This is a genomic window from Flavonifractor sp. DFI.6.63, assembly GCF_024462255.1.
GTDB lineage: Bacteria > Bacillota > Clostridia > Oscillospirales > Oscillospiraceae > Lawsonibacter_A > Lawsonibacter_A hominis.
This window is the reverse complement of record NZ_JANGBE010000007.1, coordinates 1-52,549: the sequence shown is the minus strand read 5'-3', so window position 1 is coordinate 52,549 and position 52,549 is coordinate 1. Positions and strand designations below refer to the sequence as shown.

Sequence of the window (52,549 nt, the reverse complement as noted above, 5' to 3'; positions counted from 1 at the left end):
GCCAAAGTCCATGCCAAAGGTAAGCTCCCGGTTGTCTGCCATTGGCTCCACCCCCTTTCTGCAAAAAGTAAAGCAGCGGGGTCACTCGCCCCGCTGCTTGCTCCAGTCTTCGTTGTAGAGTATGCGGGCCTGCACCGCCTCCTGGTACTCAGCCAGGTCCATGCCCTTGAAGTCGGCATAGCACAGGCCGCCGCCGGTGAAGATGAGGACCCACATATTCCGGTTTCGCTTGGCCTTTCTGATTGCGCGGTCTACGTTAAGCTCACTCTCGCAGAAAGGTTTCGATGGCCTTAATCAGCTTCTCCGGGGTCTTGATGTCATCCTTTTCATCGAAGTAGCTGATGCCGTCGGCCTTGACCTCGGCGGGAGAAATGACCACGTTCTTGAGCATGGTGTCAATGTACTTGGTGGTGTCCCGGCGTCCGCCGCCGGTCATGCCGCAATCGTCATTGACGCCGAAGTACCAGGTGGGAGAGACGGACTGGAGGGTGTATTCCTCGCCGTTGACGGTGACTTTCTTCTGCTTAGCCATAAATTTTCGGTAGCCCCTTTCAGATAGTGATTTTGGTTTGTTCGGCCAGTTGGGATAGCCTTTCATGGGTAGCCCCCCTTAGCGGGGGACTACCGACGGTGCATAGATGTTGACGGTGATCGTGCTCTGCTCCTTATTGCGGGTGAGGTCGGGCATTTTCATTACCCGGCAGTTGTCCGCGCTGAGGGTGAACGCGTCCGCGTCGTTCACGTCGGAGATCGTCACGTTGACGGCCCGACGCTTCGCCTCCAGCTCCCGAAGATAGGACAGGCTGGAAGACGTGGACATGAGGGTAATAGCGATGGTGCCGCTCTCGTTGGCGTTCTCGGAGTAGGTCACGTCGCCCTTTGCGCCTACGGCGGGGGTGATGCTGTCCTCGTTCTTGGTGACGGACACGACACCATCAGCAGCAAAGCCGGTGATGGTGCGGCCCCCGACAATGACGTTGACCTTTTTAGGGTCATAGCTCGCAACTTCGATGCCTTTAGCCATGATGAATTACGCTCCTTTCTCACGCGCTCAGGGTGGCCCGCAGTACGCCCTTGACTTTGACGGTGTGGACCGCGCCCTCAAGCTGCGCCTCCCAGGTGATGTCCGGCATTTGCCGGGCGCGGGCCTCTTCGTCGGTGGCCTGGGACCGCTTGGGGACTACAACGGTAAAGACGCCCTGCTCGCTCTCCGGGTCCAGGGCGATAATGCCCAGGTCGGTAGCGCGGTTCAGGGCGGAGAACACACCGGCAGCGACCAGGGCAAAGCCCGCGTCGGTGTAGCCAATGGTGGGGTTCTCCAGGAAGATGTCGTAGAGGTTTTCCCTCATGTTCTTGGCGATGTAGTCAGCGCCCATCTGGACGTCGATAAATTCGCCGTCGGCGCACACGCCGTTCTTCACATACTCCCGCTTGTACTCGACGGTCAGGAAGTTCACGTTGGCCTCTTCCAGAGCGTCGCGCTCGGCGTTGGTGAGGTCCGGGACGGTGAGGCCCTGGGGCCGCTTGAACTTCCACGTTACGCTCTCAGGATAGAACGGACCCACGTTGCCCACATAGGCGGCGTCGGGGTATTCCTCATCCTGGTCCCCGTAGATGACGATGGACCGGCGGTTGGTGACGGCAAGGCTCTTGTTCTGGGTGCGCCCAAAGTAGAGCTTGCGGTGGTCTTCCTCGCCCGCGCCCAGCTCCGCTTCGGTAGGCTCGGTAGCCTCGGCCCAGGCGCAGAGGGCTTTCACGGCCTCATCGCCGTCCTGGTCGGTCAGCAGGATATACCAATCATCATCGGTCTCCCGCAGGGTCTCCACGGCCTGCACCAGAGCAGATGCCTTTTCGGTCTCACCGCTCCCGGAGGGGGCAGCGATACCGGCGATTTTCACTTTGCGGATAAGGGTCTCCGCAAGGGTGGTCTTGCCCTGCTCAAACAGGGCTTCGGCCATAGCAGCGACCTTTTTCCCGGTGAACGCCTCCTTGATGACGTCCAGATCGCGGTAGACGGCCACGTCCTTAGCGCCCTCGGTGGACAGCAGCAGAATGTCCAGGTTCTCCGTTCCGCTGGGCTTGGCGTCGATATTCACGACCACAACAACGTCTTTCGGCATTAAAATCACTCCTTTACGTTTCCTTTGATTGTGGGTTTCTCAAGTTTGCTGATGGCCGCCGCGTCGGTCCGGGTGTACCGGAGCCGGACATCGAAACCGAACCGGCGGCCCATTTCGTCAAGCTCCAGGGCGTCCCGGCTGGTGGCGTTGGTGACATCAACAACGACGAAACCGGCCCCCGCTATGGCGTCTCTCCCGGTATGCAGGAAAAAGCCCTGGGCCAGCGTTGCCAGCTCCAGGGCCTCATCTGCACCCAGGACTTGCACCTGGGAGCCTTTATCGTCGTAGCAGCGGTTCACGCTGCAAGCAGTAAATGACAGGGTGGCGGTGGGCTGCTCTTCCCGGACCTCCACCAGATCGTCTTGCGTCGCACCCTCACCCAGCGAGTAGTTGCCCAGGCCGCCGTCCGGGATGTAGTCTGCGGTCACTGAGTAGACGATGAACGGGGGTTCTGCCTCCGGCTGGACCTGGGAGGCCAGCAGGACCGGGACGCCCACGGCCTTATGAAGCGCGGATATGAGGGCATTCCGCTTCGTGACGAAACTCACGCCCCACCGCCCCCTTTCGGCGCCGCGCCGGTTCTGGCCTCTACCAGATACCGCTTCATCGGGTGGATGCTGTTGTGGCCCAGCTCCTGGGTCACGGTGTAGGTGTTTCCGCTGTCAGGGTCATAGACCTGTGCTCCCACCTGGAGCGCATGGCCGTTGGTATAGATTTTCTCGCTCAGATCGGACACGGTGCCGGTGATTTCACGCCGTAGGTCCTTGTCGCTCACAGGGAGGACCGCGCCCTCAAAGGGGACGCGCACAGGCTCACCGGCTACCCACTGGCCGCCCTTGTCCTGGTCGTAGTGGCCTCCCGCCTGGACCTCGTACATGGTATGCAGCAGGCCGCCCGGTATCATGGGCTGCGCCATTTTGAACGGGACGCCCATTATTCCTCAACCTCCCACGTGATCGAATTTCGGAGCCGTCCGGTCACCATGAGAGGGCTGTCCGCATAGGACGGATAGCGCTCCCTCTGGATTTTTCCTTTCGGCTCAAAGTTGCTCGCGTCGCTCATAAACTGCTGGATAAGGCCCACGGCCTGCCCGCCTATCCACGATATGGCCCCGTCCGCCGTCTGCTGACCTTGCCAGATGCGGGCAACCTCATTCTGGACGATTTCGGCCAGCTTGTTCTTGTTGTGGTCGAAGCCCGCTCGGATGAAGCTGCGCTCCGGTATGGTGACGGAGGGCAGCAGCAGGAACAGGAACTTGAGGTTATTCGGATTATCCTTATCCCTCCGTCCCTTTTTGGCTACGACGCCGAACAGGTAGCCGTCCCTGGACCGGATAAAGAAGAGGTCCTGGAAGTCCCTGGGGCTTTTGTCGTAGCTGTCCTTGTGGATAGGTATGCAGAGGTTCCGGGTGGCCTTGGGCGTGATGGTGGCCCCGTACTCATGGACACGGGCAATCATCAGAAGCTCGCTGTCGGCGTTGCCCTGGATGCCTATTTTTATCCGGGTGCCGTTCAGCTTCTCCAGCTCGGCCTTAACCCGCCGCAGATGCGGCAGTACATTGTCACGGACTTGCATAGGCTCACCACCTCATGTAGTGGGCCAGGGTCTCCATCCAGGAGGCGCGGGGTTCCTTGTCAAAGGTCCACGACACGTCGGAGATGGAGAAAGCCGCAAGGCCCTGAGCGCCGTTCCGCAGGATGGAGAACTCCTGTTCCGCGATGCCCCACACAATCGCCACGATGTCCTCCGGCAGATCGGACGGCTCATCCTCGGTCGCGTCCTTGGGCAGCACATACCCGGCGGTGAACTTCACTTCCAGGTAGCGCCTGGGGGCCGTGTAGTCGTTTGCAAGGCCGCCGATGTAGCCACGGAATACCCATCCCTCATCGCGGTACAGTACGCCCACGTCTCCGGTCATGGTAAAGTCGTAGCTGCTGGGGTCTATGCTCACGCCGTGCTCGGTGTCCCGGACGTACTCAACCGCCCGTATGGGGTACTGAGTGAGCACAAGTTCCTGAGTGCCGGGGGCAACGTACCTGTGGGTGTAGGTGGCCTTGCCGAACTTCCGCCCGGTGATGGTCTCAATCCAGGCAGACGCCGAATTGATAAGCCGGATGATGTTGTTCTTTACGGCGGTGTCCGCCGCCTCCGGTGGGATGCCCAGGCGCTCCATCGTGTCCTCAAGAGTAGTCATGGCGTTTGCGGCCAGTTTTACAGTCGGTTCATTTGCCACGGTGTCGCCTCCATTCTCAGGGGGGGAGGCGCGGGCTACTCGCCCGCGTCCTCTTTTTTGCCGTCGTTCTTGGGAGCGGTCGCTTTTTTCTCCTTGGGGCCTGCTTCCCGCTTGTTCTCGGCGGGTTTCACGGTCTCGGGGGGATAGTGTCTTGCCATAGTGAAAACCTCCTTGTAGGGCCTCTCAGGGCCAAATTAGACGGGGACCTCGGAAGCGTCACCCAGGGCCAGGGCAGCAGTAGCCTCACACTCCGGGCTGGTGCCGCCGGAGCAGGTAATCTCCACCTTGACCTTGACGTACTGCTTGAGACCCACCAGGTCCAGGTCGAAGTTTACCAGCTCGCCGCCTGCGGCGTCGGTGGTGACGGAGATCGCGCCCGCATCGTCCAGGGGCGCGTTGCCCACACAGACCAGCTTATCCTTGACGGGCGCATAGCCGGTGCCGCTCTGGTCGCTCTCGGTGATGGTCAGCTTCACGGCCATACCCGTAGGGGAGCCGGAGGGGGAGCCGACCTTGACGGCCAGGATGCCGGAGAGGAAGCCCTCGCGGTTGATGGCGTCCTCGCTGGTGTACGGGGTCACTTTGACACTCTGAATAAGTGCGCGTTTCATAGCTGAAATTCCTCCTTGTTGAAATTATAGGGCCGGGGCGGTATGCCCCGGCCTCCGATTAAAACGCCTTGATGTTCTTGACGTGCAGGAAGCTCTCCTTGTGACGGGCAGCGATGTCCACGTACATAAGGGCGCGGGTGGCAGCCAGGTTCTCTTCAAAGGCGTTGTGCTGGTTGCCCTCTTCATCGACCCAGGAGCCGTCCAGGGTGGTGTAGGTCTCAAGGCCCATCTGCTCGCCCACCAGGAGGTCCGCCCAGTTGCCAAAGGCCAGCTCAGTGAGGCCGCTGGTGTCGGTGGTGATCTGGTTGGACACGCGATAGGGGAACCCCAGCAGCTTGCCGGTGTTCATCTCATCGCGGTAGATGTACGCGCCGGTGGTGGTCTTGAGGTTCATCAGATAGCCCTCCAGGACGGAGTTGAACGCCCAGCCGAGCTTGTTGTCGTCCACGTTCTTTGCCAGGACCTTAGAGCGGACGAACACAGGGAAGTCGGCAGTAATCTTGCCGTTGCTGTCGGCCAGGTCATCGTTGCTCAGGGTCTTGGCGTCCACGTGCTCAACCTCCTTGTCGGTGAACACGCCAAGGGGCTGGAACTCGCCGCCCTTTCCGAACATAGCGCCGAAGTCAAGGCCCAGCTCCATGCGCCGGGTCAGGTCGTTGGCGAAGAGCTGATCGGCAGAGTAGTTGGTGCTCATCAGCAGCTCGCGGGTCTGAGGCACGATGGCCTCCAGGCGCTTCGCGGACAGACGGATGTTGCCGTAGGTGGGCTGGGTCTTCGCAATCTTGCGAGCCTCACCACCCCAGGTAGCACGGGCACCGCCGGTCATCTTGGGGATGTTCAGGTTGCCGTTGGCCATGGGGACTTTCTGGGCGCCCAGCTCAAAGATGACGGTCTTGGAGTACAGCAGCTCAATGATCTGGTCCAGGTAGATTTCAGGGATGAGGTAGCCGCCAGCAGTGGGGTTGGTGGCAGACAGGGCCTTGAACTCGCGGGCCATGTCTGCATCGTCATACTTCCGCTGCGCGTAGAAAGAGGCGGCGTCGGGGTCATGCTTGCCGAACACGTCCAGGCACTTGATAGCGCGGGCGAGCTGCACGGCGGGCGGGATAGACTTCTTGGCGGTGCTGGTGGGGGTGGTACGGCTCATGTAGATGGAGCTGTACTTCCGCTGGACGGGGGAGGCCGCGCTCTTGCGGGCGCTTTTGGTCTGGTGCTTGCGGGTGGCGGCCTTGCGCCCCTTGGCCTCATCAGTCACTTCCTCATCCTCCTTGACCTCTTCCTCAACGCTGTCATCCTCCTTGGCCTCGCCCTCGGTGGCGTCGATAATCTCACCGACGGCCTCCATGACTTCCTCGGCGGTGACGTCGCCCAGCTCTTCGCCGGCCTCCTTGCGGCTCTTGCGCTTCTCAGCGACAACAGCCATAGCGTCCTCAATCAGACCGGAGATGTCAGCGGGGGCAACCTCGGCAACAGCGTCCTCGGTTCCCTCTTCGCCCTCGGCCTTGGCCTCGGCCTGCTCATCCAGGGCCTCCTTGACGCAAGCCTTGATTTTCTCGGTCAGCTCATCGGCCTCCATCTTCATAGACTTGCGGCCAGCGGGTGCGGTTCCTTTCTTGGGAATAGCCATTTGTAATTTCCTCCTTATAGCAGAATTTCATAGGTGATGCCGGTAGTCGGCGCGGACTTCGCGGCTCTGGTGTTGGCGGTATGGGAGACGGACTTCTCGGTGTCGCTTGCCTCTCGGATAATGCCGTCAAGGACCTTGGTAGCGGCTTTCATGGACGCGCTCGCGTCCTTGAGGGCCTTTAGCCGGGTCCCGCTGATTTTCCGACCGGCCTTGACTTCGGCGGTAGCCGCCTCCAAAAAGGCGTCCAGGAAACCGGCGGCGTCGGTGGCCTGCTTGTAGTCGGTGATCGTCGCCTCCGGGTTCATGGCCCAGGTAACGACGGAGACCTCCCACAGCTTGACTTCCCGCAGATGCCGGATGCCGTTTTCGTCGTAGTCAAAGACGATGGGGTCATATCCGATGGACAGCTCAGTGAGAACTCCATCTTTCAGCAGCACTTTGATGTCGCGTCCCATCGAAGTGTCGCTGATTTTGGCCTTAATGAAAAGGCCGTTGCTGTCTTCCCTCAGCTCCAAAGGTCTGCCAATGGGGAGCCAGCAGTCGTTGTGCAGGGCGAGTATCTTCACCCTCTCCCAGCCTTCGGCGATTGTCTTCGTGAAGGCACCAGGCTCAATTATGTCCCCGCCGCTGTCGATGTTGCCATAGACCGCAGCGTAGCCACTAAAGATGCCGCTCTCTTCGTCGTACTCTTCGGTACGGAAAGACAGCGTTTTGTGCTCCGTCTTGGAGCTTTTCACTTTCACCCCTCTACGGAGCGAAGCCTCCCACGCTTTCAGGCCCCGCCCGGAGGCATAGTAAAACGGCGAGACCCGCAGATGTGCCGCTGCGAGCTTCGCCGTCATAACGGGGTCATCGTTGGTAATATTCGTGTCCGGGCTTGCGGTGCCGTGCTCAAGCTCCGCATTCATCCCGGCTGTCAGGGCTTTCAGGTCGAACCGCTCTTTCTCCAGGTCGATACCCGCAGATCGGGCGGCCTCCTGAGCCTGCATCTCGGTAAATTCCATCAGGCGTCCTCCTTATTTGTCGAATGTCAGGAAACAGTGACAGTTCACGACCTCAGCGGGGTCCGTACAATCCGGGTCACAGGGCCGCATTAGGCCGTTTGAGAATTTGGCGTCGATAGGGACCCGCTCACCGTTCAGGCGCTTGTGGGATGGTCTGGCGGCGCTCATGTTGGCAACGTGCCAGGTCTTCCAGGCGGCCCCGGCCTTTCGCATCATGTCGTAGTGGCCGGTCAGGAGCGAGGTATTGCACTCCTGGGTGGCGATGGTCCGCGCCCTGGATGCCGTGGTCTGCATCTCCTGTTCAATCTGCTTGGCGATGGTGGCCCGGCTGTCTCCGTGCTCCAGTCCAGCGGAGACGATACGGGCGATGGACTGCTGGGTGGTCTCCGTGATGCCTTTGACCCGGACGCCGCCCCGCAGCTTCGCCGTGCTGATAAGCTCCGGCCTCTGGACCGCCTGGAGGTTGTAGAGCTTGGCAGACACCCCAGCGCCCTTGTCGTAGCTCTCTTTCCACAGCGGCTCAAAGATATTCAGCAGGGCCGTTTCCTCCTGGGGCCAGTCGATGAGGCCCAGGGTAAAGGCGCTCACAAGGCGGGTGCGGTCTGCCTCGCTCAAAGAGGACCACGCCGCTGCGCTCTGCTCCGCCGCGCCCTCGCTGTTCGGGTCATAGCCGGGGATGGCCCCCATGAGAATGTCCCAAACGCTCCGCTCATCCTTGGTGGTGCCGCCCATGGCGTCACTCACCCGGCGGCCCTGCTCCCGCAGATATTTGAGGGTGGCAATCTCAAAACGCTGGGTTTGCTCCCTCTCAGCTTGCAGCAGGGCGCGTTGTGCGGCCTGCACCTGGAGGTTTTTACGCTCTTCCGGGGACGTACCCTTAGAGGACACGATTTCTATGCCCTCCGCGCCGTCTCCCGTCCCCTCTGAGCCGTTTTCGGCGTCCAGGGGTATTCCGTTATCCGTTATCTCAATGTCCTGCTCTCCGCCCGTCTCAAGCGGTGGTGCGCTCTCTGCATACTGGAGGTTGGCCGCCGCCGTGGAGATCGCCACAGGGTCATCGTCTTCCCGGATGTAGACGTCGGAGAACTGCGTCTTGTAGACATCGCCGCCCACCAGGGCCGGAGGCATACCCAACTTCTCGCGGGCCTCATCCTTGGTGAGTAGGCCAGCATTCCAGCCGTCTATGCCCAGGGCCTTGTCAAACTCCTGGTTCCGGGGAATGATGTCATCGAAGCGCCACACCAGGTCGTTTCCGAAATACGGGATGATCTGGTTGTTGATGGCCTCTTCCCGGCGGCGTAGGTTGGGCATGAGGACGTTTTGGGCATAGATGAACTGAGCCGCCTCCGACGTGGCCCGGTTGCTACTCTCCGTGATACCCATAATCTCACGGGGGACGCCGAAGTGCTCAAGGACGGCATTCCGCAGGAATGTACGCCCGTTCACCATGTCCATGTCTTTCATGCTGTCTCCGACCTTGTTTACCGTGACCTCGCCGTTGACAGTAGCGACGCCGTGGCTCTGGAACACTCCCCGGAAGCGCTCAAGCCATTCAGACCGGAAGCGCTGTCGCTGCTCCGGGGTGGACTTGGGCATACCGATGATGAGGTTCGGCGTGGCGTCGTTGAAGAAAAAGCGCTTTTGGAACTTGGCCGCGTATTCGTCGGTCTCAATCTCATCTGCCAGGGCCTCAGCTTGCCCCAGGCCGCGCTTGAATGGGTCTATCGGGTTCAGGTCTTTCATCACGAACATATCATCTACGGACACGTTCATCAGCAGACCGTTGGTGAGCCGGACGGTGTAGTACGGGTGGTCCAGGTACGGGGTCATCTGTACCCAATGGACAGGGACCGGCCACAGCTCCACAGGGACGCCCAGGGGCGATTTCTCCATGATGAAGTACCCCTCGCCCTTGAGCTTGAGGTAAATCTCCAGGAGCCGCCACAGGGCCGCGTTGCTCATCTCATGTAGCGGGTTTGGGTTCGCCCAAAAGTCCAGGAACGGGTGATGAGTAAGCTCCTGTTCGTCTCCGTTCTCATCCACCCGGTAGAGCTTTCCCTCCGCAAAAGACAGATCGGAGGCGATGCGCTCCACGACGGACAGGCGGGGGTTGGTGTGAAACGCGTCTATCCACTCCTGAGTGTTGCGCTCCGGCGGGTTGGTCCACCTGGGCAGCATAACGCTGTCGCTCCGGTAGGTCTGGCTCGCCCTCCCCGCACCACCCCCTCTAAATCGGTTCCAGAATGGCACGGTTATTCGCCTCCCTCGCGCTTCGGCTTTTTACCGAGCACCTGGGAGACAGCGGGGTTTTTGGGGCCGCCGGTCATCTTCTGCCAGCGGCGCCGGGCCTCTGCCGCCGTATTTGCCCGGATGTACTTCATCGGCCAGCCGTCAGCCGATACAAGGTAACTGCATTTCGCTTTCATGGTGTCCTCCTTAGTCAATGCTCCAGTCGCTTACCAGCGGGTCATGCAGGGCCAAGGCCAGCGCGTCTCCCATATCCGGGGAGGACAGGCCGCGCTTTTTCATGGCCTCTTTCTTCTCCAGCTCAATCTTGCCAGCGCTGTTTACCACGTATTTCCGGTTGGAAAGTTGGCTTATCTGCTTATCATCGGGATATAGCTTGATGCTCTGCGTCCGCAGGGCCTCCCGGACCGCGCCCCACATAAGGCCGGTGCTGTTCTGGTAGTCGATAGGGTCATCGTCGCTGATGGTGCCGCCCTCGCCGCCAAAGTGACACTCCACGATGTCCAGGGAGAACGGGGGCGGGGCGTCCTCATCGTCTGCATACCGGCGGTCTCGCTGGGCCTGAACTTCCTCCACGATCTGCTCCCGCAGCTCCATGAGGCGGTCAAAGACGCCGACGCCCAGGCCGTCACAGTCGATTTTGACGTGTATCTCTGCCCAGGGATGCTCCAGGGCATAGCGCTTGATGAGCTGGACGGCCTTGCCGCTCAGCTCCATGGTGTCGTTGTGGTGGTATATCTCCGGCTTTTCCTGGAGCTTCTTGTCCAGGACAGGGGATAGGACGCTGCTGTCATCGCCGTAGCGGGCGACGTCAATCCCGATGTCCACACGGGCCGCCCGGTCAATCTCCGGGGCCTCGGCCTCGCTTGCCCGCTCTGCCCACTCCATCGGTATGAAGCTGTCAGGCAGGGCCTTGGGGAACTCCCCGGCCACACGGACCCGAAAAACGTCGCTGTCCTCACCAAACATATCAATGATGGTGTCGATGAACTGCTGATCTACTCGGCTGCTGTCCCGCCCATCAATGTGCATGGCGTTGTAAAGCTCGCGGGACTTGTGGTGGCTGTCATAGAAAAAGCCGGTAATCTTCGTGGGGTTCCCACACATTACCAGCTTTGCGCCCTCCGTAGATAGTGCGCCGAGGACCGGCTCGAATATCTCATCTCGGACGCCGGAGGCTTCGTCGATGATGTAGAGCACGTGCTCGGCGTGAAAGCCCTGGAGGGCGTCGGGCTTACTGGCCGTCCGGCCTACCGCGAACCACTCTTCCGGGTGGCCTCTCATGTAGACCTTTTCCTTGGTCCATATCAGCTCTTGAGACAGAGCCGGGTTACTGCGGAGCCATTTCGCAATCTCGGCCCACAGGATGTCCCATAGCTGGTGCTGGGTGGGGGCGGTGCAGGGTATCTTGGGATATGGCCTGGTAGTCAGGAACCAGATAGCAAGCCAGCTCTCCACCGCGCTCTTGCCGATGCCGTGGCCGGAGCGTACAGAGGTCATGGGGTACTGAGCTACGCTGTTCAGGATGGCCCTCTGATTACTGTCCGGCTTGGCCCTTATGATGTCCTCCACGAAGTCCACCGGATTGTCGGCGTAGTAGAGGATGGCGTCACTTGTCAGGTTCATTTTGCTGCTTCCTCCGTTCCCACGCCTCGGATATGACGGCGGCAAGGCTGCTGTCGGCCTGCTCATTCGCCTTGCCCGGTGCGGTATCGGCCTCCAGCTCCATGCGGTTCTCACGCTCCAGCTTGGTAGCCTCCCGGATGAACGCCACAAGGTTCTTCGGGTCTATCTCGCTGGGGTCCATGTCCTTGAGGGCCTGCAACGCCTTTTCCTGCAATTTCAGGGCGATGCTGATATGACGGTCAGCCATTTTCCGGCGCTTCTTGACGGCCTGGGCATGGGCTTTCCTCTGGACGTCAACGTCGTATGCGGCGGTCCGCTCCACCCACTGATAGGTGCGGCTCCATCGGCCTATGAGCGTGGTACTTTTGTTTAACTGCTTAGCAACCGCCCGGATGCTGCGCTCTTCCCCCAGCTCCAGGTAGACCGAAAACGCCTCATACGCTTTGACACCCTCGCCCTCCAGACGCTCCCACGGCTCGGTGTCTCTGTGCTTCGGCATATCACCACCTCTCTTGTAGTCAGGTAGTTTTCGTTATAAACATAGCAAGCACCATCGGCTGTGCCGACAGTGCTTGCTATGAATAACTATTAAGAACAGATTTAATCTGTATGTGTGATTTGATAGATGCTTGGGCTTCCTTTTACTCCCGGAGAAAATGCGATGTACCCGGCGTCTATCAGCTCTTTTCGGCCAGCTATCAACGTGTGGACAGCACGAATACGAGCTAGACGCGCCAGTCTCCGATTGCTAATCTGTATTTCTCCAAATCCGCCCAGTGCGCAGTCCAATCTTTTTAATGTGTCCCAGATCAGTTGGGCGGTTTTGTGAAGCGTTTTTGTTTCAACTTGGCATTCATCAGAAAGTGCCAGCGACTGCCATACAGTTGCATTGGTCCGCTCAAGTCTTGCTATGCGCTCGGAAATTTCCTCAACACTTTTTACAATACCATCATAGCGCCAGTCCATTTCCGAGGCGCACACGGGGTGAGACCGAGCGCTATATATGCCCGTTCGCCGTATGGCCGGAAGGACCTCTGATGTTACCCAACGCTTGAATTGTTTTGCCACAGGGAGTTTACTGGAAAATATTAGAGAGTATAGTCCGCTCTCGTTGATGATAACGGGGTGCTGCTCTCTCCCGATGGGGTCACGAATCGTTACCCCATCCCCTTGCCGCTTGTCCTCCGGCTCAACATGGTCGGCAAGCGCCTTGTTTGTGTTACTATACCCCAGCGCCGCCGCCACATCCCGTCCTACAAACCATGGCGCACCGTCGGTTTCCAGAGTGCGAATTTTCCCAAATTCCGGCCTGCTAAATATCCGCAAACTCTTTTCCATTCCGCTCATTTCAAACGCCTCCTTAATCATTTCTGACCGCACAGGGGAAAAGAACGATTTTGTTTTCTGCGCAGACGTTCTGCTCGGTTGCAAATTCCATCCGTCCTATCAGCATGAGCTGTTCTCTCCAGGACAACTTTCGGAACAGGGTCAGCATATCTTGTTCATTTTGCTCGTACTCCTTAACGCTGTGGAGCCTCATAATAAAATCCTCCTTGAAATTTCCCCGGAGGTCTGATAGAATGGATTCATCAATCCTTCGGGGTTGGTGTAAATGACGGATTCGCTCAACTTTCGACGGGAGGGCGTTTCCGCCATTTTTATTTTCCGAGTTCTTCGTCAACTTTTTCGTTCAACCACTCTGCTTTCGTTTTGCTCTGAGCTTTCAGTTTGGCTTCAAGTGCTTCCACTTTATCCCTCTTGAGCATTACATTGAACTGTTTCATGGTCTTCCGTCGGTCTCGGAAATACTCGGCTCTGCTTTTTTCGGCCAATAATCACCCCTCCTTTTGTAGCCTGCTACAATTATATAATGTAGCCAGCTACAAGTCAAGAGGTTTCCGAAAATTTATAGAAAAAGAGAACCGTCCCAAAGGGACGGTTCTCTCCTACTTCCCAAACAATTCGCTGTGTGAGCCTGTGCGGGTCAGCACCAAAACAAGCTCCTTGGCGTCAATTTTATAAATCAATAGCCAATCGGGTTGAATGTGACATTCTCGGTGTCCGATATAATCACCGCTTAGAGAGTGATCGTTAAATTTGGGTTCCAGAGGTTTTTCGTCTGCCAGTATATCTACGATGTCTAGCAGCAGTTCCACATCCTTGCCCTGTTTCTTTATCCGCTTATAGTCCTTTTTGAATTTTGCGGAATAGAATACGTCAAGCATCCAAAGCCTCTCTCAGTGCGTCACGGCTCCTATATGGGCCGGACAGGTTTCGTCCCGCATTCACATCGGCAATGGCCTCTCGCGTTTCCGCATTGGGTCGCTCAATGCTGAGGTCAAAAGGGATGCCGCCTTGTCTTATTACCGCCTTTGCGAATACATTAAAAGCGGTAGACATATTCATTCCAAGCTGGCCACATATTTCGTCAAAAAGTTTCTTGTCCTGCTCGTCAATCCGGATATTCACATTTGTCTGTGCCATATTAAAGCCTCCTTGTGCTTTATTATAAGCACATTATATCAATAATTTAGTGCATTGTCAACAATATTTCACGCAATATCAAAGTAGCAACCTCCGTTTCATCTCCTGGGCGATTTCTCCCTCATCGAAGATACCGGCGTCCCGGATGCTCTCGACCAGGCGCTTGTAGCGCGGGACCTCGACCTTGAAGTGTAGGTGTCCAATTCGGACAACCGTAGTCCCCATGGCAGGCTCATCGTCACCGCCGGCGGGTTCGTCCTCTTCCTCGCCGTCGGCGTCCTCGGCGTCCGGGTCTTCGTCCTGGTCCCAATCCGGGTCATCGTCGGCGTCCTCGCCCTCGCCGTCCCCGCCGAGCTGCCGGTAGACCAGGACCTCATCGCGGTCAAAGCCGGTCTCAAACTCCAGGACCTCATCATCCCGCAGCAGCTCGCCCAGGCGGTCAGTGTCCCAGCGTCCCTCAATGCGGTTCAGGGCAAGGCAGAGTTTCTTCTCCTTGCTTTCGTCCGGCTGGTCAATGACGGAGCAGAGCACTTCTTTCCATCCCAGGTCCCGGAGGACCACAAGGCGCTGATTACCACCAATGCAGCGCATATTGTGGAGGTTCACGACCGGCGGCTCCACCATGCCGTTAAGCTCAATACTCCGGCGCAGGGCCTTGTACTCATCGCTTCCGCGCTCGATGTCCTCACGGGGGTTATACGGGGCGGCCACGATGTCGGAGATCTTCAGCATCTCCAGTCTGGTTTCATACTTCATCGAAAAGCCTCCCTTTCAGCTCCGCACAGACAAGCTCCTGGGTAAAGCCCACCTTTTCCCGGACATCTGCCATAAGGTCCTCAAACTCCGCTTCCTCCAGACGGAAAGAGAAGTCGCCCACGGTACACTTAATGCCGTCGGCGGTGTCCTCTTTCTTGCCCAGGGAGGGCGGTTCCTCATCCTCGCCCAGCTCGCCGCCGATTTCCCCCAGGAGATCGTCAATGTCTGCCTGGGTAAAGCCGGTGGCGAGTAGGCTCTCTCCATCGTCGATGAGCTGCTGGATGATGTCGGCCAGTTGGCCGTAGTCCCATTCGCCGTCCAGCTTGTTCAGGGCGATGCACAGCGCCTTGGCCTGGGCCTCCGGCATATCCACCACGACAGCGTTTGTCTCCGTCTCCCCGGCGGCCAGCAGGACGGAAAGCCGCTGGTGTCCTCCGATCAGGCAGTTGTCCCGGATGTTCACGATGAGGGGCAGGACCAGGCCGTTTTCCTCAATGCTCGCGTCCAGGGCTTTATACTCCTGGTCCTTGGGCGTGAGCTGCACCCTGGGGTTATAGGGGGCCGGTTTGATGTCGGCCAGCTTGATTACTCTGGTTTCCACGCTTCCACTCCTTTCAGATTTGGGCAATAAAAAAGCGGGGCGCTCTCGCGTCCCGCCTGGTGGCTGATATTCTGTTATCCGAATAGGCTGCACTGGTCGAAAGCCGGGACCCTCGCCATGCCCGCCGATTTGATGAAGCGGTCATAGGGGGCAGCCTCGATGCCGAACCGCGCATACATGGCCCGCGTCTTCGGATTGCTCTCCACCGCGTAGTAGTGCGCCCCCTCCGGGCCGTTCTGTGCGCCGTGCCGGGGCAGGATGAAGCGCCGGAGGGCGCTCTCCTTGAAGACCGGAGGCTCCGCGTTGATGTCGTTGAAGTACCACTCCTGGGGCTGCCAGCCGGTCTTCCGCTTGATGTTCGCCATGGTCTGCTTCATCTGGTAGTCCGGTCTGGCCGTCACGATGATAACATAGTCATCCCGGATGGCCTCAATCAGATCGGCCCGGTACTCTTCGGCCTCCATGCGCCGGGAGAATGGCCGGAGCATTCGCGTGTCCGCCTGGTTTCCTACCAGGGTGTAGTTTAGATCGAGTAGGCAGATGTTTTTCATAGGTTAGTTACTCCTTTGCTTTTTCCTACCGTTATTATACCACATTTTGGGGCTTCTGTCACAGGTTTTCACAAAAAAGATGCCCGTAATTTAGTATTTATGACGGTTTTCTCTACCCACACTCTTTCATTGTGGATGAGTATAACACAGATAAATTGCACCGTCAAATTGTAAAATTGCACGGCAAAATTGCAAGCCCTTATCTCAAGGCTTCCGCGCCGTATAGCCAGACTGCGACGCGCTGCACAAGCCTCTTTCGGTGCCGCCAGACGGTGGAGGTATCGCACTCCAGGGCCTCAGCTATGTCCCTGTCATCCACGTCATCCAGGTACTTCCCGGACAGCGCCCGGTAGTAGGGGTCATCCCGGACCGTGGCGAGCGCCCGCTCCATGGTCTCAATCTCATAGCGGTCCGCCGCGATGGTAGCCTCCATGTCCATGAGAACGGCCTCCCATATCTCATCCGGGGTAAGCCGGTTCCCGTTCTTGACAAACCGGGTGATGCTCTTGCTCCGCTCTCTCGGTCCGTAGAGCTTGAATTCTTCCAGCCGCTCAAGGTCATCCTCCAGCTTGATTTTCAGGGTGGGCAGGCCGTAGAGACGGCGCTCAGTAGCCTTGAAAGCATCTTTGGCGGTGCGCTCGGCAGAGATGCGTCCGGCTTCAACGGCCTGCATGATGATGTCCCTGATGTTCTCCTGTGATTTGCCCATTGATTTTGTCGCCTCCCATGTGGTAAAATAGCTTTGTCACGGGCTGTCTTCCCTCCGGGGGAGGCGGCTTTTTTTATTTGCTCAGGGCTTCCCGCCCTTTATGATCTGGAAGTTTCTTCGGCGCGTCTCTGCGGCCCTCGCCCTCCGCTGCTCAACTATCCTCTGCATCTCAAGGTACTTTTCCGGGAACTTGTGCCTTGGGCAGTCCGGGCGCCACTGGCTGCGCTTGGAGAAGTCGCCGTCGTAGTGCTTGCACTCATCGCAGCAGAAGCAGATGTCCTCGGCGTTCTGGACCTCGCCCGGCGTTATGTACCACGCCTCCAGCTCTGCATTGTAGAGACAGTGATCGCAGGCGCACCCGTAGCAGCTCATGGCGTGTTGATGTCCACGGCGATGCACTCCACCCAGGGGAGGGCGTTATAGGCTTCCCGGGCCTCCTTGTCCGTCATGGAGAGAAATTCATCGTACCCCTTTACTTCGATGAGAACGGCCTCAACATCTTCATCGTCAAAGAAAAAGATGTGTTCCTCTGAAACCAGGTACTTTGTGACACTGGCCGGACCCCAGGCCCCCATCCAGCGAGCGCACCCGTCATCGCATACAATCTCGCTGTCCACCATCGGGACGATAGGCAGCTCCGGGTGGGCCTTAATCAGCTCCAGCAGATCAGAAATATACTTGTCCATATCTCATCCTCCGTGGTTCACTTGACGATGTGCCAGTCATCGGCCAGCATATCCGCTTGGGAGGCCAGCCAGCCCATTTGCACACCAGAGCTTCCCACAAAGGCAAAGGCCCGGTTGCCGATGGCCTCATGCTCGGCGTTGACGGTCTCCCCGCCGGGGGTTACATAGGAAATCGCGGACGCCAGCTCCACATACTGGCCCTTGCCATTCCATCCGCGCCGGGCAATTTTGGCGCCCCTCTTCGCGGCCTCAATGGCAAGGCCGAAGTTCATAGCGTCCGTGGGCCGGTAGGCTTCCTCAAACGCTTCCTTGGGGGACCAGCTCACATACCCATCCGCGTACCGGACGCGGTAGCCGTCCTCCACGCTGGGGAAGTTGGGGAACGCCACGGGCAGGTCATCAGTGATGGTGATGTGCCCGTGGCCGTCCATGCAGCGGTAGGCAGGCTCAGCCTCAATAATCTTGGTCCCGATGTACTGTTTCATTTCTCATGCCCTCCAGTAAAGATATTCTTAATCCGGTCCAGCAGGCCGGCCCGCTTGTCGGGGTAGGTGTCGGCTGTTTCTTTGCTCCACACGGCGTCCAAAACGTAGTCCTCCTTGCCGTCTCCCTGGGTGTGGATGAACACCGGAGTAGCGGCGATGGTCTCCAGCGCCTCCACCCGGCGCTCCAGCGCCCGGAGGCGCTTTTCCCGGCGGGCGCTCATCTCTGGCCCTCCATCAGCTCGCCCAAGCGGTTCTTTACTCGAACCAGGATGTCAAGCTCACGCTGAGCCGCTTTCTGCGCGGCTGGCATAGCAGCCCGCAGCACCGGCGAGATGGCGCCCATGATGGCGGTGCTGCCCTCCGGTGGGTTGACTTGCTTCTCCCGCTTCTCAATGAGACCTTGGAGGTCTGCAAGAAGCTGGACGTCTTTCTGAAAATTACTCATGGTGTGTCCTCCAATCCCTCCAGGAACAGCAGCACACCAGGGCCGCCGATGCGGACCTCATAGGGCGCTGCCTCCTGGGGCGTGATGTACTTATGCCCAAACCGGCCTTTCATGTCCCGCCAGACTGTCCAGGGGACGCGGTAAAATCCCACGGACCCAAAGGAACACAGGACAAAGACCACGGCTCCGAATTGATGCGCCCGCTCCAGGCGCTCCGTCTGGTCCGCTGTCACACGGTCCTGGGTCATCTTCTCAACGTCGGTGTACTTGGCCTCGAAGTTGACCGCTCGGCCTCCGAACAGAAAGCCCTTGTAGTCGGCCTGGGCCGTGCTGGTGTAGTGCGCGATGAACTTCCCGCCGCCCAGGTCCTTAGTCGGTTGCATCGGCTCCGGCGTCTTCTCAATGTCCGCGATCTGGCGGCTCCGGTAGAAGTCGCAGGCCCCGTTTATCATCTGCTCAAAAAAGGCTCCCTGGGCGCGGTTCTTCCGGTTCTGGTATCTAAGGGCTGCTTTCGCCCTCTCGTTTGGTGTCATGCTCTAACATCGTCCTCCCCTCAGCCTCGGTGGAGAATACAGTCTTCCCCCAGGCATCCAGCAGGGCCAGGGTAAAGGGGATAGGCTCTACAATGCGGCGCGGGGTGACTACTCTGCCAAAGAGGAACTTCTCGGCCTCCCGGACCCCGTAGTGACAGGCCGGGTTATCCCGTACCCGCCATACCGTAGCGCCCAGGGGGACCGGCAAGCGCAGTAGCAGGCCCGCCGCCTCATCCCTCCGGTATTGTTCCAGCTCCCTCAGCGCCGCACCATAGATGCCCATTGTCTACTCTCCTAACTTTTAAGGCTTATTTGTTCGTTTTTTATGGTGTTTTCCACAAATTCCACACACTTCTCCACAGGACTTCGCCGCTCTCATCAGCTCATCCACCACGCGCCCAGGGGAAATACCCAGGCGCTCAGCCTCGGCCTCCAGGTGGTAGGCTGTCTGCGACGATACGCGGATGGTGATTTTCTTTCGATACTCGCTCATGCCTCGCCTCCGCCGGTAGGCCGGAGGTAGCCATTTTCAACGGCCATGGCCCGGATTTTACGGATGGTGGCGTCGCTGACCCGCAGGCCGGTGTCGCTCCTGGTAGCCAGGCTGTCAATAAAGCCGTTGATGACTTTCTCAAGCTCATCCTGCGAGATGACGATAGAGCGGTTGCGCCCTTCCAGCTCATCCAGGTAGGCGCAGAGCTGAGCGTCGGTCATCTTCCGCACCCGGATTGCCCGGTCGTGCTGCTCCTGTTCAAAGCCGGTCCTCCGGCAGCTTCGCTTCTTCAATAGTTCTCCCTCCAGTTATTTTCCGTCTACCCGTACCATGCCCTCCGGGTACTCCTGAATGAGAGGGCCGCCCCACAGGTCTTTCAGACTGTTTTTCATAAAGACAGGGACCCCGGCAGACTGAGCAACTTCCGTGATGGCCTCTACCCATTCCCGCTTCGGCTGCTTTCGCTTGCTTCCCGGCCCGGTCATGGCTCCGATGATGACCCAAAGAGGCTCGCCCAACCGCCGGAAACCGGCGCAGTCATCCGCGCTGAACGGCTCCAGCAGCGGCTCAATGCTCAAGAACGTGTTGACGCAGGAAGCTCCAAAGTATTCCGTTTCGGGGCTGGTGATCGTGGTCCCATACCAGAAGTTCCGCTCCATGGGAAGCTTCCCGGCGTGGCCCATGTCAAGATACCTCTGCGGGTTCTTGGTGAGGAACAGGTAAGTATGCTGCGGCGCTCGCTTGCAGGCGGCGAAGACATCCTCAATCCAGATGTCCGGCACCCACTCCCCGAACAGGTCTCCCATGCTGGAGACGAAGATCCGTGCAGGCGTCTTCCGCTTCTCAGGATAGTCCATGGTGTAGGCGTGATAGGTGGGGGCAAAGCCCTTGGGGTACGCGGTAGAGCGCGCAGGCTCCCCGGTTTCGTCGCAGAGCTTGGTAGGCTGCTCCACGTAGTAGCACCCGGTCCCCTTGGGTAGTACCTCCAGTGGCTCAATGATGGGCCGCTCGCAGGGGTGCGGGCCAAACCTGGACACCATGCGCCGGGCGTAGCAGTATTCGCACCCGTGCTTGCACCCCGTTACGGGGTTCCATGTGTGGCTGCACCACTCAATGTCGGTCTTGTGAATATTCATAGGTCAGTCTCCCTCGCGCTTGGGGGCGGTGGCCCCCATGTCAAATAAGCTGCATTGGTTCTCCATCATCTTCCGGTCGGCCTCTTCCTGCTTTATCTTCCGCAGGCAGCAGGGACCGTACCCATCCCGCAAGCCCTGGGAGGATGTCAGCAGACCTCCACACCGCTTGCACCGGCGGGCCGGGATGGTGAACACTTCATCGTGCATAGGCTACACTCCAAACGCGATTAGAATAGACAGGGCCAGCAGGCCCGCAGATGTAACCTTTGCGCCGTTGCTCCGGTCATTCATGGTCTTGCCCCCAAAGGTGTAGCAAAATCCAGAAAATGTAATCAGGATGAAGAGGGTCCACGTAAACAGCAGCATCGTCATTCACCCAGTAGCTCGCAAAGGTGCTCCAGCTTGGCAATCTCCATGTCGGTGTTGTCACCGAAGATGACGTGGAGCTGGTTCAGCATGATTTCCACATCGGCCCTCTCTTCGGAGATCGCCGCCAGGATTTCCGCCTCATCGCCCTGCTCATGGTCCTTGAAGCGCAGATACTTGAGTAGGGCCTTTTGCAGCTCGCTCATCTCTTCCACCGCCATGAGGATTTGAGCGCTCTCCCCGAACTGCTCCACGGCCTGCTCATAGAGGGCCATTTCCGCTTGCTCCGGGGTCTCATCCACTCCAGGCTGCGGACCGTCGGCGGGCCGGATTTCTGCCGCTCTCTTCTTGTCCTCGGCGTCAAGGATAGATGCCAAGATGTCAGATTTCAGAGTTAAAGCCGGGCGCACACCCCGGTGGCCGTGGTACGCGTTGCCGTCGGTGAGGCCCCCGTCCGAGTACACGCAGCGCACGTAAGAGGTCCCGGAACTCTTCGGGGTCCCGTCCGGCGTGATGAGCCAGCGCCAATGCTCCGGCGCGGGGTGCAGATCGCGGGTCTGCCGGTACTCATCGGCGGTGAGCATCGTTACCTTGTCCAGACAGTTTCCGTAGTCCCGGAGGCCATCATCGGCGGTCAGGTCGCGGTAGGTGGGGACAATGGCGTCTTTCAGGCCGGGGCATTCAGCGATGAGGTTATCCAGGAACTCGCCGTTGAGCCGCTTCCGCAGGCTCGCCTTGTTCCAGTCGTTGCAGTCATTCTCATCAAAGGGGGCACGGAAGACGTCTTCGGTGGCCTCGCAGAAGTAGAGATCGGAGCAGCCCGGCATCGGCGCCGGAGTGGTCCGTAGCACAATCCAGTCCAGACCGGCCACGTGGAACACGTCTCCGTACTTGAAAGTCCTCTTTTGCTCTTGCATGGTAAATTCCTCCTGATTTTTATTTCCACGGCTTCTGGCCGTGGTTTATCTGTGGTGGCTTGACCTGTCCGCACCGGGTCGGGTGGTTCAAGCGGGGGTTCTTGCAATTCTTATCCCGGTAGCCGCAATCGGCGCAGCAGATGTTTCCGTGCCGCCGGTCACAGTTGAAGAGCTTACATCGGCGTGGTGCTGTCTTACTCACGGGGCCTCACCTCCTTAGCGGATGCGCCTCGGACACCACCGGGGAGATGTCTTGATTTGCGGAGCACTTTCTCCCGGTGCAGTAAAGGCGATAAAACCCGGCATACGTGGACTGCGCGGGCACGTCCTCTTGAACGTCTCCAGCGCGTCCGGGTGTCTGCATACACATTCACCCCGAGGGCCTTTTCTGTGCCAGCTATTTGCCGTGAGCTTTGCCCGTCCCATCAGTTCCATGTAATGGCACTCCGAGCATACAGGCGTATCTTTTTCCATCCTCGGCTTACCTCCCAAAGTAGATACCGCAGTCCTCGCAGTAGATGACGTCGGCTCCCTGTTCAAATTCGGCCTGGTAGATGTACCCCTGCCCGTAAAGGTCCGAGTGCTCACCGCTCAGGACGTCCCGTGCGGTCTCCCAGGCCCGCGCAACGGCGTGGGCCTCTCCGGGCTTGACGGCCCGGTCCGGCCACACTACGCCAGTCCAATAAAAGCGCCCATACTGCCGGTAGGCCGTGAGCACTTCCTCCACGGTGTCCGGGAAACGGTCATCCTCCATCCGGTTCAGGATGACATCGCCCACACGATGGCGGCACAGGTCGCAGCAGGCGTCCCCGCCCGCCTCCTGGTAGATCGCGCAGGCCAGCATCTCAACCTCTTCCTCGGTCCAACCGGGATAGGGCGAGACGGTGGGGACCGGCGATGCGGTGAGGGTAGGCGTCGGGTCCACCATCAGGACCGGAAGCTCCGTCGCGTCCGCAGGCTCAGCAAAGGCCGCGCCTCTGGCCTGCCCCGGCGTAAACAGGGCGCTCACAAACACCAGGGCGCACAGGGCACCGCAAGCAAGGGTCATCGTCCGTTCTTTCACTTGTTCCATCCTCTCCGTTCATAGAATTTTTCTTCGTTTTCGTAGGCTTCCTCTACGGTTTTAATGCCACAGTCCCTAAGATTTCGCATGACGCTCTCAATGTACCCCCAAAAGAGCTTCCCACGCTTCCGGCCCTGTTCAAAGGCGTAGCCCAGCAGCTCCTTGTTTTCCTCCGGGAATGACATGGACCACTCTCCATCCTCATTCTGAGACTGGACCATGATCTGGAAGAACGTCCGCTTCTCATCGTATGGTCCAGGGGTCTTGCCTGGAAAGAACTCTGCCCACAGGTGGGCGGTTGTCTCCGCAAGCTCCACCCCCAGGGCCTCCGTGTAGCCGAAATAGCTTGTCGGGTCCTCTTTGAACTCTGCCAGGAAGTCTCCCTCCAGGTCATCCGGGGGCGGCTGCCAGCCCTCCATCTCTTCCACTGAGCGGAGATGGTAGGTGCTGGGCCGCCCCTTGATGCCAGGGGTGAAGTCCAGATAACCGCCGTCTATAAGCTCCTGTCGGGCGGATATGGCAGTTCGTTTTGCCGTGGTGTTTATCATCGTGCATAGCCTACTGTTGTCCAATGCGAAGTGCTCCGGCCAACGCAGGCTATTGGCTAAATCCATCAGCTTGTACCATAGGAGCTGCGCGGCCATGGATAGAGGGGTCCGCCTCATGCGGTTGGCGAAAGCTCGGTGCTCCATGATGTACCTCAGGCGGACCCCTCCTTTCCGTGGATTTGAGGCCGCCCGGCCTCATGGGTTTCACTCCATCGTTACAGAGCTACCGTCTTCGCCGCCGGTCACGATGATATTTTGACTGAACCGCGCTTTCATGGTCGGGTCATGGGAGATAGCCAAAATCCGCATATTGGGGTTTCTGGCCGCCATGTTCACCAGCGCGTCCGCGTAAGCCTCCGTCCCGTCCGCGTCCAGGAAGGGCGGCTCGTCGATGAAGAGCATACCGAGCTGGACGCCCGCCCGCCGTGCCTTGACGTCGGCCAGGCCCAGGGTGACGGCCAGGGCAATCTTGACCTTTTCGCCGCCGCTGTGGGACTGATAGGGCCGGTTCCCGCCGGTGATGGTGTTAATCCAGACCTCCAGGCTGTTGACTACCGTTTTCGTGCTCTTCTGCTCGCGCTCGGTGCGGATGTCAACGGCCATGCGCCCGCCGGTCATGGCGGCCAGGATGTCGTTGCTCTGCCTCATAATCTCCGGGACTACGCCCCGGATAATCATGTACTGAATACCGTCCAGGCCAAAGGCTTGAGTGAGCACCGTGTAGTCATTCAGGGTGGCCGCCGCGTCCTCGATGTCCCGCCGGAGCTTTGCCGTCTGAGCTTCGGCCTCGGAGATCGCCTCCAGCTTGGCCTTGATGACCCCGCGCTGGGTGGCAAATTCGGTGAGGCTCTTCCGGCGGCTCTCCAGGACGGCCCGCAGGCCCTTAACGTCCCCAGGCGCTTTCGGTGCTCGCTGCCGGATGTCCTCGGCCTCCTGGTGCGCGGTGATGACTTTCCGGGTCAGCTCTGCAATCTCCAGGCGCAGGCGCTCAAGATGCGGCTCCAGGGCGTCGGCGGTCGCGCCGGCCGCTTGGCAGTCGGCCAGATGTCCGGCGATGGGTTCATCGTCTTCGATGCTCTTCTGCGCGGCCTGGTACTCGATGACCGCCAGCCCCAGGGCCGCCCGCTCCGCGTCAATCTCCACAGTCCGCTCCTTGGCGTCCTGGGCGGTCTGCTCGGCGGTCTGGATGGAGGCGGTGATTTCCTCCAGCTTCGCTTCCGCCGCCGCGATCTGCGGCGCGATGGCGGTCATGGTCCGGTAGGTATGCTCCTTGGCCTCCAGCTCTGCTAGGTCCCCCGACGGATTGCCCAGGGCCTCATGCGCTGCCAGGGCCTCTTCATAGGCTTTCGTCAGCTCTTCATACCGGGCGCGGTCCTCCGCTTTCATGGTCTCCAGGGAGTAGGACAGCTCCGGGATGGCGGCCTGAGCCGCCACAGCGGACACCAGGAACTTGCAAGTAGCGGTCTCCGGCACGGGGCAACCGCTGTCGGCCAGCTTCCCGGCCTCCGCCTGGGCCGCCGCAAGGCGGGATTGCAGCTCCCCGATGCGGACCCGGCTGTCTGCCAGGTGCTTGTCCTTGGCCTCCCGTGCGGCCAGCAGCGCCTTGGTGGTCTCAAAGGACTTGGCAAGCCGCTCCTGAGCCTCCGCTTTCGCCGGGGCCAGGGCGTCAAGCGCGGCCTGGGCCGCCTCCACGTCTGGCTTTCTGCCGATGATGTCCTGATACTGCCGGAGCTTTCTCCGGGCCGCCTCCGCGTCCAGCTCCGCCTTGCCGATTGCTTCCCGGAGGCGGGCCAGCTCTTTCAGCAGCTCCTTGTCCCGGTCCACCTTGGGGGAGAGGTCCTGGAGTTTGGCCCGTGCCGCCTTGACCCTCTCAGCGGCGTCCTGGGCGTCTCTGAGGCCGTTTGCAAGGTGGCGGGCGTCCTGGTATTGGCCCTCCAGCTTCTCCAGCTCCAGGGCCTTTCTGTCGCGCTCCCGGTCATATTCCTTGGCCTGGGCGTCCTTGTCCTCGGCCTGCCGTATCACTTCGGCAAGCAGGGCCTCGGCACTCTCCAGCGCCCGGATGTCCGCCTCGCCGGATGCTACGTCATGGACAGCTTCGTCCATCTCTTCGGACAGCACCATGTCCTCATCCAGCAACTCATCCTTTTCGCTGATCTGCTCGCCCAGGACGTTGATGCGCTCCTTGAGGGCGGCGATGGCGCGGCGCTGCTCCGTAGCGGACGCCTTGGCGATGTCCCCCATCCTGCCGTAGATGTCCAGGCCCAGGAGCGCGGACAGGACCTCCATGCGCCGGTCGCTGTCGGCGTCCAGGAAGAGGCCGTAGGCGTCCTGCCGGATGAGGGCGATACTGCAAAAGGTGTTGCAGTCCATACCGAGCAGCCGCTCAATGCGGGCCTGGGTCAGTTTCATGGTGGTGTCGCTCTCATCTGCCCAGGCGTCCCCCTCCGGGTTCCACCGCTGGAGGGCCAGGGTACCGCGCCCGCTCTTGGTCCTGGTGCGGATGACCCGGTAGTCCTGCCCGCCCAGGGCAAAGGTAAAGGTGATGCTGCCGCTCTTCGTCCCGTCGCGGACCCAGCCGCCGATGTCCTCTTTCCGGGTCTGCTCATAGAGGCAGTCCGCGATGGCGTCCATGAAGAGGGAGGACTTGCCGACACCGTTCTGGCCGTTCACCATTGCCATGTGTACCGGGGAGAAGTCAAAGGCCGCCTCCGTGTAGCTCCGGTAGTTCTTGACCTCAATCGTCCGGGGCATAAATGCTCCAGCGTGTTTGCTGTCCTCGCGTCCATCGTCGGCCTGCTTGATGATCGGCGCGGCCAGCTCCATGAGGCGGGCCGCTTTCTCGCCTGTGATGTCGTTGGTCTCCAGCCAGCGTGACAGGCACTCGGCGGGGCCGTCGTGCTCCGTGAGCTGGTCCTTGGCGTCCAGGGCCTCCACGTCATCCGGGATAATCTCGGCCACATAAAACGCGCCAGCGTCCATCAGGCGCTTTTGCAGCTCGGCCCGGTTAAAGGCTTTTTCCTGCTCCAGTGTGCAGGAATACCGGACCCGGACCACGCGCCCCTCCACGTCCCCAGGATTGAGGGTGCCGCTGGAGATGAAGTCTGCCACGTCCTGCTGCTTCATCGTCACCGTCCGGTGTACTCGCTCCGGGGTGCGCTGGAACTCCGAGACAACGCTCCGGTCCCCGTCTGAAAGCTGGTGTAGCCAGAAGCCGTGAGCGGTCCCCTCATCGTTGAAAGTGAGCTGGTTCACGCTCCCGCAGTAGTAGGCCGGTGTGGTGGAGCTGAGACGCTGGGGCTTGTGGATGTGGCCGAAGCAGGCCAGGTCCACGCCCGCCGCGTCGATGGTAGCCGGGAGGACCACCACATCCTGTCCAGCAAGGAACGTGCTGCCGTTGTCTGCCTCGCTCCCGCTTACCGTGTAGTGAGCCGTGAGAATGGAGGGGAGGCTCCTGTCCAGCTCCGTAGCCAGCCCCAGGATGATGTCGTTGACAAGGGCGGTGGCGTTCCGGTTCTCCGTCTCCTTGTCGGCGCCGGGGCAGAAGAGGCGCAGCCGCGCCTTGTCGAAGCCGGGGACGGCCATAATCTGGACCGGCCCCTCCGATGTCACCAGACGTTCCACCCTCGGCTCGGTGTAAATGTATAGGTTCTTGAGGTCGGGCGTCGCCTTGCGGATAACCTCAAAGGCGCGGGGGTTATCATGGTTCATCGTGCCGAACAGCAGCACCACCGCGTCGCTGTACTCGCACAGGGGGACGATGAAGCGGGAAATGGCGTCGTTGACGTCATCCAGGGCGGTGTCGGCCCACACGCGGGACCGATTGAAGAGATCGCCCGCGATGATGGTCACGGTCGGCCCCTCCGTCCGGGCCTTGTTCACGATGGCGTCCATGCACCGCAAGGTGTCTTGGCGGCGCAGATTTGCGCCGCCCCTGGTGGGGCCTGCCAGGTCCCCCAGGTGAATGTCGCCGGTGTGCAGTATCTTAATCATGGCCTTTCGCCTCCTCATCCTCTCGCTTCTGCGCCCTCGCGCCGTCCAGGTAGGCCGCCCAATAGCGGGCATCGTCAAGGTTGTAGCCGCTCTCTTCCTCCAGCCGCTTTTCCGCGAACTCAATAACCGTCATCTCCGCGCTCCTTTCATCTTCTCCTGACACTCAGGGCAGAGGACCCGCCCATAGGTGCGCTGACTATACCCGGCAATGTCCTCCGCGCTCCACTTACGGCCATTCCTGCTCTGACCGCCGGTAATCTCCCGGCGGCACTCCGAACAGAACACGCCCTGCGGCTCCGGGTCCGCCCAATCCGGGGCAGCTCCGTACTCCGGCGATCTGCTCCAGCTATCCTCCGGCTCTTCCGGTGCCTCATCCCAGGGCATAGGCCCCTCATCCTCGTAGGGGGTGACGGTCTCGGCGGCCTGCGCCGCCGGGAGGCTCGCCCTGGACGCCTGGGTGGGCATCTCAAAGAGCATACCCATCGACTGGAGGTAGTTGCTCGCCACGGCCTGCTTGATTTCCGGGGCGTCCAGGTTGGGGACCACGCGGGCCACGACAAAGGGCTTTTTCAGTTCCTCGTAGGCGTAGGTCCCGGCCAGGCCCAGGGCGGCCCGGATAGCCCGCATAAAGGCTTTGCTCTCAGCCATGGCGGTGCGGTGGGGGAGGAAGCGCCTGAACTGTTGACCGTTGGCTCCGTCTTTCATCCCGGCGGCCTCCAGTGTGCAGTCAATCTCCTTGGTGGCTTTCATCAGCCGGAAGCCGCCGGACGGCTCCGGGACCCGGATAGTCACGGTGACAGCTACGTCGTGGACGTGCTCACAGGTGCCGCATACCCTGGGCTTTCCGGTGGCCCGTGCCATTTCAATGCACCGCTGGCAGCCCTCGGTCCGCTCGGTGGCGGTGTCCACGATGCTGATGTTGGCCGCCGCAGCCAGCTTCATGCCGCCTACCTTGGTGATGGCAAAGGCGCTGCTGGACTTCTCGTAGTAGATGTCCTTGCTCGGCCCCCGGTTGGAGCTGTCCTGCCGGACGTCGAGCTGGACCTCGGAGACGGTGATCCGCTGGAGGTTGCTCGCTACCTGCATGGTGGTGACGGGGACCAGGACGTTGTACTTGTCCTTGGGGTACTTGTTGAGTTGGACGATGGCATTTTCCATATTGGGTAATCTCCTTTCGGCTTGACAGGGCCGGTAGGAATGTGCTACAATAACTCCAGGTTAGTTATTTTCGCGCTTGGCCGCTTCCCGTTGCACCGGGGGCGGCCTTTTCCTTTCCTAAGCCAATCAAGATGATGTCGTTGATACTCTCTTCCAGCTTCCGCAGGAAGTCCAGGGCCTCCATGAAGTCGGTCCGCTCAGAGGCATCTATCACGCCGTCAAAGGCGATTTCCTCCAGGCGGTCGGCCACGTCTTGGCCGTCCTCGATGAGCCGCCGGACCCTGAGCGTCGCATGGGCAAGGGGACGGTCGGTGGCCGTTCTCCCGATTGCCCGTCCTACCGGACAGGTGGCGCAATACCTGGGTAGGATGTCCGGGCTTTGGTAGCACTCCGCATAGACCAGGGCGTCTTCCGGCTCCATCTCCACGTCGCCGCGCTCATGGCGGCCTATGGTCTCCGGCGAAAACGGAACAACAGTCGAGGCCGTTCCGCGGCTGACAAATCCGGCCCTCATCCTTGCCTCCCGCAGATACGCGGGGGGCTTTTTTGTTGCTGTGATAGCCACTCTCATTCACCCGCTTTCTGGTATGATTTTGGTAGATGGTTCAGACCTGGGGCGCGATGCACTTCAACCGGCGGGCGGCTCTCATGGCGTTGTCGGTCAACTGCCGCTGCCATGCGCCCTGCGACGGCGCCCACCGGAAGCCCTCTCCCTTGAGTTCGGTTCGGACGTCCGCGTCGGGTTTCCCATCGAAGATGACCTGGAGGCGGTTCTCCGTGGTGTTCACCACGACCCGGCCCCCGTCAAACTCCCAGCCCTCCGGGGTGCTCTCGGTCCGCTTCTTGAGTTCTGCGATCCGGCCACGGATGCGCCGGATATTGGCGTTGTTGTTCTGGAGCGCGTAGGCCGGATAACCGATGCGCCCGCAGAAGTCCGGCTCTCTGAGCTTGGCGATGTCCTCCGGGGTGTAGCCCAGCTCCGCGAGCTTGGCGTCTCCCTTGGCCGGGTCTTTCATGCGGATGGCGGCGTTGGCCGCTTTCATCATCTCCTGGTGCTTCTCCAGGGTGGCGAGCTTCGCCTCCAGCTTCTCCACGGCCTGCGGGTCATCGGAGCTGATACCGCCGGTGCCGACGCTGCGGATTTTATCAAGCAAGCCCTGGATGTGCTTCCACTCTTCGAGCCTGCGCTCTTCGGCCGCATTCTGCTTCTTTTTCTTTTGAACTGGGAAGTTCGCTCTGCCAGATACCAGCATAGAGGGGCAGCGGGCGGCAATGGCATACTTGTCATTCAAATTTTCTGCCAATTTCCGACAGTAGAGGTCAAGCAGCCGGTCGATTTTCTCATGGTACATGGGGTCCACGCGCTTCTTCTGGCGCTCGGCCAGCTCGGTAGCCTCATCCACCTGCCTCCGGTATGAAGCCGTAGCGCTTCCCTCGCGGTAGGTATAGTGGCTGTTTAAGTCGTTGGCGGTGCGGGCGGCCTCTTCATTGATGGTGTAGTAGCTCATTTCTTCGCGGCTCCTTTCTTAGTCTTCACAATGCAGATCAGGGCCTCGCTTCGCCACATATCGTAGATGTCCTGGAGCTTGTTGGCGTTGCGGTAGTTCCGCATACTGTCATAGCGCTTCTTAGCCTCTTGCGGGGTATCGTACTCAAAGACCATGTTCTTTTTCTCGCTGTCCGCGAGGAATGCCTTGAGCGCGGTTGTCTCTTCGCTGTCCTTACGGCTATTCTTCCGCTGGGGAAGCACTTGCAGATTGTAGGTTATTTTCACGCTTATTCCTCCTATGCCGAGTACACAAGACGGTCCTCGGTGATGATGTCTTCCCAGGTCATGCCGTCCGTGCCTGGGATGGGGTCATCCAGGCTCACGGTCTTAATGCGCCTGGATTGCTTGCGCTGCTCGTTGCCGATTGCACTCCGCATGGCAGCACAGGCGATGGTGGTAAACTCATAACGGTAAAGGTCCGGGCGGGCAAACCACCGCTTCACAGCCAGCAGATAGCCGAACACGGCAACATCGAGGTATTCATCCACCGGGAGGCCCCGATGTCTGACGTACCACTCCACAAGCCGGTAATGCTGCTCGGCTACGCTCCGTTCCGCCGGAGACAGGGTCGTGAGGGTCTGACGCCTGCACATAGTACCCCCCCCCGCAGCTTCGCTTCATCGTTTCGGCCCCCTCTCAGCAGTAGATCGGGTCCTTGCCACGGGGGACGGTCTCGCCCTGGAAGCAGCAGCCGCAGAATTGCCAGATACCGTTAGGCCACTCTCCGGCCACACGCTTGAACGTGTAGTAAGTAGGCCGGAGCCGCCCGGTCTCCGGGTCCTCCCGGTGGGAGTACGGTTCGCCCATCTGAGCGCACCGGGCGCTCATCGAGGCCGGAGGCAGACAGTCCATGGCGTCATCCACAACGGCCTGCTCCACATAGTCGCCTATCTTGGCCTCGGAGTAGTTGAAGTTCTCCTGGGTGAAGATCGGCTTGCCGTTGTACTTGACCGGGCGGTCCTGGCAGTCGCACCGCTCTCCGGGGTCAAGCGCCGCTCCGCAGCGGTCACACTTGTAGGTCCACATGATTTTTTCTCCTTTCCTTGACCGGTCCAGGTTCTCAGCTCCCAGCCGGTGAATACCAAGATTGCCGCGCTCGCGGGGATTGAAAAAGCCCCGGCGGTCTGGATTTGAAGCTGGATGACATCAATCATCAGTAGAATGAGGCGGGCCGTTACCATGGCCGCAAGGCAGAGGACGGACAGCCGGTAGTAGGCGCGGGCATAGCTCCGGCGTCTCTTGCTCTTCTCCATGGCTACGCCCCCCGTCTCGCGGACGCGTTCAGCTCATCCAGGCCGTAGCGCTCATGGAAATACCGCTTGATGACGCGCCCGTCACAGGTGCATTTGCCCTGGTTCTCCAGCTCGCGGTTGAGGCTCTTGATGACCTTGTAGCTCTTAGACTTGGAGTAGCCCAAAATCTGCATCACGTCCTCCACGAAGTAGAACATATCGTGGGCGGTCTTGAGGGGCTTCATCGCCATGGGTCATGCCTCCTTTTGCTCGTAGTTCGCCATGTACTCCCGGACAATGGGGATGAGCTGGTGGCCTGCACAGCGGCCCGTGGTGGTCTCAATCAGCGTCGTGTACTTGACGCCGGACCGCTCGGCCAGCTCTTTCACCGTCATTCCGGTCTGTGCGGTGAAGAGCCGGACCTCAATGCCGAAGTCGGTCTTCGGCTTAACTCGGTTTGCCGTTCTCATGCTTGGTTCCTCCTTGTATCTAATTTATACGGCTTGTTTTTTGGGACGTTCTGGTATATACTGTTACCAGGTGTCCCGGCGCGGAATGAAGATAAAATCTCCATCTACCGGGTCGCAGGGTTCACCGTCAAAGGCGTTGCCCTGCTTCGTGCAGATGTCCGGTTTTCGGCCAGCTCGCGGGTCCACGTCCACCAGGAGGCGGCCCGTTCCGTCATCGTAGACCGGGCGGCTCCAGCTATCCCGGCCACGGTGGAAGATGGGCAACAGTCCGCAAGTGTGGGGGTGGTAGGCCACACCCACGGCGTTCTCCAGCTTTCCAGCAGGCGTCCCGTAGATGCTTTCCCCGTTCGGGGTCAGCAGGGATAACATCTCTGACATCGAGGCTCCATCCCGGACGCTCCAGTAGGTGATCGGAGCGGCGTCACAAACGACGCTGCGCCCTCCTGACCGGATGCGGATGACTTCGCACCCACAGTTCTTGCACTTCATCGGCATCAACCTCCAATCATAAGCTGTCCAGGAACACCATCAGACAGGCGGGATGCGGGGTCAAACCGTCTGCCGTCCTGAAAGCCCAGGGCGCGGTAGGCGTCGCGCCAGCCGCCGGTCTGCTCAGTGCCAAACTGCGTCTTTTTCCCCATGTCGGCCATGCTGTCATCCACAGCTTGAGGGACTACCATCACAAGGCCCCATTCCTGGTGCTGCTCTTCCTGCTCCCGAAAAGCCTTGTTCACTCCCCGGGCAAACCCCCAGCCATAGGCGTTGCACTTCTCGCGGTAGGTTCCTGGAGGGTCCTTGGGGTCCCTGACGAATTGGGCCTTGATACCGGCCATGACACACTCATGGGCGTATATCACAATTCGCTGGGCAATCTCGAAGTCCTCTTCCAGCCCCACCAGGCCAATCTTGTTCTTCTTGCTACCGGCGCTCCGGTAGCGGTAGGCTCGGCAGCAGTAATGCTCCGCAACAACAGCGGAGAGGGACGCGGCCCAGGGATTGGTCATGGCGGTGCAAGTGATGTCCAGGACCTTGCGGATGACCTTTTCCTTTTTGGCCTTTTTGACGTCCTCGGGTCTGAGCTTGTGCTCGGCCATGAGTTCACGGGCCTTGAGCAGCGCGGCCTTGGCCTCGTTCTCATTCGGGCTTTCTGCCAGGGCCAGCAGCTTAGCGATTTTGTCCTTGATGTTGGTTGCCATTTGGTTAGCTCCTTTCGCACTTGGCCGCCGTTGCACCGGCGGTTTACGGCCTCTTGGTGTTGTAGTCCTTGAGCCTGATTTGGAGGGTGATTTCCTGCTTCCCGATGACCGCATACTCCAGGCGGGCTTCCAGAACTCCGGGGGACCCGTGCAGCTCCAGCCACCGCAGGCTCTTTGCGGTTCCGATGGTCTTAGGTCCCTCCTTGACGGTCACGGGAATATCATCGCTCGCCGCTCCGATGCAGCAGAGGAAAGACAGGACGCTTAGCCTCTTAGCCAACTTCATTCTCTCCTTTCAGCCATTCCAGGCACTCGGCCTTGGTTCCAAACTCTTCCGTCCAGGCATGGCCGGTGCTGTTGTCAATCCCGGTCCAGGTGCCGCCGGCCTCTCCCACCAGGAAGAGGCCCAGCGGCTCATACCGCCCGGTCTCAAAGCCGGAGGCCAGCAGATCGGCGGCCTCGGCCTGGGTGATTTCCTGCGGCTCCATGGCGTCTACTCCTTGTGGGCCGCCCGGTACGCCCGGTTCCGGGCGGTGAGGGCCTGGAAGAACTGCTTGCCGTTCTCAATCCCGCCCAGGATGCAGTCAAGCTCCCGCTCACAGGCCGCCTGCTTGTCTGCGTCGCCGCTCAGAAAGTGGGCCGCGATTTCGGCGTCCAGCTCGCACAGCCGCATTTCCGTTTCATAGTCAATCTCGGTGCTGCTCAAGGAGTAGATGTCGGTCTCAGTGACATCCACCCACCGGACGCCCTTGTAGACCTTGCCGGTAAACCGGGTGACGATACCGTCAATCTCGGCTTCCTGTTCCTGCATAGCCTTGTTGACCGCGCAGCAGGCGAAGCTATTTTCCATGCCGCTGTCCCGCATGGCCTCGCAAGCGCCGATGAGCTGCTGGTAGCAGTTCCAGGCGATGCGCCGGTCATCATGGGTTTCCTCGAAGCTCTTGAGGATGTCCGCGTACTTGTGGGTGAGGACTTCGCGGTGCAGATCGTACTTGTTGCGTTCCATAGGTCAGTTATCCTTTCCGCCGGTTGCACCCGGCCTTGTGGCTTCGGGATGGTCCAGAGGTTGCCGTTCGTACCGCCGTTACCGCCTGCCGGTCATCCCCGGAGCTATGCCCGCTTCCGACCCGGCTTTCACTGCCGCTTCCTGTTTTATCCTCTGGCCCGTTCCCTGGGCCGTTTGTTTTTGGGTTTTTACCTTATTCCTTTGGCTTGATTATATTATACTCCCATCTGGGAGCAAAGTCAACATTTCGTGCTCCCAATCGGGGCAAAAAATTTACCTAATTTTTTGGGTATTCTGCATACCACCCGGAGGTGATCTTGTGACTATAAGCGAAAGAATGTTTAGCCTTCTCGATGAAAGAGGTCTGTCCGCCAGCGGATTGTGCAAGGTCCTTGGCGTCGGAACGAACCAGACCACGAACTGGAAGCAGAGGAACACAGACCCTCCAGCAAAGTACATTGTTCTCATATGTGAGTATTTAGGCTGCTCCCTGGAGTACCTGCTCACCGGCCAGGAAGCAGAAAAAGCGCCCGTCCCCGGGATGTCCGAGAACGGGCGCGAGATGCTGGAGCTTTACGAGAAGCTGCCGGAACGGGAGCAGATACTCTTGATAGGCCGCCTCCAGGAAATGACCGCGCCCCTGCTGGGCGAAGTCAAAAAGGGCGGAACCACCGAGGCCGCGTCCTCAAGCGGACGGGCCGTGTAATCTACGTCGATTTCAGGGGGTGATACCATGCAGAAGATAAGCCCGCAGACCGAGGCGCGTCTATCGGCCGGCGTCCAGAAGTTCCAGCCTATCCTACGCCGCGCCCAGCTTGCGGGCCGGAATGAGAGCGACACGGTAATGATAATCACGGACATTCTCTGTGAGGTCTTCGGCTATGACAAGTACGAAAACATCACTTCCGAGCTGTGCATCAAGCAGCAGTTTTGTGATCTGGCCGTCCAGCTCAACGGCAAGGTCCGCCTGTTGCTGGAGTGCAAGGCGGTGAGCGTGGCCCTCCGGGATGTCCACGTCTCCCAGGCCACAGGCTATGCGGCCAGCGCGGGGATTGATTGGGTGGTGCTCACCAACGGTATCACCTGGAGAATATACCAGGTCCTCTTCGGGAAGCCGGTGGAGACGGTGCTTGTCTGCGAGTTCAACTTCTGCGAGCTGAATGTGAACCGGCCAGAGGACTACGCGCCCCTCTACGCGCTGAGCGTCGAGGCTTTCCAGGAAGAGGGCAACGCGGCCCTGTCCCAGCTCTACGCCCAGCGCCGGGTCCTCAACCGCTTCATAGTGGGTCAAGTCCTCTTGAATGACTGGATGATTGGGACCATTCGCCGCTCCCTGGAGCGCCACTACCCAGGCGTGAAGATGGATGACGGGGAGGTCCGGCGCATACTCCGGGAAGAGGTCTTCCGCCATGAGATCGTCGAGGGACCCCAGGCAGAGGACGCCCGCCGGGACGTGGACGCCGCCAACGCCCGGATGCGGGCCGCGCAGAAAGAGCGTCGGAAATAGCCTGTTGAAAACTCTGTGGAAAAGCTGTTGAAAACTGGACCACCGAGAAAGCGGCCCGGAAAATAAGGTATCAATTGATACCGCATTTCAGAAAATAGGGTATCAATTGATACCGCAAACCCAAAAAATGTGGTATCAATCAGCACCCCATAATAAGACAGTATGTATATAAGACTTAGTAATTATAATATTCCTCTATGCGCGTGCGCGTGCGCGAATAGAGCGTACATCGGTATTGGAGGTTGTGAACTGTGGAAAACTTGCCTATCGGCTATCTGAGCTGTCGGAGCTGCGGCTCCATCGAAAACTGCGCGGACCTGGTCTCCGGCCTCTGCCCTGTGTGCCGGAGGGAGAGGGCGGCCCACCTTGCCCAGCTCCAGAGTGACTACCAGGAGGCGCTGCAAGCCGGGGACCCCGCCGCCTCTGCGGAGATCGCCCAGCTCATCCTGGACTACCAGCAGTCCGAGGGCGTCCGGCTCAAGAACGTGCCGGGGGCCTACCGGGTCTCCTGAAAAGGGGCCTGCGCGTGTTTGGCCCATGGGAGGCCCTATAAGCGCTTCTCCGCTCCGGGGGTCCCTGGTATATTCATAGGCCCCCTATCGCGGCTCCTGGTCCGTCCTGCGCCCGCCCTGGCATGAATTTGGGAGACTTCCGAAAGGGTGATTGAAATTCCAGCATACAAAGACGAACTGAGGAACACATGGTACGCGTCGTTTTACTACACCGACTGGCAGGGCAAGCGACGCCTCAAAAAGAAACGGGGCTTCCAGCGCAAGAAGGACGCCCAGGCGTTTGAAGAAGAGTTCTTGAGGACCCGCGCTCGGAGCTGTGACATGACCTTTCGCTCTTTCGCGGAAATCTACCTGGGGGACATGGAGCCGCGTCTCAAGCGGACCACCATGCAGAACAAGCGGTATCTCATCGAGCACCGGGTCCTCCCGTTCTTCGGGGACCTCCCACTCAACGAGATCACCCCGGCCCACGTCCGCAAGTGGCAATCGCAGCTTCTCGCGGACAAGGTGGCTCCGACCTATGCGAAGACCATCAACAACCAGCTTTCAGCCATATTCAACTACGCCTGCAAATACTACGGCCTGGGTATCAATCCGGCCAGGCTCGCCGGTAGCGTGGGCAAGAAAGACGCCCAGGAGATGTCATTCTGGACGGTGGAGCAGTTCAACGAGTTTATCCCCCACGTCAAGAAGCTGCCCGCCCGGACCGGCCTGTCGGTCCTGTTCTGGACCGGCCTGCGGATAGGGGAGCTGCTGGCCCTCTGCCCGGAGGACATAGACCTGGAGGCCCGGACGCTCACCGTCCGCCGGAACTTCCAGAGCGTAGAGGGCGAAGAGGTCATAACGGACCCAAAGACGCAGCGGGGCCGCCGTGTGATACCGCTGCCGGAAAAGCTGTGCGATGAGATACGGGCCTATGAGAACGCCCTATACGACCCCCAGCCGGATGACCGGCTCTTTCCGTTCACGAAGCACTACTTCCGGCGGGCGATGCTCAAGGGGTGCGCGGAGGCCGGCATGGACCCTATCAGGCTCCACGATCTGCGCCATTCCCACGCCGCCCTGCTCATCCACCTGGGGACGCCTATCCTGCTGGTGAAAGAGCGCCTGGGCCATGAGGACATACAAACGACGCTGCGGACCTATGGACACCTGTACCCCACCACCAGCGATGAAGCGGTCAAAAAGATGGATGATTTGATGCGTTAATGCCAAAGTAATGCCACGGAAACAGAAAAAGCCCCGCAAACCCTTGATTTATCAGGGCTTGCGGGGCTTTTGTACTTTATTCCCACTCGATGGTGGCGGGGGGCTTGGAGGTGATGTCGTAGACGATGCGGTTGATGCCCTTTACCTCGTTTACGATGCGGGTAGAGACCTTATCCAGCACATCATAGGGAATCCGCGCCCAATCCGCGGTCATGAAGTCCGAGGTCGTGACGCCCCGCAGGGCCAGGGTATAGTCGTAGGTCCGCCCGTCGCCCATGACGCCCACGCTGCGGGTATTGGTCAGCACGGCGAAGTACTGATTGACGTTCTTCTCCTCACCCGCGGCGGCGATCTCCTCCCGGAAGATGGCGTCCGCGTCCCGGAGGGTGTCCAGTTTCTCTTTGGTCAGGTCGCCGATGACCCGGATGGCAAGGCCGGGGCCCGGGAACGGCTGCCGCATGACCAGATATTCCGGCAGCCCCAGCTCCCGGCCCAGCTGGCGCACCTCGTCCTTGAACAGCAGGCGCAGCGGCTCGATGATCTCCTTGAAATCCACATAGTCCGGCAGACCGCCCACGTTATGGTGGGATTTGATCACGGCGGCGTCCCCCGCCCCCGACTCGATCACGTCGGGATAGATGGTGCCCTGGGCCAGGTAGTCCACGGCGCCGATTTTTTTTGCCTCTTCCTCAAAGACACGGATGAACTCCTCGCCGATGATCTTGCGCTTGTGTTCCGGCTCGGACACGCCTGCCAGCTTGATCAGAAAGCGGGTCTCCGCGTCCACCCGGACGAAATTCAGGTCCCATTTGGCAAAGGCGGCCTCCACCTCGTCCCCCTCGTTTTTGCGCATGAGGCCATGATCCACAAACACGCAGGTGAGCTGCTGGCCGATGGCCTCCGCCAACAGGGCCGCGCATACGGAGGAATCCACGCCGCCGGACAGCGCCAACAGTACCTTTCCCGAACCGACCTTTTCCCGAATGGCGGCCACCGAGGTCTTGAGGTAATCCCCCATGCTCCAGTCACCCGTGGCTCCGCAGACCTCATAGAGGAAATTGCGGATCATATCCAGGCCGTGCTCGGTATGGTTCACCTCCGGGTGGTACTGAACCCCATAGAACCCCCGCCTCTCGTCGGCGATGGCCACGTTGGGGCAGGCATCGGTATGGGCCACCAGAGCAAAGCCCTCGGGCACCTTTGCCATATAGTCCCCGTGGCTCATCCAGGAGACGCCGCAGTTGGGCAGGTCCCGGAAGAGACGGCAGTCCGGATCGTAGTAGGTCACGGTTTTTCCGTACTCCCGGGCGGAATCGGCCTGGGCGGCGGTGACCTGCCCGCCCAGGGTTTGGGCCATGAGCTGGCAGCCGTAGCAGATACCCAGCACGGGCACGCCCAGCGCAAAAATAGCCGGATCCACATGGGGCGCTTTTTCGTCGTAGACACTGTTGGGGCCGCCGGTAAAGATAAATCCGATGGGGTTTTGTGCCTTGAGCGCGTCCAGCGGCGTGGTATAGGGCTTGACCTCACAGTACACCCCGCACTCACGCACCCGGCGGGCGATCAATTGATTGTATTGACCGCCGAAATCCAGAACGATGATCAACTGGTGTTTCATCTTTTTTGCTCCTAAATCTCAGTGATATCGATGGGGCGCAGATCAGCGCTGCGTCCCTGGGTACGGACGGTGAGCATGGCCCGTGCGGTGTCGATGGCCGTGACACAGGCCACGGAATGCTCCACCGCGGAGCGGCGGATCTTGAAACCGTCGGTATCGTGCTTGCGGCCCCGGGTGGGGGTATTGATGACCAGGTCCACCGTTCCGGATGCGATCATATCCAGAATATTGGGGTGGGCCTCGGAGACCCGGGCCACCTTACGGGCGGGCACGCCCGCGGCGTTGAGCGCGTCGCAGGTACCGCTGGTGGCCAGGATCTCGATCTCCATATCCGCAAAGCCCCGGGCGATGCCCACGATCTCCCCCTTATCCTCGTCCTTGACGGTGATGATGATCCGGCCGCCCTTTTTGGGGGCCTTCATATTGGCGCCCTTGAAGGCCTTCAGCAGGGCCTGCGGGAAGGTCTCGGCCAGTCCCAGGCACTCGCCGGTGGACTTCATCTCAGGGCCCAGGCCGGTATCCACGTCGGTGAGCTTTTCAAACGAGAAAACCGGCATCTTGACGGCGTAATAGGCGGCCTCCGGGTAGAGCCCGGTGCCGTAGCCCAGGTCGCGGAGCCTGGCGCCCAGCATGACCTTGGTGGCCAGGTCGATGACGGGCACACCGGTGACTTTGGAGATATAGGGGATGGTGCGGGAGGAGCGGGGATTGACCTCGATGACATACACCTCGTCGTTGTAGAGGATGAACTGGATGTTCACCAGGCCGATGACCCCCAGGGCCTTCGCCAGATCCCGGGTATAGCGCAGAATGGTCTGCTTGTGCTTTTCCTCAATGTGGATCGGCGGGTAAACGGAAATCGAGTCGCCGGAGTGAACGCCGGCCCGCTCGATATGCTCCATGATCCCGGGGACAAGCACATCCTCCCCGTCGAAGACGCCGTCCACCTCCACCTCCCTGCCCATCAGATACTTGTCCACCAGGATCGGGTGCTCCTGGGCCTGGAGGTTGATGATGCGCATGAATTCGGTGATATTGCGGTCGTTATAGGCGATCTCCATCCCCTGGCCGCCCAGCACATAGGAAGGGCGCACCAGCACCGGATACCCCACCTCGTGGGCGGCGGCCAGCGCCTCCTCAGTAGTGAAGACCGTTTTGCCCGCCGCCCGGGGAATGCCGCACGCCTGCAGGATCGCGTCAAAGCGTTCCCGGTCCTCGGCGGCATCGACGCCGTCGGCCGGGGTGCCCAGGATGGGCACGCCCATGTCGGTGAGCGCCTGGGCCAGCTTGATGGCGGTCTGGCCGCCGAACTGCACCACTGCGCCCCAGGGCTTTTCCAGTTCCACCACGGCCTCCACGTCCTCGGCGGTCAGCGGCTCGAAATAGAGCTTGTCCGCCACGTCGAAGTCGGTTGAGACGGTCTCGGGGTTGTTGTTGATGATAATGGTCTCGCACCCCAAACGCTTGAGGGCCCAGACCGAGTGGACCGAACAGTAGTCAAATTCGATGCCCTGTCCGATGCGGATGGGGCCGGAACCCAGGACCAGCACCTTGCGCTTGTCCGGGACCGCAGCGCCGGGGTCCTCTCCCGCCCCGCCGGCCTCCTCCGCCGGAAGCCGGTGGGCCTCCGGTGCGGCGGCGGCGAGATAGGGCGCTTCCGGAACCCCGGGGGCATACTCCCCCGCCTCAGGCAGACGCAGGGGCTGGCCGGCCTCGTTTTCTTCGTCGTAAGTGGAGTAGTAATAGGGGGTCTGCGCCTCAAACTCGGCGGCGCAGGTATCCACCATTTTAAAGGCGGGACGGATGCCGCAGCGCTCCCGCAGGGCCTTGATCTCCCGGCGCTCCCGGCCGGACAGGGCGGCGATCCAGGCGTCGGAGAAGCCCATCTCCTTGGCCGCGCGCAGGGTATCCGCGTCCAAATGGCCGTGATCCAGCTTGTCCTCCATGTCCACGATGTTCTGGAAACGATCCAAAAACCACAGGTCGTACTTGGTGATCTTGTTGATCTTCTCCGGCGAGAAGCCCCGGCGCAGCGCCTCGGCCACCACAAAGAGGCGCTGGTCGTCGATGTTCGCCAGCCGCTCCTCGATATCTTCCGTGTACAGCTCGTCCAGGCCCGGCATACGCAGGGATTTCACCGGCAGCTCCAGGCTGCGGATGGCCTTCATCAGCGCCCCTTCAAAGGAGTTGCCAATGGCCATGACCTCGCCGGTGGCCTTCATCTGGGTACCCAGGGTGCGGCTGGCGGTGGTGAACTTGTCGAAGGGCAGGCGCGGGATCTTCAGCACGCAGTAGTCCAGCGTGGGTTCGAAGCAGGCGGTCGTCTTTCCGGTCACGGCGTTGGGAATCTCGTCCAGCGTATAGCCCAGGGCGATCTTGGCGGCCACTTTTGCGATGGGATAGCCGGTGGCCTTGGAGGCCAGGGCGGAGGAGCGGGACACGCGGGGATTGACCTCGATGACCGCATACTCGTAGGAATCCGGGTTCAGGGCCAGCTGCACGTTGCACCCGCCTTCGATCTCCAGCGCGGAGATGATGTCCAGGGATGCGGTGCGCAGCATCTGATATTCCCGGTTGGCCAGCGTCTGCGTGGGGGCCACCACGATGGAGTCGCCGGTGTGCACGCCCACGGGGTCGATGTTCTCCATGGAGCAGATCTGGATCACATTTCCGGCGGAATCCCGCATGACCTCGAACTCGATCTCCTTCCAGCCGGAGATGCACCGCTCGATCAGCACCTGCCCCACCCGGGAGAGGTGGATGCCCCGGTCGGCGATCTCCCGCAGGCCGGGCTCGTCATAGGCGATGCCGCCTCCGGTGCCGCCCAGGGTGTAGGCCGGGCGGACAATGACCGGGTAGCCGATGGAAGCGGCAAAGGCCACCGCATCCTCCACGCTCTCCACCACGTCGCTCACCACGCAGGGCTGGCCGATGGCTTCCATGGCGTCCTTGAAGCCCTGCCGGTCCTCCGCCTTGCGGATGGATTCGGGCGAGGTGCCCAGCAGCCGTACGCCGTACTGCTGCAGGATCCCCTGCTCATGCAGGTTCATGGCCAAATTCAATCCGGTCTGCCCGCCCAGGGTGGGCAGGATGGAGTCGGGCCGCTCCTTCTGGATGACCTGTTCTACGGAGGCCAGGTTCAGCGGCTCGATATACACATGGTCGGCAATGTCCTTGTCGGTCATGATGGTGGCGGGGTTGGAGTTGACCAGCACCACCTCCACGCCCTCTTCCTTCAGGGCCCGGCAGGCCTGGGTGCCGGCATAGTCGAACTCCGCGGCCTGTCCGATGACGATGGGGCCGGAGCCCAGCACCAGCACCTTTTTGATCTTCGGATTCTTAGGCATTTCCCTTCGCCTCCTCCATCATGTCCACAAAGCGGTCGAACAGGTACTCCGTATCCCGGGGTCCCGGAGACGCCTCCGGATGGAACTGAACGGTAAAGCAGCGGGGGCGGTTGTAGCGCAGGCCCTCCACGCTGCCCTCGTTCACGTTTACATGGGACACCTGCGCCACAGACGGGTCCACGCTCTCGGCCGTGACCACGTAGCCGTGGTTTTGGCTGGTGATGAAGGCCCGTCCGGCGGCCAGATCCTTGACCGGGTGGTTGGCGCCCCGGTGGCCGAAGCGCATCTTCCGGGTGGCGGCTCCGGTGGCCAGGGCCAAAAGCTGGTGTCCCAGGCACACCGCGAAGAGCGGCAGGTTGGAATCATAGAGCTTGCGCACCTCGGTAATGATCTGCGCGTTATCCGCCGGGTCGCCGGGACCGTTGGAGAGCATGACTCCGTCGAAGCCGCCGGAGAGCACCGCGGCGGCGGGGGTGTGGGCGGGATATACCGTCACCTGACAGCCCCGCTGCTGAAGGCAGCGGATCATATTCTCCTTCACGCCGTAGTCCATCAGGGCAACCCGCAGCCGCTGTTCCCCCAGCGCGGGGTACACCTGGCTCTCCTTCCGGGTGACGGCCTCTACGGTCCCCTCCACCCGATAGGCACGGATACGCTGTAAACAGTCCTCTACATGAAAATGCTCCGCACAGGTGATCATGCCGTTCATGGTCCCCTGACTGCGGAGTATGCGGGTCAGGGCGCGGGTGTCCACGCCTTCGATCCCGGTGATATCATATTGTTTCAGATAAGCGTCAAGCTCTCCCTCACAGCGGAAGTTGCTGCCCCTGCGGGCCAGGTGCCGGACGATGAACGCCTCCGCCCAGGGACGGGAGGATTCATTGTCCTCGTGGTTGACGCCGTAATTACCGATGAGCGGATAGCTCATCACAATGCCCTGCCCGGCATAGGACGGATCGGTCAAAATCTCCTGATAGCCCGTCATAGAGGTATTGAACACCATCTCACAGACCCGGTCGGCCGTGGAGCCGATGCTCCTTCCCGTGAAGACTGCGCCGCTGGCCAGGATCAAAGTCGCCTTCATCTACGGTATCCCGCCTTTCGTTCCCACATTTTAATCTGTTCAATTTTATCTCAAATTTCCCCGACTGACAATCCTGTTTTTCCCCCTTTTTGCGCAAAAAATGAAAAACGTTGTTTTGGACAAAAGCGGGGGGCGCATCGCCCGTTTTCACAGGCAATGCGCCCCACAGGTCATGGATCAGGGCCCGTTCAGCCGCCGTTTTTCTCTTTCCTGCGCAGCAGGATTCCGCCCGCAAACAGGGCCGCGGACATGCTCAGGGCCACAGCGCCCAGTCCCCGGGCATCCGATTGCCGCACGCTGCCGGTCTGGGGCAGATCCCCTTGAGGCACCGGCGCTTCCGGGATATCTGCCGGCGCATCCGGCGCGGGCTCCAGCGGCGCGGGATCGTCAGGGATCTCCGTTTCGGGCGCGGGCGTCGGGGGGACGGAAGGCGCCGGCGACGGTGCGGCGGAAGGCGCGGGAGTCGGCGTCGCGGCAGGCGTGGGCCTCGGCGTGGGGGTCGGCTCCCAGGGGTCCCCGGAAGGAGTCGGGGCCGGTTCGTTCCACTTGGCATAAACAGTGATTTGAGAATCCTCCTCCGCGACAGCGCTGTTCCCACTAAACTTCCCTGCAAAGAGTTTATAAAGCGTCTCCCACGCTCCGGCGGCGGCCGCCGCTTCTGCCGCCTGCACATTCTCTTCCGTCACATAATACCAGCCGCCAAACATATAGCCGCTGTGGGCAGCGTCCTGCCCGTGGTATGCAGGTCTGCACCGTTAATGGTGTAGTCGCTCACCTCATAGCCCGCTGCCGCATCGGTGGCGGCACAGCCGATCTGCGTGCCATCATCCATGTTTTGAAACTGCTCCGGCGCGCCAGACTGTGCCGTACCGTTTGCCTGAATGGTTCCCTCCGTCGCGTCGTAATGGACTACAACCACAGCAGCCCAGACGAAATCGCTTCCGTCGTCATAGGCGGTAGTATAGTCATACGCCGCCTTTCCATTCGGATCGTAGACGTTGATGCTCTGATAAGGATTGGTGACCTTGAACAGGGTCAGTGCCGTACCATAGTCGTTGACGGGCGCCGCATAAACGGCGGTGGCGGGTTTCAGCAGGGTATCGTCCAGGTTCTCCTGAGGATTGAGCGTTGCGAACTCATACGTCCCGGACATATTCCGTCGGCTTCCATTCAGCGAGCCGCTGGTCACTATGGTCCGTCCAGCCACCGTATCCGCAGGATCGTCAAAAATGTCCCGTCCCGTTTCAAAGGCCGGATTGGAGGACACACGTACGATATTCGCGCCTGCCGCCAAATTCCAAACGGAGGGCAATTTGCTGCCGCTGCTGTTGTACAGAGACCAGGTCCCGACCGTAACGATACTTCCGGTCACGTTTACCGTCGCCTTGGCCGCAACGTCCGCCCAGTAACCGGAGTCTCCCGGCTTGACCGCATATCCGTAAAGTGACGTTCCGACCCCGCTTCCAGTCGCCTCAATGGTGGAGTCATGGATCTGCGTCCCGGACGTTACCTGAAAGCGGATGCCCGCTCCGCCGTTTCCATTGGCCGCAACAGCGCTGTTTTGTGTAATGTTTGTCTGTGCGGCCCCAGCATTGGTCTTTGTGATGTTCAGGCCAAGATACCGGTTGCCGCTGCAAGTAAGCTGAGCGTTCTCAGCGTCAAGCGCCACATTGGTCGCTCCGTGGGAGCCGTTTCCGCTGACCGAACCGCCGGAAGCAGACAGTACCAGTCCCATATTGTTGATACCGATGGCCCTATTTCCATCACAGGTAAACGTGCTGTTGCCGGAGGCGTCGATCCTCCATCGCGACATATCGCCCTGCCCTGTGATCCCATTGCGCCGGTTTCCATTGCAGGACAGCGCCGCCCCATGGGTCAGCTCGATCCGCAGCCTGGATACCGACGTATTATCACAGGAATAAATCCCATCCCAGCCGGTGCTCTCATCAAAGTGAGCGGCTGCCGCATCCACACGGAGTGTCAGATAGCCTGTAGTGGCATAGAGCGCCCCCCAGTTCCCGGTGCTGCCCAGGACAGCGCCGCCGGACACGTTGACGGCAGCCTCCCCGGTTCCGGCAACAAAGATACCGGAACCGGTCGCGCCATGGCCCTGCCCTCCGGTCACACCGTCCCCCTCTTCCATGCCGCCGCCCCAGTAGTCGGCGCTGCCGCTGGATGGATGGTCCGTCTGGTGACAATTTCGGATCGTAAGCAATGCTCCGCCGCCAACGTTCAGTTCGGCGGGATTGGAGCTGCCGCCGATTCCAAGCTTGATGGCCATATTGTAGTCGCTCAGCGTCAGGCTGGTATTGACATTCAGGCTTCCGTGCTTGATCAGGATACCGGTGTAGTAGTCCCCGTAATAAAAACCGTTCTCAGAACCGATCCCATCCAGAACCTGCCCCTGCAGCACAGCTCCGTCCGATTGGACCGTCACATCAGCCCCATTGTCAATGATTAAGTGAAAGTGCTCATAAACCCCGCTGAGGGAAATTGCCGCATCCCTTGTCAGCCGGATGGATTTGTAGGTATTTTCCACTCCGTAGTTTCCGGGCTGTACCGTAATTACGCCCTCGGCCTGTGCCACCGCAGCGTCGATTTCCGCCTGGCCCATATCGGCGGTAATCGTATACGCTCCGCGGACCGCCAAAAGGGCGTTCAGCACGCGCTCTGCATCCGCCAGCTTTTCCAATAGCGCTTCGGAAACTTGAGACTGCTGCTCCGCCGTCATTACGCTGTATGCGGCACGGGCCGCCTGGATGGCCGGGCGATCGTCCAAAGTCACCGCGTCCGCCCCGGGCAGGGCGGCCAGCAGCTCTTCCACCGCGGCCACCGCAGCCGCAGCGGCAAAACGCTGTTCCAGAGCCGTAAGGGTATCCAAATGGGTCACAGGCGCTTTCTGCGCGCCGGTCAGCGCGTCATAGGCCGCGCGGGCAGCCTGGACATCTTCCTCCGTGCTCTCGCCGGTCAGCGCGGCGATCCGGTCGGAGACCGCCTTCGCAGCAGCCTGATCCTCCGCGCTGGGCTCCGTCAAGGCGTCCCCCTTACACCGAGCGGGATCCGCCTGGCATACAGGGCACGCTCCATTGGGCGCCTCCTCGGTACAGCGGGTCTCGCAGGTGCAGGACGCGGGCGTTTCCGTCCCCTGGCACCCGCTCACATCGGACGCACACACGGGGCACTCCGCATTTTGGGTCTTTTCCGTGCACTTTTCAGTGCAGAGGCACTTATCCTCCTGCGCGGCAGGCTTTCCTTTTGAAGCGGTTTTGTGTCTGCCGTTGGCAAACACAAAACCGGGGTACCCCGGTTCGCCCTTTTGGCCCATGGCAAGCCCGGATACGCTTTGCCCCGCTCCCGGATTCGGCTTTGTGATTCTACCTAAATATATAGTCCGTTTCGGTTATAGTTCGGTCACATTCTTAAATTTTTCTTCTTCCGCCGGCAGGCATAGCCGCCGGAAAAACGGCCAAACTAACACGTGCCCTGCAGAATATTTTAAGCCTGGAGGTCGTTTCGATGGTCATCGCCTTTTTACGTACCGTTATCCTCTATCTGCTCATCATCGCCGGGATCCGCCTGATGGGCAAGCGTCAGGTAGGCGAGCTGGAGCCGTCCGAACTGGTGCTCGCGCTCATCATTGCCGACCTGGCCGCCGTGCCCATGCAGGATTTCGGTATTCCCCTGCTCACCGGCATCATCCCTATCCTTACGCTGCTGTGCATCACCATGGCGCTGTCCGTGCTCACCATGAAAAACGTCAAATTCCGGGCCATTGTCTGCGGGCGGCCCTCCATCATTGTGGAGAACGGAACACTCCATCAGCGCGAGATGCAGAAAAACCGCTTCACGGTGGACGAGCTGATGGAGGAGCTCCGGATGAAGGGAATCACGGATCTGTCCACCGTAAAATATGCGATTTTGGAGACCAATGGACGCCTCTCCGTGCTTCCCTACGCCAACCAGCTTCCCGTGACGGCCGAGCAGATGAACGTAACGCCGGAGGATGTGGGACTGCCGGTGGTCGTCATCAACGACGGGCGGGTGATCGAGCGCAATCTTCATACGCGGGGCCTGGACCGCAACTGGCTCGACAAGCAGCTGGCTCAGCATAAGCTCAAGCAGCCGAGCGACGTGTTCCTGCTGACGGTGGACGAGCAAAACCGCGTCTACTTCGTGGCAAAGGAGGCGGTCGGATGAAGCGCCTGTGGATCGCCGCCGCCATCCTTGCCGCCCTGTTCTGCGCCACTCTGCTCAACAGCTGGTATCTCCGGGGCTTCACGCGGGAACTCACCGGCCTGCTGGAACAGGCGGAAGCCCTGGCGGAGGCCGGCGATTGGGAGCGGGCGGACCTGCTGACCCGCTCCGCCTTTGAGCACTGGTCGTCCCGGGACGGTTATCTGCACGTCACCCTCCGCCACTCAGACACCGATCTGATCCACGTCGGCTTCCAGGAAGTTTTGGAATTCATCGAATGTCAGGAGGGCGGCGAATATTCCGCCGCCAACGCACGCCTGGCCGCTCAGATCCAGCTGATCTACGAGTCCGAACAGCTCACCCTGAAAAATGTATTCTGATTCCCGGCGGGCGAAGACGCAGACGTCTTCGCCCGCTTTTTGGGCCTTTTCATGGGCCGGGCAAAGTGCACAAAGGTTTTGCCGTGCGGCCAATCCGCTTGACAGAAAAACGGCACTTTCTTGCAGGAAAGTAACATACCTCCCAGTAAGCGGAAAATCCGACATTGTCACATTTTTGTCAATATTTATTTTGCAAGATTATCCTAATAATCAAAAAAATGATGATTTCATGCGAAAAAATTCAGAATTGTCCTTGACAGATCCACTTCATTGGACTATAGTTTCTCTCAGATGCGCGACTTGAAAACTGATGAGTTTCCCATTTAGAACTATAAGTAGAAGGAGCGGAGCAAATGAGCAGACTGTATGTCAAAACTCCCAGTCAGTCTGAGGCTGTGGTGGAACAGCTGTACCGCAATATGGAACGGCGGATCGCTGCCAGCCCTCCGGGTCTGTGTCCGGTCGACATGGCCCTGAATTTTTTGAACCTGTGTCAGGCGCAGACCTGCGGCAAATGCGTGCCCTGCCGGATCGGTCTGGCCCAGCTCTCCGGCATGATCCGCGAGGTGCTGGACGGCGAACCGGAACTGCGTATCCTCGACCGGATCGAACAGACCGCCCGGGTCATCGTGGACACGGCGGACTGTGCCATCGGGATCGACGCGGCCCAGCTGGTGCTGATGGGACTGCTGGGCTTTCGGGACGATTATGAGGAGCACATCACCCACCACCGCTGTCTGGGCAGTCTGAAAAACCCGGTTCCCTGCGTGGCCATGTGCCCCGCCGGGGTAGACATTCCCGGCTATGTGGCCCTGGTCAAGGAGGGCCGGTGTGACGACGCCGTCCGCCTCATCCGCAAGGACAATCCCTTCCCCACCGCCTGTGCCTACATCTGCGAGCATCCCTGCGAGGCCCACTGCCGCCGGAACATGGTGGACAACGCCATCAATATCCGCGGCCTAAAGCGCTACGCCGTAGATCAGGCAGGCGACGTGCCCCAGCCCGCCTGCGCGCCCGCTACCGGCAAAGCGGTGGCCATCGTGGGCGGCGGCCCCGGCGGGCTGTCCGCCGCCTACTATCTGGCGCTGATGGGCCACAAGGTGACGGTATATGAGCGCCAGAGCCAGCTGGGCGGCATGATGCGCTACGGCATCCCCAGCTACCGTTTCCCGCGTGAGTTGCTGGATCAGGAGATTGCCTCCATCCTCTCTCTGGGGATCGAGGTACATACCGGCGTGAACGTCGGCACCGACTGTTCCTTCGACGAGCTGAAGAAGCAGTATGACTGCATCTATCTGTCCATCGGCGCCCACACCGACAAAAAGACGGGTATCGAGGGTGAAAACAGCAAGGGCGTGGTCTCCGCGGTGGAGATGCTGCGCCGGATCGGCGACAACGAAATGCCCGATTTCACCGGCCAAAACGTGGTGGTGATCGGCGGCGGCAACGTGGCCATGGACGTGACCCGCAGTTCCATTCGCCTGGGCGCGAAAAAGGTGACCTGCGTCTACCGCCGCCGCCAAGAGGATATGACTGCTCTGCCGGAGGAGGTGGAAGGCGCCGTGGCCGAAGGCGCCGAGCTGCTCACGCTCCAGGCTCCCCTGCGTATCGAGGCGGACAAGGACGGAAAGGTGACCGCCCTTTGGACCCAGCCACAGGTGATCGGCGAGGCCGACAAGCAGGGCCGCCCCAGGCCCGGCGCCGCCGCTGTGGAGGAAAAGCGCATCCCGGCGGATACCATCATCGTGGCCATCGGGCAGGGAATTGAGACCCACGGTCTGGAGCAGAGCGGCATCCGGATCCAGCGGGGCGGCACCGTGCTGGCCGACTCCAGCACCAGCCTGCCGGAACTGGAGGGCGTGTTCGCCGGCGGCGACTGCGTCACCGGCCCCGCTACCGTCATCAAGGCCATCGCCGCAGGCAAGGCGGCCGCCGCCAACATCGACGAATACCTCGGCTTCCACCACGAGATCGTTTCGGAGGTGCAGGTGCCGGTGCCCGGCTATACCGACCTGCGCTCCCGGGGACGGATCACCTCCAGCGAGCGGGAGGCCAGCGAACGCAAAAAAGACTTCCAGTGCATCGAGTGCGGCATGACCTGCGAGGAGGCCTTGAAGGAATCCTCCCGGTGCCTGCGCTGCGACCACTTTGGATATGGGATTTTTAAGGGAGGCCGTGTGGAAAAATGGTAACCATCAAAATTGACGACCGCAAACTGCGCGTGCCGGAAGGAAACACCATCCTGCAGGCCGCCGAGGACGCCGGCATCCCGATCCCCCACCTGTGCTATCTGAAGGAACTCAACGAGATCGCCGCCTGCCGCATGTGCATGGTGGAGGTCGAGGACACCGAGCGCCTGGTGCCCGCCTGCAACACCCAGGTGGTGGACGGCATGGTCATCCGCACCAACAGCCCCCGGGTGCGGCAGGCCCGCAAGACCAACCTTCGCCTGATCCTCTCCCAGCACGATTCCAACTGTACCGTCTGCGTGCGCAGCGGCAACTGTGAGCTGCAGAAGCTCTCCCACGATCTGAACATCCATTACCAGCCCTATCAGGTGCAGCCGGAACGCTCCCGGGTGGACCTGGACGTGCCGGTGGTCCGTGAGGCCAGCAAGTGTATCAAATGCATGCGCTGCGTGCAGGTATGCGACAAGATCCAGGGCATGAAGATCTGGGATGTGGCGGGCACCGGCGGACGGACCACGGTGGACGTCTCCTACAACCGCAGTCTGAAATATACCGACTGCACCTTCTGCGGCCAGTGTGTGACCCACTGCCCCACCGGGGCCCTCACCGTGCGGGACGATACCAACAAGGTCCTCCGGGCCCTGGCTGACCCCGACGTGACCACCGTAGTCCAAGTGGCTCCCGCCGTGCGGGTGGCCTGGGCCGAGAGCTTCGGTCTGGACCCCAAGACCGGTTCCGTTGGCCGTATGGTGGCGGCTTTGAAACGGGTCGGCTTCGATTATGTATTTGATACCAACTTTGCCGCCGATCTGACCATCATGGAGGAGGGCAGCGAGTTTCTGGAGCGTTTTACCCATCGCGGAAAGTACCGTTGGCCCATGTTCACCTCCTGCTGCCCCGGCTGGGTGCGTTTTCTGAAATCCCAGTACCCGGAGTACACCGACTGCCTCTCCACCGCCAAGTCTCCCCAGCAGATGTTCGGCGCGGTCGCCAAGAGCTATTTTGCCGCTCAGAAGGGGCTGGACCCCCACAAGGTGTTCGTGGTCTCCATCATGCCCTGCTCCGCCAAGAAGGCGGAGAGCGAGCTGCCCACCATGAACGACGCCTGCGGCGACCCGGATGTGGACGTGGTGCTCACCACCCGTGAGATGGACCGTCTGTTCCGCAGCGACTGCATCGTGCCCGCCGACCTGGGCGAGGAGAAGTTCGATAGCCCTCTGGGCAGCGGCACCGGCGCGGCGGTGATTTTCGGCGCCACTGGCGGCGTAATGGACGCCGCCCTGCGCAGCGCTTACTTCCTGGTCACCGGAACCAATCCAGACGCCGACGCTTTCTCCGCCGTCCGGGGCGGAAAGCCCTGGCGTGAAGCCACCTTTACCATCCCGGGCGCGGGAGAGGTCCGGGTTGCCGTAGTCAGCGGTCTGGCAAATGTCCGCGCCCTGATGGACGCAGTGGACGCGGGCAGTGTGGATTACGACTTCGTAGAGGTCATGGCCTGTCCCGGCGGCTGCGCCGGCGGCGGCGGACAGCCCATCCACTGCAACGAGGAGCTTGCCGCCTCCCGCGGCGCGCTGCTGTGGAAGATGGACGCCAAATCGAAGATCCGCTATTCCCATGAGAACCCGGATATCCAAGCGCTCTACCGCACTTATTTGAAAGCGCCTTTGGGCGAGAAGTCCCACCACCTGCTGCATACCGACCACGCGGCCTGGAAAACCCCCAACGCGAAGTGACGGCCGCTCCGGCGGGACAACAGGATAAGAGGCTGCCGCAACCTGGTTGCGGCAGCCTCTTGCTGTTTGTTGTTCACTTTTCTTCCAGCAGCTTGGACAGTTCAGCCATGAAGGTGCTGATATCCTTGAATTGCCGGTAGACCGAGGCAAATCGTACATAGGCGACCTCGTCCACCCCTTTCAGCTTGTCCATGACCAGCGCGCCGATCCGATCGGAGGGGATTTCGCGGCTCATCTCGTTCTGGAGGGTCTGCTCGATCTCGTTGGCGATGGCCTCCAGCGTGGCAAAGGCCACGGGCCGCTTCTCACAGGCCCGGATCATTCCGTTGAGCAGCTTGGACTTATCAAACGTCTGGCGGCTGCCGTCCTTCTTAATGACCACCAGCGGCAGGCTCTCCATGGTTTCATAGGTGGTAAAGCGCTTGTGGCACGCCAGGCACTCCCGGCGGCGGCGGATGCTGGCGCCCTCATCCGAGGGGCGGGAATCCACGACCTTGCTCTCCAAATGGGCACAATAAGGGCATTTCATGGTCGGCGTACCTCCTGATACCATTTAATGAATTGATTATAACACGAATCCCACCGATTTGGTATCCCTTTTACCCATTTTCTTGCATATGATTTCCTGTCCCTGGGTAAACTTCTTTCAGCGAAAGCGAGGTGAGCACCGTGCAGAATCAGAACAATCAGAACAATACCCGCAACAGCAACCAGAATGCTCAGGACAATCGAAGCAAGAACAGTCAGAACAAGAACAACCAGAACGCGCAGAACAAGAATAACCAGAACGCGCAGAACAAGAATAACCAGAACGCGCAGAACAAGAGCAACAACCAGAACCAGTTCTAAGCCGGCGCAGGGGGGGGGGGGGGGGGGGGGGGGGGGGGGGGGGGGGGGGGGGGGGGGGGGGGGGGGGGGGGGGGGGGGGGGGGGG

The 52,549-nt window shown here is 60.3% G+C and carries 71 protein-coding genes (1 of these 71 cut by a window edge); 9 read left to right on the top strand and 62 right to left on the bottom strand.

The features are described from left to right. The 56 genes from NE547_RS05550 to NE547_RS05275 all read right to left on the bottom strand — a co-directional run. Window positions 1–42, bottom strand: the 5' end (the start) of a protein-coding gene (locus NE547_RS05550) for a hypothetical protein (protein WP_256174969.1). It extends 2,451 nt beyond the left edge of the window; 42 of the gene's 2,493 nt are visible here — the first part of the coding sequence; its start codon is at window positions 40–42; the stop codon falls past the left edge of the window. 39 nt (window positions 43–81) lie between these two features. Continuing rightward, window positions 82–216: a hypothetical protein gene (locus NE547_RS05545; protein WP_021750527.1), complete on the bottom strand. Its 135-nt coding sequence runs from the start codon at window positions 214–216 to the stop codon at window positions 82–84. Between the two features lie 46 nt (window positions 217–262). Further along, window positions 263–532: a hypothetical protein gene (locus tag NE547_RS05540; protein ID WP_021750526.1), complete on the bottom strand. Its 270-nt coding sequence runs from the start codon at window positions 530–532 to the stop codon at window positions 263–265. A gap of 78 nt (window positions 533–610) precedes the next feature. Next, window positions 611–1,024, bottom strand: a complete 414-nt coding sequence (locus tag NE547_RS05535) for a phage protein (protein WP_050625013.1) — start codon at window positions 1,022–1,024, stop codon at window positions 611–613. 19 nt (window positions 1,025–1,043) lie between these two features. Next, entirely contained in the window at window positions 1,044–2,120 is a 1,077-nt protein-coding gene (locus tag NE547_RS05530; protein ID WP_050625012.1) for a DUF3383 family protein, read from the bottom strand. 5 nt (window positions 2,121–2,125) lie between these two features. After that, window positions 2,126–2,668, bottom strand: coding sequence for a hypothetical protein (locus NE547_RS05525; RefSeq protein ID WP_172697601.1), 543 nt, complete (start codon window positions 2,666–2,668; stop codon window positions 2,126–2,128). Continuing rightward, window positions 2,665–3,054, bottom strand: a complete 390-nt coding sequence (locus tag NE547_RS05520; RefSeq protein WP_227126817.1) for a hypothetical protein — start codon at window positions 3,052–3,054, stop codon at window positions 2,665–2,667. The genes NE547_RS05525 and NE547_RS05520 overlap by 4 nt, the downstream gene beginning before the upstream one ends. Continuing rightward, complete coding sequence (locus tag NE547_RS05515) at window positions 3,054–3,695, bottom strand: hypothetical protein (RefSeq protein WP_227126818.1); 642 nt, start codon at window positions 3,693–3,695, stop codon at window positions 3,054–3,056. The genes NE547_RS05520 and NE547_RS05515 overlap by 1 nt, the downstream gene beginning before the upstream one ends. 4 nt (window positions 3,696–3,699) lie before the next feature. Then, window positions 3,700–4,353, bottom strand: coding sequence for a phage head-tail connector protein (locus tag NE547_RS05510; RefSeq protein WP_227126819.1), 654 nt, complete (start codon window positions 4,351–4,353; stop codon window positions 3,700–3,702). 35 nt (window positions 4,354–4,388) lie between these two features. Further along, window positions 4,389–4,511, bottom strand: a complete 123-nt coding sequence (locus NE547_RS05505) for a hypothetical protein (RefSeq protein WP_256174968.1) — start codon at window positions 4,509–4,511, stop codon at window positions 4,389–4,391. Window positions 4,512–4,547: 36 nt separating this feature from the next. After that, window positions 4,548–4,964 (bottom strand): hypothetical protein, encoded by a 417-nt coding sequence (locus tag NE547_RS05500; protein WP_227126820.1) that lies wholly within the window; start codon window positions 4,962–4,964, stop codon window positions 4,548–4,550. Window positions 4,965–5,022: 58 nt separating this feature from the next. Next, window positions 5,023–6,591, bottom strand: a complete 1,569-nt coding sequence (locus tag NE547_RS05495) for a phage major capsid protein (protein WP_256174967.1) — start codon at window positions 6,589–6,591, stop codon at window positions 5,023–5,025. Between the two features lie 14 nt (window positions 6,592–6,605). Then, window positions 6,606–7,595: an HK97 family phage prohead protease gene (locus tag NE547_RS05490; protein ID WP_227126822.1), complete on the bottom strand. Its 990-nt coding sequence runs from the start codon at window positions 7,593–7,595 to the stop codon at window positions 6,606–6,608. 12 nt (window positions 7,596–7,607) lie between these two features. Then, entirely contained in the window at window positions 7,608–9,773 is a 2,166-nt protein-coding gene (locus NE547_RS05485) for a phage portal protein (protein ID WP_256174966.1), read from the bottom strand. Window positions 9,774–9,847: 74 nt separating this feature from the next. Then, entirely contained in the window at window positions 9,848–10,021 is a 174-nt protein-coding gene (locus tag NE547_RS05480; protein ID WP_154669738.1) for a hypothetical protein, read from the bottom strand. 10 nt (window positions 10,022–10,031) lie between these two features. Next, on the bottom strand, window positions 10,032–11,468 hold the full coding sequence (locus NE547_RS05475) for a terminase (RefSeq protein ID WP_256174965.1): 1,437 nt from the start codon (window positions 11,466–11,468) through the stop codon (window positions 10,032–10,034). Then, entirely contained in the window at window positions 11,452–11,967 is a 516-nt protein-coding gene (locus NE547_RS05470) for a hypothetical protein (RefSeq protein WP_021750512.1), read from the bottom strand. The genes NE547_RS05475 and NE547_RS05470 overlap by 17 nt, the downstream gene beginning before the upstream one ends. A gap of 101 nt (window positions 11,968–12,068) precedes the next feature. Then, on the bottom strand, window positions 12,069–12,815 hold the full coding sequence (locus NE547_RS05465) for a BRO family protein (protein WP_256174964.1): 747 nt from the start codon (window positions 12,813–12,815) through the stop codon (window positions 12,069–12,071). A 13-nt stretch (window positions 12,816–12,828) separates the two neighbouring features. Further along, on the bottom strand, window positions 12,829–13,008 hold the full coding sequence (locus NE547_RS05460) for a hypothetical protein (RefSeq protein WP_256174963.1): 180 nt from the start codon (window positions 13,006–13,008) through the stop codon (window positions 12,829–12,831). A 118-nt stretch (window positions 13,009–13,126) separates the two neighbouring features. Next, window positions 13,127–13,300 carry a hypothetical protein gene (locus NE547_RS05455; RefSeq protein WP_256174962.1) on the bottom strand — a complete coding sequence of 58 codons (174 nt, stop codon included), beginning with the start codon at window positions 13,298–13,300 and terminating at the stop codon, window positions 13,127–13,129. A 114-nt stretch (window positions 13,301–13,414) separates the two neighbouring features. Continuing rightward, window positions 13,415–13,693 carry a type II toxin-antitoxin system mRNA interferase toxin, RelE/StbE family gene (locus NE547_RS05450; protein WP_256174961.1) on the bottom strand — a complete coding sequence of 93 codons (279 nt, stop codon included), beginning with the start codon at window positions 13,691–13,693 and terminating at the stop codon, window positions 13,415–13,417. Beyond that, a complete protein-coding gene (locus NE547_RS05445; protein ID WP_256174960.1) occupies window positions 13,686–13,952 on the bottom strand; it encodes a type II toxin-antitoxin system RelB/DinJ family antitoxin in 267 nt (88 codons plus the stop codon). Before NE547_RS05445 ends, NE547_RS05450 begins: the two co-directional genes overlap by 8 nt. A 78-nt stretch (window positions 13,953–14,030) precedes the next feature. Continuing rightward, window positions 14,031–14,708: a ParB N-terminal domain-containing protein gene (locus NE547_RS05440; protein ID WP_256174959.1), complete on the bottom strand. Its 678-nt coding sequence runs from the start codon at window positions 14,706–14,708 to the stop codon at window positions 14,031–14,033. Continuing rightward, window positions 14,698–15,309, bottom strand: a complete 612-nt coding sequence (locus tag NE547_RS05435) for a ParB N-terminal domain-containing protein (RefSeq protein WP_256174958.1) — start codon at window positions 15,307–15,309, stop codon at window positions 14,698–14,700. Before NE547_RS05435 ends, NE547_RS05440 begins: the two co-directional genes overlap by 11 nt. A gap of 74 nt (window positions 15,310–15,383) precedes the next feature. Further along, the gene (locus tag NE547_RS05430) at window positions 15,384–15,860 is read right to left on the bottom strand and encodes a hypothetical protein (RefSeq protein ID WP_021750507.1); all 477 of its coding nucleotides are present in this window, start codon (window positions 15,858–15,860) and stop codon (window positions 15,384–15,386) included. 199 nt (window positions 15,861–16,059) lie between these two features. Next, window positions 16,060–16,569, bottom strand: coding sequence for a hypothetical protein (locus NE547_RS05425; protein ID WP_227126828.1), 510 nt, complete (start codon window positions 16,567–16,569; stop codon window positions 16,060–16,062). 81 nt (window positions 16,570–16,650) lie between these two features. After that, entirely contained in the window at window positions 16,651–16,941 is a 291-nt protein-coding gene (locus NE547_RS05420) for a hypothetical protein (protein ID WP_172697592.1), read from the bottom strand. Next, window positions 16,938–17,255, bottom strand: coding sequence for a hypothetical protein (locus NE547_RS05415; protein WP_172697591.1), 318 nt, complete (start codon window positions 17,253–17,255; stop codon window positions 16,938–16,940). Before NE547_RS05415 ends, NE547_RS05420 begins: the two co-directional genes overlap by 4 nt. Window positions 17,256–17,272: 17 nt before the next feature. Continuing rightward, window positions 17,273–17,740 carry a DUF2829 domain-containing protein gene (locus NE547_RS05410; protein WP_227126829.1) on the bottom strand — a complete coding sequence of 156 codons (468 nt, stop codon included), beginning with the start codon at window positions 17,738–17,740 and terminating at the stop codon, window positions 17,273–17,275. Next, window positions 17,737–17,961, bottom strand: coding sequence for a hypothetical protein (locus NE547_RS05405; protein WP_227126830.1), 225 nt, complete (start codon window positions 17,959–17,961; stop codon window positions 17,737–17,739). The genes NE547_RS05410 and NE547_RS05405 overlap by 4 nt, the downstream gene beginning before the upstream one ends. Beyond that, window positions 17,958–18,185, bottom strand: a complete 228-nt coding sequence (locus tag NE547_RS05400; RefSeq protein WP_021750500.1) for a hypothetical protein — start codon at window positions 18,183–18,185, stop codon at window positions 17,958–17,960. Before NE547_RS05400 ends, NE547_RS05405 begins: the two co-directional genes overlap by 4 nt. Further along, window positions 18,182–18,718 (bottom strand): Holliday junction resolvase RecU, encoded by a 537-nt coding sequence (locus NE547_RS05395; protein WP_172697589.1) that lies wholly within the window; start codon window positions 18,716–18,718, stop codon window positions 18,182–18,184. Before NE547_RS05395 ends, NE547_RS05400 begins: the two co-directional genes overlap by 4 nt. After that, a complete protein-coding gene (locus tag NE547_RS05390; RefSeq protein WP_172697588.1) occupies window positions 18,684–19,001 on the bottom strand; it encodes a hypothetical protein in 318 nt (105 codons plus the stop codon). The genes NE547_RS05395 and NE547_RS05390 overlap by 35 nt, the downstream gene beginning before the upstream one ends. Window positions 19,002–19,019: 18 nt before the next feature. Next, window positions 19,020–19,211 carry a hypothetical protein gene (locus NE547_RS05385; protein WP_172697587.1) on the bottom strand — a complete coding sequence of 64 codons (192 nt, stop codon included), beginning with the start codon at window positions 19,209–19,211 and terminating at the stop codon, window positions 19,020–19,022. Then, on the bottom strand, window positions 19,208–19,504 hold the full coding sequence (locus tag NE547_RS05380) for a hypothetical protein (protein WP_172697586.1): 297 nt from the start codon (window positions 19,502–19,504) through the stop codon (window positions 19,208–19,210). Before NE547_RS05380 ends, NE547_RS05385 begins: the two co-directional genes overlap by 4 nt. A 15-nt stretch (window positions 19,505–19,519) precedes the next feature. Next, window positions 19,520–20,347, bottom strand: coding sequence for a DUF5131 family protein (locus NE547_RS05375; protein WP_172697585.1), 828 nt, complete (start codon window positions 20,345–20,347; stop codon window positions 19,520–19,522). 3 nt (window positions 20,348–20,350) lie between these two features. Beyond that, window positions 20,351–20,554: a hypothetical protein gene (locus NE547_RS05370; protein WP_172697584.1), complete on the bottom strand. Its 204-nt coding sequence runs from the start codon at window positions 20,552–20,554 to the stop codon at window positions 20,351–20,353. 3 nt (window positions 20,555–20,557) lie between these two features. Further along, a complete protein-coding gene (locus NE547_RS05365; RefSeq protein WP_204989573.1) occupies window positions 20,558–20,719 on the bottom strand; it encodes a hypothetical protein in 162 nt (53 codons plus the stop codon). Next, on the bottom strand, window positions 20,716–21,630 hold the full coding sequence (locus NE547_RS05360) for a DUF6273 domain-containing protein (protein ID WP_256174957.1): 915 nt from the start codon (window positions 21,628–21,630) through the stop codon (window positions 20,716–20,718). The genes NE547_RS05365 and NE547_RS05360 overlap by 4 nt, the downstream gene beginning before the upstream one ends. 481 nt (window positions 21,631–22,111) lie before the next feature. Beyond that, entirely contained in the window at window positions 22,112–22,693 is a 582-nt protein-coding gene (locus NE547_RS18540) for a cell wall hydrolase (RefSeq protein WP_227126833.1), read from the bottom strand. Continuing rightward, entirely contained in the window at window positions 22,690–23,241 is a 552-nt protein-coding gene (locus NE547_RS05350) for a DnaD domain protein (protein WP_256174956.1), read from the bottom strand. The genes NE547_RS18540 and NE547_RS05350 overlap by 4 nt, the downstream gene beginning before the upstream one ends. 204 nt (window positions 23,242–23,445) lie before the next feature. Next, on the bottom strand, window positions 23,446–27,231 hold the full coding sequence (locus tag NE547_RS05345; protein ID WP_256174955.1) for a metallophosphoesterase: 3,786 nt from the start codon (window positions 27,229–27,231) through the stop codon (window positions 23,446–23,448). Beyond that, window positions 27,224–27,364, bottom strand: a complete 141-nt coding sequence (locus tag NE547_RS05340) for a hypothetical protein (protein WP_021750486.1) — start codon at window positions 27,362–27,364, stop codon at window positions 27,224–27,226. Before NE547_RS05340 ends, NE547_RS05345 begins: the two co-directional genes overlap by 8 nt. Further along, window positions 27,361–28,389, bottom strand: coding sequence for a hypothetical protein (locus tag NE547_RS05335; protein ID WP_021750485.1), 1,029 nt, complete (start codon window positions 28,387–28,389; stop codon window positions 27,361–27,363). The genes NE547_RS05340 and NE547_RS05335 overlap by 4 nt, the downstream gene beginning before the upstream one ends. Window positions 28,390–28,453: 64 nt before the next feature. Beyond that, window positions 28,454–28,903: a hypothetical protein gene (locus NE547_RS05330; RefSeq protein WP_036630963.1), complete on the bottom strand. Its 450-nt coding sequence runs from the start codon at window positions 28,901–28,903 to the stop codon at window positions 28,454–28,456. Between the two features lie 91 nt (window positions 28,904–28,994). After that, entirely contained in the window at window positions 28,995–29,897 is a 903-nt protein-coding gene (locus NE547_RS05325) for a DUF3560 domain-containing protein (protein ID WP_256174954.1), read from the bottom strand. After that, window positions 29,894–30,163 (bottom strand): hypothetical protein, encoded by a 270-nt coding sequence (locus tag NE547_RS05320; RefSeq protein ID WP_050624995.1) that lies wholly within the window; start codon window positions 30,161–30,163, stop codon window positions 29,894–29,896. Before NE547_RS05320 ends, NE547_RS05325 begins: the two co-directional genes overlap by 4 nt. Before the next feature lie 11 nt (window positions 30,164–30,174). After that, window positions 30,175–30,531: a hypothetical protein gene (locus NE547_RS05315; protein ID WP_227126837.1), complete on the bottom strand. Its 357-nt coding sequence runs from the start codon at window positions 30,529–30,531 to the stop codon at window positions 30,175–30,177. Between the two features lie 43 nt (window positions 30,532–30,574). Continuing rightward, complete coding sequence (locus NE547_RS05310; RefSeq protein WP_227126838.1) at window positions 30,575–30,964, bottom strand: hypothetical protein; 390 nt, start codon at window positions 30,962–30,964, stop codon at window positions 30,575–30,577. Window positions 30,965–31,193: 229 nt separating this feature from the next. After that, the gene (locus tag NE547_RS05305; protein WP_227126839.1) at window positions 31,194–31,421 is read right to left on the bottom strand and encodes a hypothetical protein; all 228 of its coding nucleotides are present in this window, start codon (window positions 31,419–31,421) and stop codon (window positions 31,194–31,196) included. Window positions 31,422–31,424: 3 nt separating this feature from the next. After that, on the bottom strand, window positions 31,425–31,640 hold the full coding sequence (locus tag NE547_RS05300; protein WP_021750478.1) for a toxin-antitoxin system antitoxin component Xre domain protein: 216 nt from the start codon (window positions 31,638–31,640) through the stop codon (window positions 31,425–31,427). Window positions 31,641–31,703: 63 nt separating this feature from the next. After that, the gene (locus NE547_RS05295) at window positions 31,704–32,129 is read right to left on the bottom strand and encodes a hypothetical protein (RefSeq protein ID WP_227126840.1); all 426 of its coding nucleotides are present in this window, start codon (window positions 32,127–32,129) and stop codon (window positions 31,704–31,706) included. Window positions 32,130–32,134: 5 nt separating this feature from the next. After that, on the bottom strand, window positions 32,135–32,836 hold the full coding sequence (locus tag NE547_RS05290) for a DUF2786 domain-containing protein (RefSeq protein ID WP_256174953.1): 702 nt from the start codon (window positions 32,834–32,836) through the stop codon (window positions 32,135–32,137). A gap of 43 nt (window positions 32,837–32,879) precedes the next feature. Then, on the bottom strand, window positions 32,880–33,116 hold the full coding sequence (locus NE547_RS05285) for a hypothetical protein (protein ID WP_036630961.1): 237 nt from the start codon (window positions 33,114–33,116) through the stop codon (window positions 32,880–32,882). After that, window positions 33,109–33,324, bottom strand: a complete 216-nt coding sequence (locus NE547_RS05280) for a hypothetical protein (protein WP_021750474.1) — start codon at window positions 33,322–33,324, stop codon at window positions 33,109–33,111. Before NE547_RS05280 ends, NE547_RS05285 begins: the two co-directional genes overlap by 8 nt. 5 nt (window positions 33,325–33,329) lie before the next feature. Continuing rightward, window positions 33,330–33,842, bottom strand: a complete 513-nt coding sequence (locus tag NE547_RS05275; RefSeq protein WP_021750473.1) for a hypothetical protein — start codon at window positions 33,840–33,842, stop codon at window positions 33,330–33,332. A gap of 319 nt (window positions 33,843–34,161) precedes the next feature. Here NE547_RS05275 and NE547_RS05270 point away from each other — a divergent pair, with 319 nt between their 5' ends. From NE547_RS05270 to NE547_RS05255, 4 genes are all read left to right on the top strand, one after another. Beyond that, window positions 34,162–34,548, top strand: coding sequence for a helix-turn-helix domain-containing protein (locus NE547_RS05270; RefSeq protein ID WP_256174952.1), 387 nt, complete (start codon window positions 34,162–34,164; stop codon window positions 34,546–34,548). Window positions 34,549–34,575: 27 nt separating this feature from the next. Then, the gene (locus tag NE547_RS05265; protein ID WP_021750470.1) at window positions 34,576–35,349 is read left to right on the top strand and encodes a type I restriction enzyme HsdR N-terminal domain-containing protein; all 774 of its coding nucleotides are present in this window, start codon (window positions 34,576–34,578) and stop codon (window positions 35,347–35,349) included. A 251-nt stretch (window positions 35,350–35,600) separates the two neighbouring features. Continuing rightward, on the top strand, window positions 35,601–35,861 hold the full coding sequence (locus NE547_RS05260; protein WP_021750469.1) for a hypothetical protein: 261 nt from the start codon (window positions 35,601–35,603) through the stop codon (window positions 35,859–35,861). A gap of 147 nt (window positions 35,862–36,008) precedes the next feature. After that, window positions 36,009–37,070, top strand: a complete 1,062-nt coding sequence (locus NE547_RS05255) for a site-specific integrase (RefSeq protein ID WP_021750468.1) — start codon at window positions 36,009–36,011, stop codon at window positions 37,068–37,070. A 76-nt stretch (window positions 37,071–37,146) separates the two neighbouring features. On the opposite strand, the gene guaA is transcribed toward NE547_RS05255, so the two are convergent. The 5 genes from guaA to NE547_RS05230 all read right to left on the bottom strand — a co-directional run bounded on the left by guaA (window position 37,147) and on the right by NE547_RS05230 (window position 46,153). Continuing rightward, a complete protein-coding gene (gene guaA / locus NE547_RS05250) occupies window positions 37,147–38,688 on the bottom strand; it encodes a glutamine-hydrolyzing GMP synthase (RefSeq protein WP_256174951.1) in 1,542 nt (513 codons plus the stop codon). Window positions 38,689–38,699: 11 nt separating this feature from the next. Continuing rightward, window positions 38,700–42,035, bottom strand: coding sequence for a carbamoyl-phosphate synthase large subunit (gene carB / locus NE547_RS05245; RefSeq protein ID WP_186907270.1), 3,336 nt, complete (start codon window positions 42,033–42,035; stop codon window positions 38,700–38,702). Next, entirely contained in the window at window positions 42,028–43,119 is a 1,092-nt protein-coding gene (locus NE547_RS05240; protein ID WP_186907269.1) for a carbamoyl phosphate synthase small subunit, read from the bottom strand. The genes carB and NE547_RS05240 overlap by 8 nt, the downstream gene beginning before the upstream one ends. 188 nt (window positions 43,120–43,307) lie before the next feature. Further along, complete coding sequence (locus tag NE547_RS05235) at window positions 43,308–43,805, bottom strand: hypothetical protein (RefSeq protein ID WP_256174950.1); 498 nt, start codon at window positions 43,803–43,805, stop codon at window positions 43,308–43,310. Beyond that, on the bottom strand, window positions 43,802–46,153 hold the full coding sequence (locus tag NE547_RS05230; protein ID WP_256174949.1) for a hypothetical protein: 2,352 nt from the start codon (window positions 46,151–46,153) through the stop codon (window positions 43,802–43,804). The genes NE547_RS05235 and NE547_RS05230 overlap by 4 nt, the downstream gene beginning before the upstream one ends. A gap of 482 nt (window positions 46,154–46,635) precedes the next feature. Here NE547_RS05230 and NE547_RS05225 point away from each other — a divergent pair, with 482 nt between their 5' ends. The 4 genes from NE547_RS05225 to NE547_RS05210 all read left to right on the top strand — a co-directional run bounded on the left by NE547_RS05225 (window position 46,636) and on the right by NE547_RS05210 (window position 51,615). Further along, window positions 46,636–47,316 (top strand): DUF421 domain-containing protein, encoded by a 681-nt coding sequence (locus NE547_RS05225; RefSeq protein ID WP_186907265.1) that lies wholly within the window; start codon window positions 46,636–46,638, stop codon window positions 47,314–47,316. Next, on the top strand, window positions 47,313–47,693 hold the full coding sequence (locus tag NE547_RS05220) for a DUF4363 family protein (protein ID WP_186907264.1): 381 nt from the start codon (window positions 47,313–47,315) through the stop codon (window positions 47,691–47,693). Before NE547_RS05225 ends, NE547_RS05220 begins: the two co-directional genes overlap by 4 nt. Before the next feature lie 353 nt (window positions 47,694–48,046). After that, a complete protein-coding gene (locus NE547_RS05215; protein ID WP_186907263.1) occupies window positions 48,047–49,885 on the top strand; it encodes an NAD(P)-binding protein in 1,839 nt (612 codons plus the stop codon). Beyond that, complete coding sequence (locus NE547_RS05210; protein ID WP_186907262.1) at window positions 49,879–51,615, top strand: NADH-dependent [FeFe] hydrogenase, group A6; 1,737 nt, start codon at window positions 49,879–49,881, stop codon at window positions 51,613–51,615. The genes NE547_RS05215 and NE547_RS05210 overlap by 7 nt, the downstream gene beginning before the upstream one ends. 73 nt (window positions 51,616–51,688) lie before the next feature. On the opposite strand, the gene nrdR is transcribed toward NE547_RS05210, so the two are convergent. Then, window positions 51,689–52,144: a transcriptional regulator NrdR gene (gene nrdR / locus NE547_RS05205; RefSeq protein WP_186907261.1), complete on the bottom strand. Its 456-nt coding sequence runs from the start codon at window positions 52,142–52,144 to the stop codon at window positions 51,689–51,691. Between the two features lie 140 nt (window positions 52,145–52,284). Between nrdR and NE547_RS05200 the strand changes: the two genes are divergently transcribed. Continuing rightward, window positions 52,285–52,464 (top strand): hypothetical protein, encoded by a 180-nt coding sequence (locus tag NE547_RS05200; RefSeq protein ID WP_256175001.1) that lies wholly within the window; start codon window positions 52,285–52,287, stop codon window positions 52,462–52,464. Window positions 52,465–52,549 lie beyond the last annotated feature (85 nt).

What these genes read in the sequence shown, in the direction of transcription:
- NE547_RS05240 (WP_186907269.1), bottom strand. Translation starts at nt 43,119, where the DNA reads ATGAAGGCGACTTTGATCCTGGCCAGCGGCGCAGTCTTCACGGGAAGG.
- NE547_RS05425 (WP_227126828.1), bottom strand. Translation starts at nt 16,569, where the DNA reads ATGGGCAAATCACAGGAGAACATCAGGGACATCATCATGCAGGCCGTT.
- NE547_RS05225 (WP_186907265.1), top strand. Translation starts at nt 46,636, where the DNA reads ATGGTCATCGCCTTTTTACGTACCGTTATCCTCTATCTGCTCATCATC.
- NE547_RS05405 (WP_227126830.1), bottom strand. Translation starts at nt 17,961, where the DNA reads ATGAGCGCCCGCCGGGAAAAGCGCCTCCGGGCGCTGGAGCGCCGGGTG.
- NE547_RS05465 (WP_256174964.1), bottom strand. Translation starts at nt 12,815, where the DNA reads ATGAGCGGAATGGAAAAGAGTTTGCGGATATTTAGCAGGCCGGAATTT.
- NE547_RS05210 (WP_186907262.1), top strand. Translation starts at nt 49,879, where the DNA reads ATGGTAACCATCAAAATTGACGACCGCAAACTGCGCGTGCCGGAAGGA.
- NE547_RS05295 (WP_227126840.1), bottom strand. Translation starts at nt 32,129, where the DNA reads ATGAAGTGCAAGAACTGTGGGTGCGAAGTCATCCGCATCCGGTCAGGA.
- NE547_RS05390 (WP_172697588.1), bottom strand. Translation starts at nt 19,001, where the DNA reads ATGGGCATCTATGGTGCGGCGCTGAGGGAGCTGGAACAATACCGGAGG.
- NE547_RS05330 (WP_036630963.1), bottom strand. Translation starts at nt 28,903, where the DNA reads ATGAGGGCCGGATTTGTCAGCCGCGGAACGGCCTCGACTGTTGTTCCG.
- NE547_RS05535 (WP_050625013.1), bottom strand. Translation starts at nt 1,024, where the DNA reads ATGGCTAAAGGCATCGAAGTTGCGAGCTATGACCCTAAAAAGGTCAAC.
- NE547_RS05275 (WP_021750473.1), bottom strand. Translation starts at nt 33,842, where the DNA reads ATGGAACGCAACAAGTACGATCTGCACCGCGAAGTCCTCACCCACAAG.
- NE547_RS05350 (WP_256174956.1), bottom strand. Translation starts at nt 23,241, where the DNA reads ATGATAAACACCACGGCAAAACGAACTGCCATATCCGCCCGACAGGAG.
- NE547_RS05395 (WP_172697589.1), bottom strand. Translation starts at nt 18,718, where the DNA reads ATGACACCAAACGAGAGGGCGAAAGCAGCCCTTAGATACCAGAACCGG.
- NE547_RS05410 (WP_227126829.1), bottom strand. Translation starts at nt 17,740, where the DNA reads ATGAAACAGTACATCGGGACCAAGATTATTGAGGCTGAGCCTGCCTAC.
- NE547_RS05480 (WP_154669738.1), bottom strand. Translation starts at nt 10,021, where the DNA reads ATGAAAGCGAAATGCAGTTACCTTGTATCGGCTGACGGCTGGCCGATG.
- NE547_RS05445 (WP_256174960.1), bottom strand. Translation starts at nt 13,952, where the DNA reads ATGGCACAGACAAATGTGAATATCCGGATTGACGAGCAGGACAAGAAA.
- NE547_RS05340 (WP_021750486.1), bottom strand. Translation starts at nt 27,364, where the DNA reads ATGACGGTTATTGAGTTCGCGGAAAAGCGGCTGGAGGAAGAGAGCGGC.
- NE547_RS05530 (WP_050625012.1), bottom strand. Translation starts at nt 2,120, where the DNA reads ATGCCGAAAGACGTTGTTGTGGTCGTGAATATCGACGCCAAGCCCAGC.
- nrdR (WP_186907261.1), bottom strand. Translation starts at nt 52,144, where the DNA reads ATGAAATGCCCTTATTGTGCCCATTTGGAGAGCAAGGTCGTGGATTCC.
- NE547_RS05520 (WP_227126817.1), bottom strand. Translation starts at nt 3,054, where the DNA reads ATGGGCGTCCCGTTCAAAATGGCGCAGCCCATGATACCGGGCGGCCTG.
- NE547_RS05475 (WP_256174965.1), bottom strand. Translation starts at nt 11,468, where the DNA reads ATGAACCTGACAAGTGACGCCATCCTCTACTACGCCGACAATCCGGTG.
- NE547_RS05430 (WP_021750507.1), bottom strand. Translation starts at nt 15,860, where the DNA reads ATGAAAAACATCTGCCTACTCGATCTAAACTACACCCTGGTAGGAAAC.
- guaA (WP_256174951.1), bottom strand. Translation starts at nt 38,688, where the DNA reads ATGAAACACCAGTTGATCATCGTTCTGGATTTCGGCGGTCAATACAAT.
- NE547_RS05345 (WP_256174955.1), bottom strand. Translation starts at nt 27,231, where the DNA reads ATGATTAAGATACTGCACACCGGCGACATTCACCTGGGGGACCTGGCA.
- NE547_RS05305 (WP_227126839.1), bottom strand. Translation starts at nt 31,421, where the DNA reads ATGGCGATGAAGCCCCTCAAGACCGCCCACGATATGTTCTACTTCGTG.
- NE547_RS05280 (WP_021750474.1), bottom strand. Translation starts at nt 33,324, where the DNA reads ATGGAGCCGCAGGAAATCACCCAGGCCGAGGCCGCCGATCTGCTGGCC.
- carB (WP_186907270.1), bottom strand. Translation starts at nt 42,035, where the DNA reads ATGCCTAAGAATCCGAAGATCAAAAAGGTGCTGGTGCTGGGCTCCGGC.
- NE547_RS05290 (WP_256174953.1), bottom strand. Translation starts at nt 32,836, where the DNA reads ATGGCAACCAACATCAAGGACAAAATCGCTAAGCTGCTGGCCCTGGCA.
- NE547_RS05375 (WP_172697585.1), bottom strand. Translation starts at nt 20,347, where the DNA reads ATGAATATTCACAAGACCGACATTGAGTGGTGCAGCCACACATGGAAC.
- NE547_RS05360 (WP_256174957.1), bottom strand. Translation starts at nt 21,630, where the DNA reads ATGCAAGAGCAAAAGAGGACTTTCAAGTACGGAGACGTGTTCCACGTG.
- NE547_RS05265 (WP_021750470.1), top strand. Translation starts at nt 34,576, where the DNA reads ATGCAGAAGATAAGCCCGCAGACCGAGGCGCGTCTATCGGCCGGCGTC.
- NE547_RS05310 (WP_227126838.1), bottom strand. Translation starts at nt 30,964, where the DNA reads ATGTGGACCTACAAGTGTGACCGCTGCGGAGCGGCGCTTGACCCCGGA.
- NE547_RS05385 (WP_172697587.1), bottom strand. Translation starts at nt 19,211, where the DNA reads ATGAGCGAGTATCGAAAGAAAATCACCATCCGCGTATCGTCGCAGACA.
- NE547_RS05420 (WP_172697592.1), bottom strand. Translation starts at nt 16,941, where the DNA reads ATGAGCTGCTACGGGTGCGCCTGCGATCACTGTCTCTACAATGCAGAG.
- NE547_RS05485 (WP_256174966.1), bottom strand. Translation starts at nt 9,773, where the DNA reads ATGCTGCCCAGGTGGACCAACCCGCCGGAGCGCAACACTCAGGAGTGG.
- NE547_RS05490 (WP_227126822.1), bottom strand. Translation starts at nt 7,595, where the DNA reads ATGGAATTTACCGAGATGCAGGCTCAGGAGGCCGCCCGATCTGCGGGT.
- NE547_RS05495 (WP_256174967.1), bottom strand. Translation starts at nt 6,591, where the DNA reads ATGGCTATTCCCAAGAAAGGAACCGCACCCGCTGGCCGCAAGTCTATG.
- NE547_RS05545 (WP_021750527.1), bottom strand. Translation starts at nt 216, where the DNA reads ATGTGGGTCCTCATCTTCACCGGCGGCGGCCTGTGCTATGCCGACTTC.
- NE547_RS05460 (WP_256174963.1), bottom strand. Translation starts at nt 13,008, where the DNA reads ATGAGGCTCCACAGCGTTAAGGAGTACGAGCAAAATGAACAAGATATG.
- NE547_RS05540 (WP_021750526.1), bottom strand. Translation starts at nt 532, where the DNA reads ATGGCTAAGCAGAAGAAAGTCACCGTCAACGGCGAGGAATACACCCTC.
- NE547_RS05300 (WP_021750478.1), bottom strand. Translation starts at nt 31,640, where the DNA reads ATGAGAACGGCAAACCGAGTTAAGCCGAAGACCGACTTCGGCATTGAG.
- NE547_RS05335 (WP_021750485.1), bottom strand. Translation starts at nt 28,389, where the DNA reads ATGGAAAATGCCATCGTCCAACTCAACAAGTACCCCAAGGACAAGTAC.
- NE547_RS05220 (WP_186907264.1), top strand. Translation starts at nt 47,313, where the DNA reads ATGAAGCGCCTGTGGATCGCCGCCGCCATCCTTGCCGCCCTGTTCTGC.
- NE547_RS05365 (WP_204989573.1), bottom strand. Translation starts at nt 20,719, where the DNA reads ATGACGATGCTGCTGTTTACGTGGACCCTCTTCATCCTGATTACATTT.
- NE547_RS05440 (WP_256174959.1), bottom strand. Translation starts at nt 14,708, where the DNA reads ATGAAGTATGAAACCAGACTGGAGATGCTGAAGATCTCCGACATCGTG.
- NE547_RS05470 (WP_021750512.1), bottom strand. Translation starts at nt 11,967, where the DNA reads ATGCCGAAGCACAGAGACACCGAGCCGTGGGAGCGTCTGGAGGGCGAG.
- NE547_RS05505 (WP_256174968.1), bottom strand. Translation starts at nt 4,511, where the DNA reads ATGGCAAGACACTATCCCCCCGAGACCGTGAAACCCGCCGAGAACAAG.
- NE547_RS05415 (WP_172697591.1), bottom strand. Translation starts at nt 17,255, where the DNA reads ATGGACAAGTATATTTCTGATCTGCTGGAGCTGATTAAGGCCCACCCG.
- NE547_RS05215 (WP_186907263.1), top strand. Translation starts at nt 48,047, where the DNA reads ATGAGCAGACTGTATGTCAAAACTCCCAGTCAGTCTGAGGCTGTGGTG.
- NE547_RS05450 (WP_256174961.1), bottom strand. Translation starts at nt 13,693, where the DNA reads ATGCTTGACGTATTCTATTCCGCAAAATTCAAAAAGGACTATAAGCGG.
- NE547_RS05325 (WP_256174954.1), bottom strand. Translation starts at nt 29,897, where the DNA reads ATGAGCTACTACACCATCAATGAAGAGGCCGCCCGCACCGCCAACGAC.
- NE547_RS05515 (WP_227126818.1), bottom strand. Translation starts at nt 3,695, where the DNA reads ATGCAAGTCCGTGACAATGTACTGCCGCATCTGCGGCGGGTTAAGGCC.
- NE547_RS05315 (WP_227126837.1), bottom strand. Translation starts at nt 30,531, where the DNA reads ATGTGCAGGCGTCAGACCCTCACGACCCTGTCTCCGGCGGAACGGAGC.
- NE547_RS05400 (WP_021750500.1), bottom strand. Translation starts at nt 18,185, where the DNA reads ATGAGTAATTTTCAGAAAGACGTCCAGCTTCTTGCAGACCTCCAAGGT.
- NE547_RS05370 (WP_172697584.1), bottom strand. Translation starts at nt 20,554, where the DNA reads ATGCACGATGAAGTGTTCACCATCCCGGCCCGCCGGTGCAAGCGGTGT.
- NE547_RS05500 (WP_227126820.1), bottom strand. Translation starts at nt 4,964, where the DNA reads ATGAAACGCGCACTTATTCAGAGTGTCAAAGTGACCCCGTACACCAGC.